Here is a 55754-nt window from a genome sequence, read left to right on the forward strand (position 1 = left end):
CATCCGGTGCGGAATGGACGTCGCCAAGCACGGGAAGCCTGTCGCAGTTATGCGGAAGGTTTTTTGTTGTTATTTTCCAAAAATAGGTCGACTTATCATATCAAATTGAAATCTCAAAACATATAAATATAGTAAAAACTGCCTGAGGCGATAAATGCCATGGATCAGCACTTGCTAGGTGAATCTAGGTGTAATGCTAAATTCAAGAGAAAGGGGGAAGTGAAATGTTGCTTATGATGGCGATTGTTATGGCTGCAGGGGTGTTAATATACTTCCTGCTTAGTCCTTCTAGGAAGGAAACAGAGCAGCTGGTACAAATTGCACATAACGCCGCAGACAGCGAACAGCAAATGGAGTCGGACAGGACGGTCGCCTCAGAAATCAAGACTTCGTACGAGTAAACAGATATAGCCTGACGGTAACTGCGGAGGGAGCGATTACAGATGTATGGGCCGGCTGTCACAGCAATGACGTTACTCACTTTTTTGATAACGACTGTGCTTGTATTATGGCGTCCAAAGAAGATTAACGAAGCGATACCGGCGGCGGGAGGGGCCGTCATGATTATGCTTATCGGCAGCGTTTCATACGCCGACCTTGCTGTCATTACAACGACAGTAAGCGGAGCGGCGATTACAATCGTATCGACTATCGTAATGGCTCTTGTGCTGGAGAGCATCGGATTTTTTTATTGGGCGGCTGAAGGGCTTGCTGCAAGGGCAAGAGGCTCAGGCATCAAGCTGTTCTGGTATGTGAATCTCCTTTGTTTTCTTATGACCTTATTTTTCAACAATGACGGAAGTATATTAATTACAACCCCTATTCTGCTCCTTTTGCTTCATAAGATGGGCCTAAGAAACAATCAAAAGCTGCCCTATCTGTTATCAGGCGTGTTAGTTGCAACGGCTTCAAGCGCTCCGATCGGCGTGAGCAACATCGTAAATCTGATTTCGCTAAAAATCGTAGACATGAGCTTATACCAGTATTCTTTAATGATGCTCATCCCCGCTGCGCTCGGTTTAGTGCTGCTTACCCTTCTGGTTTATGTTTGTGTTCATAAGGATTTGCCGCGCAGGCTGCCCACCGTTCTTCATTACAAATACAACAACTTTCAATTTCGCCAAAATCATCCCATGCAGCCCCCGAGCCCGGGCCCCGAAGGACAGGATACGTATAAACCGAAGCTTATCCGCAATGTTTTGATCTTTGTATTTGCCATCCGAATCAGTTTATTTATCGCCTCCTATTTCGGCATACCGATCGAATGGATAGCAATGGCCGGATCACTTATCCTGCTGGCATGGAGATGGATTTATTTCAAAAAGCCGCCATCCGACATGCTTCGAAAAACGCCCTGGCATATTTTTGTGTTCGCATACGGGATGTATATCGTTATATACGGCTTGCACAATATTGGACTGACAGACCGGGTGGTGGAGCTCTTTCGTCCGCTTGTATCGGGGAGTCTGCTGCATGCGAGCCTTCTTATGGGCGGTTTGACGTCGGCAATGTCCGCTTTATTTAACAATCATCCGGCGTTAATGGTCGGGACATTGGCCTTAACCGAGATGGGTCTGGATCCTTTGACTTTAAAAATCGCCTATCTGGCAAACGTAATCGGAAGCGATATAGGTTCTCTGCTCCTGCCTATCGGGACATTGGCCACCTTAATTTGGTTTCATATTCTGAAGCAGCATAATATCAAAGTGAATTGGATGCATTATATCCGGTTGACGCTCATCGTCATCCCGCCTGCTTTGCTTTTTACGCTTGTCATATTGTATGTATGGGTTTATTGGCTGTTTTAGGGGAATGCCAGCTGCTTTTGTCGCAATTCGCCCAACGTTCAGCCCTGCTGCCGAAAGGAGGAGGGAGGGACGTTTTTTGTCAAAATATAAGAAACGAGCTGTTGCCGCAAAGGACGGCACAGAACCGAGCTGCGAAAAGATACAGCTAACGGTTCATGCGCAGCGACAGCCGTTTACGCTAGTTACATAATATAAGAAGCCATGTATAAATGCCCGGAAAGCACAGCAAGCTAATAAAAATGATTTGCGCCGAAGCACTTGACCTTTTTCCAAAATTGCATATAATAAAATCAAAGTCAAAGAAAGTCAAAGTCAATTATCTGAATATTCGGCTTATAAAGAAAGCCGGTAACAGCTTGGATGACATAAGGCATCTTTGATTTTATTGTTTCAAACTTGGTTGTACGGGTTATTTTTCAGGGAGGTTGGTGGTTTGCGAAACATTTCCGATCTCATCGAACAGTATTTGAAGCACATGCTCCAAGACAGCCCTGAGGGCGCAGTCGAAATTCAGCGGAACGATCTGGCTGACAAATTTTCTTGCGTACCGTCGCAAATCAACTATGTAATCAGCACCCGCTTTACGTTGGAGAAGGGCTACATGGTGGAAAGCAAACGCGGCGGCGGCGGGTATATTCGCATCCAGCGGATCGACCTGCCGGCACTGAAGACGATTCAGCATCATATTGAAGAGACTATAGGCGAGTGTGTCGAGCAAGGTGCGGCGGAAGGGCTTATTTATCAGTTGGAGGAAGCGAGGCTGATTTCAAAGCGGGAGGCGAACCTGCTCCGCGCTGCGGTAAACAGGGAGACGATCACGCTGAAGCTGCCGCTGAGGGATGAGATTCGGGCCAAATTGCTTCGGGCTATGCTCATCTCGTTGCTGGTAAAATAACGGCAAACCGTGTATACCGGGAGGAGGGATCAGGCTTGTATTGCCAAGAGTGCGGCAAGAAGCCGGCCACGCTTCATTTTACGAAAATCATTAACGGTGAAAAAACCGAATTCCATATTTGCGAGGGCTGCGCTCGCGAGAAAGGCGAAGGAATTCCCGGCACGCCAAACAGTTTTTCCATTCACAGTTTATTGTCGGGTCTTCTTGATTTCGAGCAGCTAGGCGCTCCTGGTATGGGCAGCATGCAGCAGCAGCCGCTTCGATGCGAGGAATGCGGATTAACGTATGCACAATTCAGCAAAATCGGACGTTTTGGCTGCAGCAACTGCTATCAGGCGTTTTCCGAGAAACTGGATCCGCTGCTCAAGCGGGTGCACAGCGGCACGGTCCACAGCGGCAAAATTCCGAAACGGTCCGGCAATCAAATCAGGTGCAGAAAGGAAATCGAACAGTTAAGGCGCGATTTGCAAACCAGAATCGAGCATGAAGAGTTCGAAAGCGCGGCCCAGCTTCGCGATCAGATTCGGGAGCTCGAACGTAAAATGGCCGATCTGTAAATACCTGAAGCCGGAATGGAAGGAGTGAACGATTGTCTTGTCTAGCCATCGATTCTCACAGCATGCGCTAAGCGAATGGATGAAGAATGAAGGTCCAGAGGCCGAAATCGTCATCAGCAGCCGAGTCCGAATCGCCCGTAATTTAAGCCATCACCCGTTCCCGCTGCTTGCTACGAACCAGCAGGCGAAGGACGTAATGGAACAGTTGACGAACGTAAGCCAGTCGGGGAGATTGGCGGCGTTAGGCTCCTTTGAGACGATTACGCTGTCTGATTTGACAGAGCTCGAGAAACGGGTGCTTGTCGAAAAGCATTTGATAAGTCCAAATTTAGCGAATGAATCGCGCTGCGGGGCTGTCATTTTAAGCGATGACGAGTCGGTCAGCATCATGATTAACGAGGAAGACCATTTGCGCATCCAATGTTTATATCCGGGATTTCAAATCCAGGAGGCATGGACGTTGGCCAGCGGAATTGACGATATTTTTGAAGAAGCAGCCGATTATGCGTTCGATGAGAAACGCGGTTATTTAACGACTTGTCCGACAAACGTTGGTACCGGAATCCGGGCATCGGTCATGATGCATTTGCCGGCGCTTGTGCTGACGAATCAAATTAACCGCATTTTATCCGCCGTCACGCAGGTAGGCTTGGCCGTAAGAGGGTTGTACGGCGAAGGAAGCGAAGCGCTTGGAAATTTATTTCAGGTGTCGAACCAGATTACGCTCGGCCAATCCGAAGATGAGATCATCGATAATTTGTACGGTGTAGCAAGGCAAATTATCGAGCACGAGAAAGCGGCCCGCAGCAGGCTGCTGCAGGAGTCGAAGCTGCGCATCGAGGACCGCGTGAAACGTTCCTATGGCATTTTATGCCACGCGATGATTATGGATTCCAAGGAATCGGCTCAGCGGCTGTCCGATGTAAGACTCGGTACCGATCTCGGCATTTTGCAAGACGTAACACCGCAAATGTTGAATGAACTGCTCGTGATGACTCAGCCCGGCTTTTTGCAGCAGGCCTTCAACGAGAAGATGAGTCCCGAGCAGAGGGATTACAGGAGAGCAGAATTAATACGCAAGCAATTGCGCGGAGAAACCGATCATGGGGGTGCAAGAATATGATGTTTGGACGATTTACAGAACGGGCACAAAAGGTGCTTGCATTGGCGCAGGAGGAAGCGGTTCGGCTCGGACATAACAATATCGGCACGGAGCATATTTTGCTGGGGCTTATCCGCGAAGGGGAAGGGATTGCAGCAAAAGCTCTGATCGGCCTGGGACTTGGTCTCGAGAAGATTCAGGATGAGGTGGAGGCGCTGATCGGCCGCGGTCAGGAGCAGCCTAACAATATCGCGTATACGCCGCGTGCGAAGAAGGTCATCGAGCTGTCGATGGATGAAGCGAGAAAGCTCGGCCATACTTACGTCGGCACGGAGCATATTTTGCTGGGCCTCATTCGCGAAGGGGAAGGCGTTGCGGCACGTGTCTTGAACAATCTGGGCATCAGCCTCAACAAAGCGCGCCAGCAAGTGCTTCAGCTGCTGGGCAGCAGCGAGGCGGTATCGAGCAACCACGGCTCGCAGGCTAATGTCAGCACGCCTACGCTGGACGGCTTGGCCAGGGATTTGACGGCATATGCGAAGGAAGGCAATCTGGATCCGGTTATCGGCCGCAGCAAGGAAATCGAGCGCGTAATTCAAGTGCTCAGCCGCCGGACCAAAAATAACCCGGTATTGATCGGGGAACCGGGCGTCGGTAAAACGGCGATTGCCGAAGGTCTTGCCCAAAAAATTATCGAAAACGAAATTCCGGAAACGCTGCGCGATAAACGCGTCATGACGCTCGATATGGGCTCTGTCGTTGCCGGCACGAAATACCGCGGCGAGTTCGAGGACCGACTGAAAAAGATTATGGACGAGATTCGCCAAGCCGGAAATATCATTTTGTTCATTGACGAGCTTCATACGCTGATCGGTGCAGGCGGAGCGGAAGGCGCGATCGACGCTTCGAATATTTTGAAGCCGGCGCTGGCTCGCGGCGAGCTGCAGTGCATCGGGGCGACGACGCTTGACGAGTACCGCAAATATATCGAGAAGGATGCCGCATTGGAGCGCCGCTTCCAGCCGATTACGGTCGACCAGCCGTCGCCTGAAGAAGCGATCCAAATTTTGTACGGCCTGCGCGACCGTTACGAAGCCCATCACCGGGTGAAAATTACGGACGATGCCATCGTGCAAGCGGTGAAGCTGTCCGACCGTTATATTACCGACCGGTTCCTGCCGGACAAAGCGATCGATCTGATCGACGAGGCGGGCTCGAAGGTTCGTTTGAATTCTTACACGATTCCGCCGAACTTAAAACAGCTGGAAAACCGTCTGGAGGATATCCGCAAGGAAAAAGACGCGGCGGTTCAAAGCCAGGAATTCGAGAAGGCGGCGGCGCTTCGCGACACCGAGCAAAAAATTCGCGAAGAGCTCGACGTGACGAAAAACCAATGGAAAGAAAAACAAGGACGCACCGATTCGGAGGTTACTCCGGAGGATATTGCACAAGTGGTGGCAAGCTGGACGGGTATTCCGGTCAGCAAGCTGGCCGAAGAAGAAACGGAACGGCTGCTCAATATGGAGTCCATCCTGCATGACCGCGTAATCGGTCAAAGCGATGCGGTGAAGTCGGTATCCAGAGCGATCCGCCGCGCGCGTGCCGGCCTGAAGGATCCGAAGCGTCCGATCGGCTCGTTTATCTTCCTTGGCCCCACGGGCGTAGGTAAAACGGAGCTTGCAAGAGCGCTTGCGGAAGCAATGTTCGGCGACGAAAATGCGGTCATCCGCATCGACATGTCGGAGTACATGGAGAAGCATTCGACCTCCCGTCTCGTCGGGGCGCCTCCGGGCTATGTCGGTTACGAGGAAGGCGGCCAGCTGACGGAAAAGGTTCGCCGCAAACCATATTCGGTTGTTCTGCTCGATGAAATCGAGAAGGCGCATCCGGAAGTATTCAATATTTTGCTGCAGGTGCTGGAGGACGGCCGCTTGACCGATTCCAAAGGCCGCGTCGTAGACTTCCGCAATACGCTGATCATCATGACATCCAACGTCGGCGCCGATCAAATCAAGCGCAATTCCTCGCTCGGCTTTACGGCTGTGCAGGATGCGGGCAGAGATTTCGCGCAAATGAAGGATAAAGTGATGGCCGAGCTGAAGAAAAGCTTCCGTCCGGAGTTCCTGAACCGGATCGATGAAACGATCGTCTTCCATTCGCTCGGCGAGGAGCATATCGCTCAAATCGTTACGCTGATGTCCGAAGAGCTTCGCAAGCGTCTGCGCGAGCAGGAAGTAGATTTTATCCTCACGGATGCAGCGAAAAGCTTCCTGGCCAAAGAAGGCTTCGACCCGGCTTACGGAGCGCGTCCATTGCGCCGCGCGATCCAGAAGCATATCGAGGACCGCATTTCCGAGGAGCTGCTCATGGGCAACATCCAGAAGGGAGACTCCTTCACGATCGACGAGAAGGAAGGCGAACTGACGGTAACAAAGAAGGATAAGGAGCCGGCTTCCGAGGAACCGGCAACGCAATCCTGATAGTTTAAAGAGGTCGGGCAGGGCAGAAGTCCTGCCTGGCCTTTTTTTTCAGGGTAAGGCTGATATGAAGAGCGGGAGGAATCGGGATGATCGTCGTTACGAATACGATTAAAGTGAAGAAGGGTCACGGGGAGACGGTGGCGCAGCGTTTTCAAAGCTCCAAGGGGATCGAGCAGTCGCCGGGCTTCGTGCGCATGGAGGTGCTGTTCACGGAAAATCTGGAGGAGCATGACGAGCTGAAGGTCAGCACGACATGGACGGATAAAGCCTCCTTCGAGGGCTGGGTGAACAGTGATTCCTTCAGGCAAGCACATGCGCACCGGGGCGGTCAGGCAAGCGGCACAGCGGACGGGAAGCCACAGGAAAGCGTCATGCTGGGATCCCAGCTTTCGACTCACCGCGTGCTGGTGTCGCGGCAAGCCGTCGAGTAATACTAAGATATACAAAGTAATACCGGTGAGGGTGAACCAGAACAGGCATTACATTTATCCACAACAACAAGCAGCCAGCTGTATCCGGAAGGAACGCATGGCTGTTTTTATTTTATAAAGTTTCCGGAGGAAGATGTGCATGCGTTGTTGACAATGTTGATATAATGTTGATAAGTCTGTGGATAATCTCTGTGGAGATCGATATATACATGTGGATAACATTTTTGCATTTATGAGTTGCTTGGGGAATAGGAACAGCGGCAACCGAATCTACATTGTGCTTTATCGGGCGGGCATTAAATGGTAAAATTGAATGGACTGTCAAATTTAAAAAAACGCATGGGAGCACGGAATGGCTAAAATAAAAACGAAATTCGTGTGCACCGAATGCGGCACCGAATCAGCGAAATGGCTCGGGAAATGCCCGGGCTGCCACGCATGGAACTCGATGGTGGAAGAGAAGGAAACGGTCGTGAAGACGAAGGGCGTCGGTCTCTCATCTTTTCATGCGAAAGAAAAGCCGATGTCCATCATACATATAGAAAGCGGGCAGGAGCCGCGGATTGAAACAAGAATGCTGGAGCTTAACCGGGTGCTGGGCGGAGGCGTCGTGCCTGGCTCGCTCATTCTGGTTGGGGGTGATCCCGGTATCGGCAAGTCGACGCTGCTGCTGCAGACCTCGCATGCATTGGCGGTTAAGGGACTGAGGGTGCTGTACATCTCCGGCGAGGAATCCGTCCGGCAAACGAGACTGCGTGCGGATCGGCTCGGCGCGCTTACGGAATCCCTCTATGTATTATGCGAGACCAATATGGAGCAAATTAACGAGGCGATCGAATCGGTGCAGCCGGACTTTCTCGTCATCGATTCCATTCAGACGGTGTACGACCCGAACGTACAGTCGGCGCCGGGAAGCGTATCCCAGGTCCGCGAATGTACGGCCCACTTCATGCGGGTAGCCAAGATTAAGGGGATTGCGACGGTGCTTGTCGGTCACGTTACGAAGGAAGGCGCGATCGCCGGACCGAGGCTGCTCGAGCATATGGTGGACTGCGTGCTTTATTTCGAAGGCGAGCGGCATCATACGTACCGGATATTGCGGGCGGTCAAGAATCGCTTCGGATCGACCAACGAGATCGGCATATTCGAAATGGGAGAGGACGGACTTCGCGAGGTATCCAATCCGTCCGAGCTGTTTCTGTCCGAGCGGCCGCTTGGCGTAGCCGGCTCGACGGTTGTGGCCAGCATGGAGGGAACGAGACCGGTTCTCGTTGAGCTTCAGGCGCTGGTCGCGACGACGAACTTTCCGTCTCCGAGAAGGATGTCCACCGGCATGGATCATCACCGCATGGCGCTGATCATCGCGGTGCTGGAGAAGCGTAACGGAATGTTTCTTCAGACGCAGGACGCCTATTTGAACGTAGCAGGCGGGGTAAAGCTGGATGAGCCTGCCGTCGATTTGGCGGCTGCTGTCAGCCTGGCTTCGAGCTTTCGGGATGCGCCGACGAAGCCGTACGACGTCATTTTCGGAGAGGTAGGCCTGACCGGCGAGGTGCGTGCCGTCTCGCGGGCGGAGCAGCGGGTCAAGGAAGCGGAGAAGCTTGGCTTCAAGCGGGTCATTATGCCGGAGAAAAGCTTAAAGGGCTGGAAACCGCCCGAGGGTATTGAAATTATTGGCGTCAGCACAGTGGCGGAAGCACTTAAGGCAGCGCTTGGATAAGGGGGCAGATGATGAAGGAACCTACGCAGCTTGAAATTATGAACCAGTTGTTGCAGCTAGTCGCGCCAGGCACCCCTTTTCGCGAAGGGCTGGAGAACGTGCTTCGCGCCAAAACGGGAGCTCTGATCGTAGTGGGATACAGCCCGGAGGTCATGGAGGTCGTGGACGGCGGCTTTTCCATTAACTGCGATTTTTCGCCGAACTATTTGTATGAGCTGGCGAAGATGGACGGCGCAATCATTATGAGCGAGGATATGCGCCGGATATTGTACGCGAATACGCAGCTGATTCCAAACAGCTCCATCCCGTCCATCGAGACGGGAATCAGACACCGGACGGCGGAACGCGTGGCGAAGCAAACGGGGAAGCTGGTCGTTTCGATCTCGCAGCGCCGGAATATCATAACGCTCTACCAAGGCAACCTGAGGTACTCGCTTAAGGACATGGGCGTCATCCTGACCAAAGCCAATCAGGCGATTCAGACGCTGGAGAAATATAAGGCGGTGCTCAGCCAGTCCTTCACCAATTTGTCCGCGCTCGAATTCGAAGAGCTGGTCACGCTGCAGGAAGTGGCGCATGTGATCCAGCGCGTCGAAATGGTGCTGCGCATCAAGATGGAAATCAAGCGCTACGTGAACGAGCTGGGCACGGAAGGCCGTCTTATCAGCATGCAAATGGAGGAGCTGGTTGGCGGAGTCGAAGAGGATGCCTGGTACTTACTTAAGGACTATGCAAAAGACAACTCGGATGAGAAAATCAGGGAGATCCGGGCGGGTCTAAAGAAGCTCGGCTCCGACGAGCTGCTCGATGCCCCTCCGATCATCCGTTTGATCGGATATTCACATACGAACAATATGAACGAGGAATCGGTTTCCCCGCGCGGCTACAGGCTGCTTAACAAGATTCCAAGACTGCCGCTCATCATTATGAATAACCTGATTGAGCGCTTCGGAAGACTGCCGCATATTCTGATGGCAACGATCGAGGAGCTGGACGAGGTTGACGGTATAGGCGAGGTTAGGGCGAGAGCGATTAAGGAAGGCCTCAAGCGCATCCAGGAGCAGATGTTCATTGACAGGCAAATCTAAATCCCATACAATGGATGGAATGTAGTCATGCGGCAATTTGATACATTCGTTAAGGGTTTTGGGGCATAGTAGAGAAGAGGTGGAATAGATGATCACAAAATCGATACCGAGCCTTCTCACGGTGGGGAACCTGTTCCTTGGGGTAATCGCCATCATTCTAGTTTTTAACGAAAAGCCGGATACGGCCGCGATGATGGTGTTAATCGCGATGCTGCTGGACGGCGTAGACGGACGCGTTGCTCGGGCGCTGAACGTTCAAAGTGAATTCGGCAAAGAGCTGGACTCGTTATCCGATGTTATTTCGTTTGGCGTTGCGCCGGCTTTTATCATGTATGTGGTCGCTTTCCAAGAGCTGAATCCGGCTTTCGCCTGGATCGTAACGGCATTGTTTCCGATTTGCGGGGCTTTGCGGCTTGCCCGCTTTAACGTCATTACAAGCGCGCCGGGTTATTTCATCGGCCTTCCCATCCCCGCGGCGGGCGGTGTGCTGGCTACGCTGGCTTTGTTCAAAGACGATATTGACGTAACGGTGCTTCTGGCCAGCACCTTTGCGCTCTCGATCCTGATGGTCAGCACGATCAAGTATCCCAATTTCAAGAAGGTCGGCATTCCGAAGAGTGCCGTATGGGTCGTGCCGATTGTCATTATAGTGGCAGTTGTGCTAGGTCTGATGTTTAAAAACGAACTCTCCAAAATCTTGTTCGTACCCCTGCTGCTCTATGCGCTGTACGGATTAAAAAAAAACGTTGACCGCCGGCTGAAGAAGAGAAACCGCAAGCGCGGCGGCCGGACGGATCAAGCCGAGGAACCGGTTCAATCGGAGAAGCCGGCTTAATAACGAAGAAGCCCCATATCGCGACCTTCCGCGATTGGGGCTTCTTTTTTGTGTTGATTCGCGGGAAAGAGCTGCTTCTCCGCAGACTACGTTAAATTAAACAAACCAAGCGTCGAGCATTTCTTGTACTCTTCGGCAATGACGTCGTCGAGCTTTATGTCCAGCTGATTACACAATGCAGTCATGTAGAACAGGTTGCGGCCAAGCTCCGACTTCAGAACGTCCCGGCAATGCTCGCATACGGCACCGGAAATATGGCTTTGAAGCGTTTCCTTCGCACCCTCCAGATTGAGCTCATCCGAGTATTCCTGCTTGCGGGCATTTAATTCAATGCAGCCGCAGTCCGTGACGGCCTTGGTAACCGCGCGGTTGACTGAAGCGCCTGATTGGCCGAATTTGGACATGACATCCAGCAAGCTTCGGTGCCTGAGCAGCAATTCCGATACCTGCATCTGAAATTGATTCAACGTAGGAGCACTCATCGGTTCCACCTCTTTCATCAACCTCGTATGATGTAATCTCAATTCCCATTATAAGCCTCCGGCGCACCGTTTTCAAAATAGATTTATTAGAAAATATAAATGTTTGCATTTGATGCCTCCCCCACGGTTAACTTGGCCAATATTGGAACATAATTGTAGTGGAGGTGAACCATAATGGTTAGACGAATAATACAATTGATAGGCATGTTGTTCGGCGGTATGGCCGGCGGTGAAGTATACGGATGGATGAATGGTGCGGCCGTATGGTCGGGCTCGTCGTTCGGAATGCTGCAGAAGTCGGGCACTTATTACATGAATGTAGCCGTTGGCGCGGTTTTTGGGGTAGTCGCAGCTTCGATGTTTGCAGGCAAGGTTATCCGACTTATGCAGGAAGGCGCGGAGAAAACGGCGGTTGTGCCGCTGAGGCAGCTGTTCTCAGGGGCGGCCGGATTGCTTGCAGGCCTGCTGCTTGCCGTATTGCTCTATCCGGCCGTGTCCGGTCTGGGAAGCTTAGGAAGCTTGATCCCGGCCGTTATGATGCTCTGTTTCGGTTATTTGGGCATGCGAATCGGGCTGCAAAAGCAGGAGGAACTTGCAAGCGGCTTTGTTGCGCTGATGGAGTCTCGCCGGAGCGCGCCGGCGGCGGAGGAAACTCGCGGCTACGAAGAGCATAAAATTTTGGATACCAGCGTTATTATCGATGGACGGATCGCGGATATTTGCAAAACAGGCTTTATCGAAGGGACGCTTGTCATTCCGGAATTCGTGCTGGAGGAGCTGCAGCATATCGCCGATTCCTCGGATTTGCTCAAACGGAACCGGGGCCGCAGGGGGCTTGATATCCTGAATAAAATTCAAAAAGAGCTGGACGTGAAGGTGCTGATTTACGAAGGCGACTTCGAGGAAATCGGCGAGGTCGACAGCAAGCTGGTGAAGCTGGCCAAGGCGCTGCACGGCAAGGTTGTCACCAACGATTTCAACCTTAATAAAGTATGCGAGCTCCAAGGCGTATCGGTGCTTAATATCAATGATTTGGCCAATGCGGTTAAGCCGGTTGTCCTGCCGGGAGAAGAAATTATTGTTCAAGTGATAAAAGACGGCAAAGAGCATGGCCAAGGGGTTGCCTATTTGGATGACGGCACGATGATCGTCGTAGAAGGCGGCCGCGAGTATATCGGCACGACGATGGAGGTTCTGGTAACGAGCGTACTGCAGACCTCGGCGGGCCGCATGATATTCGCGAAGCCCAAGCTGTTGGAAAAAGCGCTGTAACAAGGTATGATAGAGCTATTGTATCTAACAGCGTGAGGCAGGTTGAAGGCATGAAAGCAAAATGGGGAGTCGTTATCGTCGCGGCCGGACGCGGCACGCGGATGGGAACGAAGGAAAGCAAGCAGTATTTGCGTCTTGGGGACAAGCCGATCCTCGTTCATACGCTGGAGCTGTTCCAGTCAATGGATACGGTGAAGGAAATCGTTCTTGTAACCGGAAGCGGGGATCTGGACCGATGCGGCGAATGGGTGCGGCAATACGGGCTGACAAAGGTGTCTTCCGTCGTTGCCGGCGGCAAGGAGCGTCAGGATTCCGTGCTTTGCGGACTAAAAGCCTTATCGGCAGAATGGGTTATGGTGCATGACGGCGTACGTCCGCTCGTTACGGCGGATGCGGTGCGCGTCTGCTGCGAGAGGGCCGAGCAGAGCGGCGCAGCCGTGCTGGCCGTTCCGGTCAAGGATACGATTAAGCAAGTGAACGAAGCGGGCGTCATCCAATCGACACCGGACCGCCGAAGCTTGTGGGCGATACAAACGCCGCAGGCTTTTCGGCGTGCCTTGCTGCTGGAGGCGCTTGAGCGCGCCCTGGCGGAAGGATTCATGGGAACAGACGACGCGATGGCGGTTGAACGCCTTGGCGTTCCCGTTACCGTAGCGGAAGGCGAATACACGAATATTAAAATTACAACGCCCGAAGACTTGCCGTGGGCGGAATTTTTGCTCGCGCAGCGACGGGCCGGCTCGGGAGAAGGAAAGGAGGAGCACGAATGATTCGGGTAGGACAAGGGTTTGATGTGCATCAATTGGTGGAGGGCCGTCCTTGCATTATTGGAGGCGTGACGATCCCTTATGAGAAAGGGCTGCTGGGGCATTCCGATGCGGACGTTCTGCTGCATGCGGTCTCGGATGCGATTCTCGGAGCTCTGGGGCTTGGGGATATCGGCAAACATTTTCCGGATACGGATGCGGCCTTTAAGGACGCGGACAGCCTGAAGCTGCTGGAGCAGGTGTGGAAGCTTGCGCGGGAGCGGGGCTATAAGCTGGGTAACGCGGATTCGACGATTATCGCCCAGCGTCCGAAGATGCTGCCGTATATTCCGCAAATGGCGGAAATTATCGCGAAGGCGCTGGAGGCGGACGTGTCGCAGGTTAACGTGAAGGCGACGACGACGGAGCAGCTCGGTTTTGCCGGCAGGGGAGAAGGGATCGCGGCACAATCGGTTGTTTGCCTGATTAAGGATGTGCTATGATCGGGATTATATTATGGGCAGCGAAGCCGGATGCGGCTCGCGGCATTTTACAGGAGGCAGGTTGAGATGACGGCAGAGGTGCGCGTACGCTATGCCCCGTCGCCGACGGGACATTTACATATCGGCAACGCAAGAACGGCCTTATTCAATTATTTGTATGCAAGAAACCGCGGCGGTAAATTCATTATCCGGATCGAGGATACGGACGTGAAGCGCAACGTGGCCGGCGGCGAGGAGAGCCAGCTGAAATATTTGAAATGGCTGGGTATCGACTGGGACGAGAGCATTGATATCGGCGGAGGCTACGGCCCTTACCGCCAGACGGAGCGTCTGGACATTTACAACAAATACTGGCAGGAGCTGCTTGACCGCGGACTCGCCTACCGCTGCTATTGCAGTGAAGAAGAGCTGGAGCAGGAGCGCGAGGAGCAGATGGCGCGCGGCGAAACGCCACGCTATTCGGGGCGCCACCGTAACTTGAACGAGGAGCAGCGTCAGGCATACGAAGCTGAAGGACGTATTCCGAGCATCCGCTTCCGTGTGCCTGAGAACCGTACCTATTCCTTCGACGATATGGTCAAAGGCTCGATCAGCTTTGATACTTCGGAAATGGGCGATTTCGTTATCGTGAAGAAGGATGGCATTCCGACGTACAACTTCGCTGTCGCACTCGACGACCATTTGATGAAAATCAGCCATGTGCTGCGCGGGGAAGACCATATTTCGAACACGCCGCGCCAGCTGATGATCTATGAAGCGTTCGGCTGGGAGCCGCCGCGTTTCGGGCATATGACTTTGATCGTGAACGAGCAGCGCAAAAAGCTCAGCAAGCGCGACGAATCGATTATTCAGTTCATTTCGCAGTACGACGAGCTCGGTTATTTGCCGGAGGCGATGTTCAATTTTATCTCGCTGCTTGGCTGGTCGCCGGAAGGGGAGCAGGAGATCTTTACTAGCGATGAGCTTGTGCAGGTGTTCAATGCCGACCGTTTAAGCAAAAGCCCTGCCGTATTCGATACGCAGAAGCTGAGCTGGATGAACAACGAATATTTGAAAAAAGCGGATCTCGCAAGGCTCGTCGACCTGTGTATCCCGCATCTGCAAAAAGCGGGCCGCGCATCCGGGGAGCTCGGCGCGGAAGAACGCGCATGGGTAACGGATCTCGTTGCGCTCCATCAGGATAAGCTGCGCTATGCCGCAGAAATCGTTCCGATGACGGAGCTGTTCTTCCGCGAAACGGCGGAGGATGAGGAAGAAGCGGCCGCCGTTCTGGCGGAGGAGCAGGTGCCGGTCGTGCTGCAGGCGTTTCTGGAGCTTATCGAAGCGGGAGAATCGGCTTTTGACGTGAACGGCATTAAAGAGATGATCAAGTCGGTTCAGAAATCGACGGGCTTCAAAGGCAAGCAGCTGTTTATGCCGATTCGCGCCGCGCTAACCGGACAGACGCACGGACCCGACTTGAACCAGTCGATCGCGCTGCTGGGCAAGCAAAAGGTGACGGACCGCCTGCGCGGGCGTTTGGCCGCAAGGCAGTAATAGGCGGATGACGCAGCAGTCTCCGTGCCGGGCAAGTGACATAACACTTGTCACCTTTTTAGGTATTCGGTATACTATGACTATTAAATCCATGAATTGATCGGCCATGAACAGGAGAAGTACGTTTACTTGCGGATTCGCAGAGAGGACAACCGTCATTCGAATCGTAGCCGCCGCGCATGCGGCGAGAGGGCTTGGAATGGGGCTGCAAGTTGTCTGGTTCGCGTAAGCGGAATATGCACCTGGGAGCTTTGTTCCGAGCTGCTCCTGCGGAATCGGTACGTTGACCATGATACGGCGGAAGAGCCGGATGAATCGTGATCGCGGACGGATGGGCAGGACAGGGTAGGCGGCAACGTTGCGTTCGCGTTAAGGACGAAGGAGAAGAACATCCGCTATGGCATTTGACCGGCGGTTTGTTCAAGCAGAGTGGAACCGCGGTATGAGACGCCTCTGCAGCATTTGATGCTGCAGAGGCTTTTTTTGATTTAACAGAGCGCTTGGTAAAGGAGTCTTGACTATGTTTCGCCATTTTCGATCGGATATTCAAGCTGTTTTTGAGAACGATCCGGCTGCGCGCAGTCGCTTCGAGGTTGTTTTCACGTATTCCGGCCTACACGCCATATGGGCCCACCGAATCGCCCATCCGCTGTACCGCAGGGGCTGGTTCACGCTTGCCCGTATCATTTCGCAGGTGAGCCGTTTTATGACAGGCATCGAAATCCATCCGGGCGCCCGCATCGGGGAGCGGTTGTTCATTGACCACGGGATGGGCGTCGTTATTGGGGAGACCTGCGAAATCGGCGACGATGTCGTGATCTATCAGGGAGTTACCTTGGGCGGTACCGGCAAGGAGAAAGGGAAACGTCATCCGACAATTGGGAATAATGTAGTTATAGGCTCCGGAGCCAAGGTGCTCGGGTCGTTCAGCGTAGGCGACTACTCGAATATCGGGTCCAACGCTGTTGTGCTGCGCGAGGTGCCGATGAACTGCACCGTCGTAGGCAATCCGGGGCGCGTCGTGAAACGGGACGGACAGCGTGTGGGCGATCGGCTTGACCATACGCAGCTGCCGGATCCGGTGATCGAAATGTTTCGGTCGATGCAGAAGGAAATTGACGATTTGAGGACCGAGCTGGGAAAGCTGCGGGAGCCTGTGGCTGGAGGAGATCTGAGAAAATGACATTAACGATTTACAATACGCTATCGCGATCCAAAGAGGCGTTCGAGCCGCTTGAAGCGGGCAAGGTGAAAATGTACGTATGCGGTCCGACCGTGTATGACTATATTCATATCGGAAATGCGCGTCCGGTTATCTTTTTCGATGTGGTCCGCCGTTATTTGGAAGATCAGGGCAACGACGTTCAATACGTCGTTAACTTTACGGACGTCGACGACAAGCTGATCCGAAAGGCGGAGCAGCTCGGTACGACCGTGCCGGAGGTGGCGGAAACCTACATTTCTGCGTTCTATAACGACCTGGAATCGCTCGGCGTGCGCAAAGCGACGCTGAACCCGCGCGTAACGGATCATATTCCGCAGATTATTTCGTTTATTCAGGAGCTGATCGACAAAGGCTATGCCTATGAAAGCGAAGGCGACGTTTATTTCCGGACGTCGAACTTTGCCGATTACGGAAAGCTTTCGCATCAGAACATTGAAGAGCTTCAGTTCGGCATCCGCATTGAGGTCGGCGACCGCAAGGAGAACCAGCAGGATTTTGTGCTCTGGAAGGGCGCGAAGCCCGGAGAAATCAAGTGGGAAAGTCCGTTCGGCGACGGCCGTCCGGGCTGGCATATCGAGTGCTCGGCGATGGCCCGCGCCTATTTGGGGGATACGCTGGACATTCACGGCGGCGGCCATGATTTGCAGTTCCCGCATCACGAATGCGAAGTGGCTCAATCCGAGGCGCTGACCGGCAAGCCGCTTGCGAATTATTGGATGCATAACGGGTATATCCATATTAATAATGAAAAAATGTCGAAATCGCTCGGAAACGGTATTACCGTGAACGAGCTGGTGAAGCGGGTGAAGCCTCACGCGGTCCGTTACTTTATGCTGGCGACGCATTACCGCAGCCCGCTTAATTTTAGCGACGATACGATCGCTCAGGCGGAGAACAGCGTGGAGCGCATCGCGAATTGTGCGGCCAATCTGAAGCACCGTTTAACGGCGGCAGACGGCGGTACCGCAGCGGCCGATGATACCGCAAAAGGCTTGCAGCTCTCCGGAGACGCTCAACTGGACGCCAGGCTGAAGGATATTAACGATCAGTTCGATGCAAAAATGAGCGATGATTTCAGCACGCCAGATGCCATCACCGCCGTATTCGAGCTGGTGACGGAGGCTAACCAGTATATGAACCGGCCGGACGCCTCCGCCGAGGGCCTTCGTGCGCTGCAGGCGCTGTTGACCCGCATGGATGCGGTGCTCGGGCTGCTTCCGGTGGAACAGGAAGGCGCCGATCTGCTGGACGCGGACATCGAGCAGCTGATCGTCGAGCGCACGGAAGCGCGGAAGGCCAAAAACTGGGCGAGAGCGGATGAAATCAGGGATCTGCTGACGGAGAAAAATATCGTACTCGAGGATACCCCGCAAGGTATCCGTTGGCGCCGCAAATGAGCGGGAGCATCGGTTCCGGCAGCCTGCTGTTCCATCTCCCGGCCAAATCCCCGCAGCAGATGAATCCGGTCGTGCTGGCCTATATCGGGGATGCGGTGTTTGAGCTGCTCGTCAGGCAGTATCTCATCTCGCTTCCGAATCAAAAATCGCATCACCTGCACCGCGAAGCCACGAAGCTGGTCTCGGCCAAAGGACAGCGGGGCATACTGGAGCGCTGGCAGCCTCATTTGACGGAGGAGGAAGCGGATATTGTCCGCCGCGGCCGAAATTCGAAGTCCGGCGCTCCCCCGAAAAACGCGGATTACGCCGATTACCGCTTTGCGACGGCTCTGGAGAGCCTGATCGGCTATTTATATTACGAAGGACGCACGGAAAGACTGAACGAATTGATGTCGCTGGCGATTGCCGGGGAAGGGGCCGCAGGCAAAGGCCCCGCCGGCGCCGCGGATCAAGAGGAGGACAAGCCATGACAGTGGAAACGAACCAAGAGGAAATGATCGCCGGCAAGCACCCGGTGCTCGAAGCGCTCAAATCCGGACGTGAATTGAACAAAATATGGATCGCGGAGGGCTCCCAGAAGAGCTTGACGCAGCCGATCGTCGCGGAAGCGAAAAAGCAGGGCGTCGTCGTGCAATTTGTGGACAAGCGCAAGCTGGACGGGCTGGCTCCCGGCGTTACGCATCAAGGCGTAGTCGCTCAGGCGGCGGCATATGCCTACGTCGAGGTGGAGGAGCTTCTTGAGCGGGCCGCCAAGCTCGGACAGACACCGTTCCTGCTGCTGCTCGACGAAATCGAGGATCCGCACAATCTCGGTTCCATTCTCCGTACGGCTGAATGCACGGGGGTACACGGAGTCGTTATTCCGAAGCGCCGCTCGGCGGGCCTGACCGCCACTGTGCTCAAAACATCGGCCGGAGCAGCCGAGCATGTGCCGGTCGCCCGGGTGACGAACCTTGCGCAAACGATCGACAAGCTTAAAGAAGCAGGCGTATGGGTAGCGGGAACGGACGTTGGAGCCGCACAAAGTGTCTACTCCATGAAATTCGATATGCCTCTTGCCATCGTAATCGGCAATGAGAGCAAAGGCATGGGCAGGCTGATCAGGGAAAAATGCGATTTTCTGGTAAAGCTGCCGATGCTCGGCCAATTAAACTCGCTTAATGCATCCGTCGCGGCAGGCGTCCTGATGTATGAAGTCGTCCGGCAGCGGCTGGGTGTTTAGGGGATGAACCGGCGCGACGATGTTTTGTTAGTCGACGGATATAACATGATTGGAGCCTGGCCGGTTCTTGAGAAGCTGAAGGAGCACCATCTGGAGGACGCGCGGGATAAGCTGCTCGATATGCTCGCGGATTATCAAGGGTTTACGGGAATGCAGGTTTACGTCATCTTCGACGCCCATCAGGTACCGGGACTTGGGGCGACCTATAAGCAGCATAAGATAACGATTGTCTACACGAAGGAGAAGGAAACGGCCGACGAATGCATTGAGCGCCTTTGCTCGGAGCTGTCCGCCAGACGGAGGAACATATACGTGGCCACCTCCGATCTGGTGGAGCAGCATGTCGCCTTCGGCAAGGGGGCCCTTCGTGTTTCCGCACGGGAGCTGCTGATCGACATCGGCCAAAACCGCAAAAACATCGAGGAATCGCTGCGCGAGGAGCGTCCGGATAAACGCAATTCCGTCGACGGCAGGATCAGCCTGGAAATCCGCAGCCTGCTGGAGCGGATACGGCGCGGAGAAAAATGATGGAGAACGGTCCGGGCCCGGTCGACAGGGGCGCGGCCGGAATTCCACAAAGTTACATTTTTGCAAGTAAAACGACGGTTTTCCGGGGGCCGATCGGTTGACGGTATTAGGTTGCATCATGTATACTGACTCTATCTTTCTTGAAATATAGCGATCTATGGCGGCATGCGGTAGACAAGCTTATATTTCCTCGCGAAACGCGCTGTTGCTGACTTGGCGGCAGACCGTTATCGCATGAATCTAGCGGTGTACGCCTTGCAGGCCGGAGGGATTGTTCGTGAGTATCGACCTCAAAGAATGGAGTACGCTCGAGTATGACAACAGTACGGACGAGGACATCGTTGAAGCGGTCCGCAACGGCGACAGCATAGCCCTGGAATATTTGATTAATAAGTATAAGAATTTTGTGAGAGCGAAAGCCCGCTCTTATTTTCTTATCGGTGCGGATCGTGAAGATATCGTACAGGAGGGCATGATCGGTCTTTATAAGGCCATTCGGGACTTTAAGGGAGACAAGCTTGCCAGCTTCAAAGCCTTTGCCGAATTGTGTATCACCCGACAGATTATTACCGCTATCAAAACAGCCACGCGTCAAAAGCACATCCCGCTCAATTCCTACGTTTCGCTTGATAAGCCGATTTATGACGAAGATTCCGACCGCACGCTGCTTGATGTCATTTGCGGTACGCGTGTATCTGACCCTGAGGAGCTCATAATCAATCAGGAAGAATTCGTCGGATTAGAGGATAAGATGTCCGAGATTTTGAGCGATCTGGAACGCAAGGTGCTCATGCTCTATTTGGACGGAAGGTCCTATCAGGAGATTGCGGTTGATCTGGACAGGCATGTGAAATCTATTGACAACGCTCTGCAGCGGGTAAAGCGGAAGCTGGAACGTTATTTGGAAATCAGGGACATAAGCAATTAATCGGCTATCATACACAATAAGCAAACCAAAGGACTGTCATCGTTCCGGCCGGTTCCAGCTGGAAAATGCAGTCCCTTTGTGTTTTAAAAGGACATAAGGGGACTATACTGGTAGAAACGAGTCCGATGTCGTTTGTGTTGCCATATATTCGCAGGCCAAGCGCTTATCTTTTACATTGACATCAAATTTCCGCTATGATAAAGTGTTTAGGTAGGCCTGAAATCGAGGTTTTTTTTCGTTTTGGCTGTTGGAATCAATGAACTTTCATATAGAGCTTCATGATTCGTATTTTTTAGCAGTTCGGGAGGTGTAATTCAATGCGGGTAATTATCACGTTGGCATGCACAAACTGCAAACAAAGAAACTATGCGAGCACCAAAAACAAGCGCAACCACCCCGACCGCATCGAGTTGAAGAAGTTTTGCAAGTTTTGTAACGAGCAGACTCCTCATCGCGAGACGAGATAGTCAACTGGAGGTGTGACCGTGGCATTTTTGGCTAAACTGAAGCAAAGCTTTGGTACGACGTTTAGTTTTTTTGCCGACAGCTGGGCAGAACTGAAAAAGGTTCGCTGGCCAAGCCGTAAAGAGTTGACGAGCTATTCGATCGTGGTTTTGCTGACGATCACGTTGGTGACGATTTACTTTTGGCTTCTTGACATCGGAATCTCGTCTCTGGTTGAACTCATTGTTTAGGAAGGGACCAAAGGTGGATTTGTGATGGAAAAAAGATGGTACGTCGTGCATACTTACTCAGGCTATGAGAACAAGGTGAAAGCCAACCTCGAGCGCCGTGTTGAATCGATGGGCATGGAAGACAAGATCTTTCGCGTGCTCGTTCCTATGGAAGATGAAGTGGTAGAGAAGGACGGCAAGAAGAAGACTGTCCAGCGTAAAGTCTACCCCGGCTATGTTCTTGTGGAAATGGTTCAAACCGACGATTCATGGTATGTTGTTCGGAATACGCCTGGCGTGACTGGGTTTGTAGGTTCAACAGGATCGGGCTCCAAACCGACTCCGCTGTTGCCAGATGAGGTCGAACAGATCTTGAAGCATATGGGAATGGAAGAGCCGAAGCCGAAGATCGAGTTTGAGCTGAAAGAAACTGTCCGCGTTAAAGTAGGTCCTTTCGCTGATTTCGTCGGTTCCGTGGAGGAAATTTTGCTGGATAAGGCGAAATTGAAGGTCCATGTGAACATGTTTGGCAGGGAGACCCCACTTGAGCTGGATTACACTCAGGTGGAGAAGATATAATCATCCGGTTTCCGCATTCACCGGGCATCCCGGTGGGTGATTTACGGCGCAGTGGCATTGCGGCCCAAAGTCGTATATGCTATTTACGCATGGATTACTAAGTAAGGAGGTGTCAAGCATGGCAAAAAAGGTCATCAAAATGGTCAAACTGCAAGTTCCTGCAGGCAAAGCTAACCCGGCGCCGCCAATCGGTCCGGCACTCGGTCAAGCGGGCGTTAACATCATGGCATTCTGTAAGGAGTTCAACGCGCGTACTGCGGATCAAGCAGGCTTGATTATTCCAGTCGTAATTACGGTATTCGAAGACCGTTCCTTCACGTTCGAGACAAAAACGCCGCCGGCAGCAGTATTGCTCCGCGTCGCAGCTGGTATCGAAAAAGGTTCCGGCGAGCCGAACAAGAAGAAGGTCGCTACTGTAAAACGTGACAAAGTCCGTGAAATCGCTGAGCAAAAAATGCCTGACCTTAACGCAGCTTCCGTTGAAGCGGCAATGCGTATGGTTGAAGGTACAGCTCGCAGCATGGGTGTAACAATCGTTGACTAATTCGCGCTTCGTCCAGCGGGGCGAACGCATAGAGCCTGCCTCACGGCGGCTCGGCTCTGCAGGGCTTCGGCCCTTGCGGGTGGGAGGATCATCCCCAGGAGGATTTTCCGCTACAACCACATAAGGAGGAAGAAACAATGGCTAAACACGGTAAAAAGTATTTGGAAGCCGCTAAGCTGATTGACAGCGAAGCAACCTACGAGCCTTTGGAAGCGATCGAGCTTGTGAAAAAGGCTGCGACAGCTAAATTCGACGAGTCCGTTGAAGTAGCAGTTCGTTTGGGCGTTGACCCTCGTAAACAAGACCAAGCCGTTCGTGGCGTAGTTGTACTGCCGCACGGAACTGGTAAAACAAAACGCGTTCTCGTTTTCGCAAAAGGCGAAAAAGTGAAAGAAGCGGAAGCTGCAGGCGCTGACTATGTTGGCGATGCAGACATGATCAACAAAATTCAACAAGGCTGGTTCGAATTCGACGTTTGCGTAGCAACGCCGGACATGATGGCTGAGGTTGGTAAGCTTGGACGTATTCTCGGTGGTAAAGGCTTGATGCCGAACCCGAAAGCTGGTACAGTAACGTTTGACGTTGCTAAAGCCGTTCAAGAAATCAAAGCCGGTAAAATCGAATACCGTCTTGACAAAGCAGGTCAAATCCACGCTCCAATCGGAAAAGTATCGTTCGACGCTGTTAAGCTGAACGAGAACCTCAAAGCATTGGTAGATGCGCTGAACCGTGCAAAACCGGCTGCAGCTAAAGGGGTTTACCTGAAAAACATCGCCGTTTCTTCGACAATGGGCCCTGGCGCCCGCGTCTCCACAGCGGTTTACCGCTAAGAGAAACGGAACTGACATTCGAATACGCATACCGTAGACAGTAGGTGCCATCAGGCTTAATTTCCTACCGAGGTGTTATGATAAAACGTTTGTAAGCCATATTCGATCCTCTGGGATGGATGTGCGATAACGACATCATGGCCTTCGCAGTCTATGCGAAGGCCTTTCTCATGCATCGAGGCGTGGAAAGCCCGTCATATAACGGAATGTATACTATTACGGGAGGTGTACAGTTTGGCTAACGCAAATATCATCCAATCGAAACAACAAGCGGTTCAAGAAATCGCTGCTAAAATCGCAGAGAGCTCCAGCACGGTTGTTGCTGACTATCGTGGATTGAACGTTGCGCAAGTAACTGAACTTCGGAAACAACTTCGTGAAGCAGGAATTGAATTCCAAGTTTTGAAAAACTCGCTCGTTCGCCGCGCAACTGAAGGAACGGACTACGCTGCATTGAACGACGTACTGACAGGTCCTACAGCTGTTGCATTCGGCAAAGCGGACGCTGTCGCTCCGGCGAAAATCCTGAACGATTTCGCTAAGAAGAACGACGCTTTGAAACTTAAAGGCGGTATCGTTGAAGGTAAAGTTGTAAGCATGGAGGAAGTTAAAGCACTTGCAGAGCTTCCATCCCGCGAAGGTTTGCTTTCGATGCTCCTTTCCGTATTGCAAGCTCCTATCCGCAACTTCGCGCTTGCAGTTAAAGCAGTCGGCGAGAAACAAGAGCAAGAAGCTTAATGACCGGCGCATCTGCGCCATTCTAGACCGGCTAAGGCTGGCCATTTGAAATACCAAAAAACTAAACCCAATTTCGGAGGTATAACCATGTCTAAAGAGCAAATCTTAGAAGCCATTAAAGTTATGACCGTTCTTGAACTGAACGACCTTGTAAAAGCAATCGAAGAAGAATTCGGCGTAACTGCTGCAGCTCCAGTAGCTGCTGGCGGCGCAGCAGTAGCTGTTGAAGCTGAGCAATCCGAATTCGACGTAATTCTTAACAGCGCTGGCGCTTCCAAAATCAACGTAATTAAAGTTGTTCGCGAAATCACAGGTCTTGGCCTGAAAGAAGCGAAAGACTTGGTTGACAACGCTCCTAAAGCAATCAAAGAAAAAGTTGCTAAAGAAGAAGCTGAAGCTGTTGCGGCTAAACTTACTGAAGCTGGCGCTTCCGTAGAAGTTAAGTAATAACTGCTTTAAAACTATACAGCTTGTCATGACTTGTTGTTGTGACCGGCTGACGAACCCCTTGAGACTTCAGGTTTCAAGGGGTTCGTTGCATGTATTGACCAAGCGCAAACTGCTGACGCCGTCCTCTGGCGGCAACAGCTCGTTTCGCGATGAAATATAAGACAATAATAATCAAAACTTATTAACTCTTATATTTTCAAAAAATGGCGGAGGCGATCAAGGATGTCGGATCATTATTACTCCCATAGCCCGAGCGTGAAGCATAACCGTCACGTTCATGAAGCGCTGCTGCGGGGGTTTTCGTTCCGTTTCGTCACGGATGCCGGAGTATTCTCGAAAACAGGTGTCGATTACGGCAGCCGGGTGTTAATAGAGGCTTTGGAGCTTGAGAAAGATGCAAGAGTGCTTGATGTAGGCTGCGGATACGGGCCGATCGGATTGACCGCGGCCAGGCTTGCTCCGCAAGGTTTTGTAACGATGATAGACATCAACGAACGAGCTGTTGAGCTTTCGAAGGAAAATGCGAAGCTTAACGGCATTTCAAACGTAGAAGTCATTCAGAGCGATCTCTATGAAGCTGTTCGCGGTCAAACTTTTCAGGCGGTTTTGACGAATCCGCCGATCCGTGCCGGTAAAGCCGTCGTTCATCAAATTTTCGAAGAAGGATTTGGGCTTCTCGAACCGGGCGGCAGCATGTGGGTGGTCATTCAGAAGAAGCAAGGAGCGCCGTCTGCGGAAGCGAAACTCCAGGAGCTGTTCGGCGAAGTGGAGGAAGTTACGAAAGACAAGGGATACCGAATATTCCGGGCTGTAAAAGGTTGGAAAATGTCTCAAATGATGTTTTGAAAATCAACATGAAAACCACACTTTAGAATTGACTTGACTTTTCGTTTGTGGTAGTATTATTAAATGTCAGCATTAAATTGGGCTCAATCTCTTTAGTATACTAAAATGTCAAGTGGGATTTTGGAGCGCGGAATGCATAAAAATAATCCATTTGACGTATAATGTTTACGTTTTGGGCAAAATTACTTGATATGAGACTATCGCGTCCGCGCTGCGATTGGCTACTGCCGGAACATGCTCTTTTTTCGAACTATTCGATAAGGGCTTTTCTTTATTTAACTATATAGGCGGCTGGTTCGTCTATGGTGACGCAGTAAGTATCGATGCTGTGATACAGACATGAGGGGTGAGGTTAAGTTGGCAGGACAACTTGTTCAGTATGGTCGGCGCGCGCGCAGAAGCTACGCCCGGATCAACGAGGTGCTGGAAGTCCCGAACCTGATTGAAATCCAACAAAAATCGTACGAGAAATTTTTGGAGAGCGACTTGATTGAGTTGTTCCAGGACATTTCTCCGATTTCGGACTTTACGGGCAATCTTTCGCTTGAGTTTATCGACTATAGCTTGGGCGAACCGAAGTATTCGGTCGATGAATCAAAAGAGCGCGACGTGACGTATGCAGCTCCTTTACGCGTGAAGGTGCGACTTTTCAATAAGGAGACCGGTGAGGTAAAGGAACAAGAAGTTTTCATGGGTGATTTCCCGCTTATGACAGAAACAGGCACGTTTATTATTAACGGAGCCGAGCGTGTCATCGTCAGCCAATTGGTTCGATCCCCGAGTGTGTACTTCAGCACGAAGGTTGATAAGAACGGGAAGAAGAATTACACGGCTACGGTTATCCCTAACCGCGGCGCTTGGCTCGAGCTCGAGACGGATGCCAAGGACATCATTTACGTTCGTATCGACCGTACCCGGAAGATTCCGGTAACGGTACTGCTGCGTTCGCTTGGATTTGGCACAGACGCTGAAATTTTGGATCTGCTCGGCCATGACGAGTACATTCGCAACACCTTGGATAAGGATAACACGGATTCGACCGAGAAAGCGCTGATCGAAATTTACGAGCGCCTTCGTCCGGGCGAGCCGCCAACCTTGGACAATGCGAAGAGCTTGCTGGTCGCGCGCTTCTTTGACCCGAAGCGATATGACCTGGCTAACGTAGGCCGTTACAAAATAAACAAAAAACTGCATATCAAAAATCGTTTGTTCAACCAACGTCTCGCGGAGACGCTTGTTGACCCTGCAACCGGCGAAATTATCGCGGAAGCCGGACAAATGATCGACCGCCGCCTTCTTGACGAGATTCTCGACAAGCTGGAGACGAATGTAGGCTTCAAGACCTACCACGTCGCCAACGGCGTTTTGGATGCAGATAGTATTCCACTACAAGCGATTAGCGTATTCTCGCCTTATGACGAGAGCAAGGTTATTAAGGTTATTGCGAACGGCATTATCGATAAAACCGTCAAGCATATTACGCCGGCGGACATCATTGCCTCCATTAACTACTTTATTAACCTGCTTCATGGCGTCGGCAGCACGGATGACATCGATCACCTGGGTAACCGTCGTCTCCGTTCGGTAGGGGAATTGCTGCAGAACCAGTTCCGTATCGGCTTGTCCCGTATGGAGCGCGTTGTACGCGAAAGAATGTCGATTCAAGATGCGAACGCAATTACGCCGCAGGCGCTTATTAACATTCGCCCGGTCATTGCGTCGATTAAAGAGTTTTTCGGCTCCTCGCAGCTTTCCCAGTTCATGGACCAGACGAATCCGCTGGCCGAACTGACGCACAAACGCCGTTTGTCCGCACTCGGACCGGGCGGTTTGACGCGGGAACGCGCGGGCTTCGAAGTCCGAGACGTCCATCACTCCCACTACGGGCGGATGTGTCCGATCGAGACGCCGGAGGGTCCGAACATCGGTTTGATCAACTCCTTGTCTACTTTTGCCCGCATCAATGAATATGGCTTCATTGAAGCGCCATATCGTTGGGTGGATCCTAAGACAGGTGTCGTTACCGATCAAATCGCATATTTGACCGCGGACGAAGAAGACAATTACGTAATCGCGCAAGCGAATGCGAGATTGAACGAAGACAATACTTTCAAAGAAGCGAACACGATCGTTCGTTACAATAAACAAGCAGACAACATCCTGACTATGCCGAGTGAACGCGTCGATTACATGGACGTATCTCCGAAGCAGGTCGTGTCGGTTGCGACGGCGTTAATTCCGTTCCTCGAGAACGATGACTCCAACCGCGCCCTGATGGGATCGAACATGCAGCGGCAGGCCGTTCCGCTTCTCATTCCGAAGGCGCCGTTTGTCGGCACAGGAATGGAGCATAAGGCTGCGAAGGATTCCGGCGTATGTATCGTATCCAAATTCGACGGAATTATTGAGCGCTCGTCTGCCAACGAAATTTGGCTGCGCCGCGTCGAGCATATCGACGGCAAGCCGGTAACAGGCGATTTGGTGAAGCATAAGCTTCATAAGTTCATGCGTTCCAACCAAGGAACATGCATTAACCAGCGTCCGCTCGTTCGCAAAGGCGACGTTATTAAGAAAGGCGATATTCTCGCAGACGGACCTTCCACCGAGATGGGCGAATTGGCTCTGGGCCGCAACGTTGTCGTTGCGTTCATGACGTGGGAAGGCTACAACTACGAGGATGCGATCCTGCTCAGCGAGAAGCTGGTGAAGGAAGACGTCTACACTTCCATTCATATTGAAGAATATGAATCCGAAGCGCGCGATACGAAGCTTGGACCGGAAGAAATTACACGCGACATTCCTAACGTCGGCGAAGAAGCACTTCGCAATCTGGATGAGCGCGGTATTATCCGCGTCGGAGCCGAAATTGGCGCAGGCGACATTCTGGTCGGCAAGGTAACGCCTAAGGGTGTCACAGAGCTGACCGCAGAAGAAAGATTGCTCCATGCGATCTTCGGTGAGAAAGCCCGCGAGGTTCGCGACACTTCGCTCCGCGTGCCGCACGGTACGGACGGTATCGTCGTGGACGTGAAGGTATTTACGCGCGAGAACGGCGACGAGCTGCCTCCTGGCGTCAACCAGTTGGTCCGTGCATACATCGCTCAGAAACGGAAAATTTCCGAAGGCGACAAAATGGCCGGACGCCACGGTAACAAAGGGGTTATCGCCCGTATTATGCCGGAAGAGGATATGCCGTTCCTGCCGGATGGCACTCCGGTAGAGGTTGTTCTCAATCCGCTCGGCGTACCGTCGCGGATGAACATCGGTCAAGCGCTCGAGGTTCACTTGGGCATGGCTTGTAAGCATCTCGGCATTCACGCCGCCACACCGGTATTTGACGGTGCGCGCGAGAATGACGTTTTCGATACGATGGAAGAAGCAGGCATGCAGCGTAACGGTAAAACGATTCTGTATGACGGACGTACCGGGGAGAACTTCGAGCGTGAAGTTACGGTCGGCGTCATGTACATGATCAAGCTGGCGCACATGGTTGACGATAAAATTCACGCCCGTTCGACGGGTCCTTACTCACTCGTTACGCAGCAGCCTCTCGGCGGTAAAGCGCAGTTCGGCGGACAACGTTTCGGAGAGATGGAGGTATGGGCGCTTGAGGCATACGGCGCTGCATACACGCTGCAGGAAATTTTGACCGTCAAGTCCGATGACGTGGTCGGCCGCGTGAAAACGTACGAATCCATCGTCAAAGGCGAAAACGTTCCGGAGCCAGGCGTTCCAGAATCGTTCAAGGTCTTGATCAAAGAGCTTCAAAGCTTGGGCATGGACGTTAAGATCCTGACCGAGAATGAAGAAGAGATCGAAATGAAAGAAATCGACGATGATGACGAGGCAACCGGCGATAAGCTGAACCTCAATTTGGAAGGTGCCGAAGCAGGCGCCCTAGATTAAGCGGTCTGAACGATTCCGTCTTAGGGTCACGCGCCCTGGACGGAATTGAGCTGTTAATAAGACACAGTCATACATGACGGAGGAGGGTTGCTCCTTGTTGGACGTGAACAACTTCGAGTATATGAAAATCGGTTTGGCTTCGCCGGATAAGATTCGCTCGTGGTCCCGCGGAGAAGTAAAAAAACCGGAGACGATCAACTACAGGACCTTAAAACCGGAGAAGGAAGGACTCTTCTGCGAGAAAATTTTTGGACCGACAAAAGACTGGGAATGCCATTGCGGCAAATACAAGCGCGTACGTTATAAAGGCGTCGTGTGCGACCGATGCGGCGTGGAAGTTACGCGCGCAAAGGTTCGCCGCGAGCGTATGGGCCACATCGAGCTGGCAGCACCGGTTTCCCATATTTGGTACTTCAAAGGCATTCCAAGCCGCATGGGTCTTGCTCTTGATATGTCTCCGCGCTCGCTTGAGGAGATTATCTATTTTGCATCCTATGTCGTAACGGATCCAGGTGATACGCCGCTGGAGAAGAAGCAGCTGCTGTCCGAGAAAGAATACCGCAGCTACAGAGAGAAGTACGGCTACGGATTCCAGGCAGGCATGGGCGCTGAGGCCGTTAAGAAGCTTCTGCAGGATATCGACGTAGAAAAAGAATTGGAGCAGCTGAGAGAAGAGCTCCGTACGGCACAAGGCCAGCGCCGCAACCGTGCGATCAAGCGTCTTGAGGTTGTCGAGGCGTTCCGTAACTCGGGCAACGAGCCGGAATGGATGATTCTTGACGTGCTGCCGGTTATTCCTCCGGAGCTTCGTCCGATGGTACAGCTGGACGGTGGACGTTTCGCGACATCCGACCTTAACGACTTGTACCGCCGTGTAATTAACCGTAACAACCGTCTTAAGCGTCTGCTTGATCTGGGCGCTCCGGACATTATCGTTCAGAACGAGAAGCGGATGCTGCAGGAAGCGGTTGACGCCCTTATCGATAACGGCCGCCGCGGCCGTCCGGTTACTGGCCCGGGCAACCGTCCTTTGAAATCGCTCAGCCATATGCTGAAAGGTAAACAAGGCCGTTTCCGTCAAAACTTGCTCGGTAAACGGGTCGACTATTCCGGCCGTTCCGTTATCGTCGTAGGTCCGAATCTGAAGATGTTCCAATGCGGTCTTCCTAAGGAGATGGCACTGGAGCTGTTCAAGCCTTTCGTCATGAAAGAGCTCGTTAACAAGGGCCTTGCCCATAACATCAAGAGCGCGAAGCGTAAAGTAGAACGCGTAAGCCCTGAAGTATGGGATGTTCTCGAGGAAGTCATCAAGGAGCATCCGGTATTGCTGAACCGTGCCCCGACGCTTCACCGTCTCGGTATCCAAGCATTCGAGCCTATCCTTGTAGAGGGGCGCGCCATCAAGCTTCATCCGCTCGTATGTACGGCCTATAACGCCGACTTCGACGGTGACCAAATGGCCGTTCACGTTCCGTTGTCCGCGGAAGCGCAAGCGGAAGCCCGCCTTCTTATGCTGGCATCGGGCAATATCCTGAACCCGAAAGACGGCAAGCCGGTCGTCACTCCGTCGCAGGATATGGTTCTCGGAAGCTTCTACCTGACGATGGACAACAAAGAGGCAAAAGGCAGCGGATCCGTATTCAGTACGGTTAACGAAGCGATTTCCGCGTATCAGCGCGGCATTGTTTCTCTGCATGCAAGAATTTTTATCCCGGCACGGGTGCTTAAGAAAGCAAACTTTACCGAACAGCAGCAAAAATCGCTGCTCGTCACGACGGTAGGTAAGGTCATCTTCAATGAAATTTTCCCTGAGGATTTCCCTTACATCAACGAAGCGACGAAGCAGAATTTGCTGCATGGTACGCCGGATAAATATTTCGTATATGAAAAAGGCTCCGATCTTCCTAAATTTATGGAAGGCATCGATACGCCGGGTGCGGTAGGCAAAGACTACCTTGCACTCGTCATTGCGGAATGCTTCCGTCAATACCATACGACGCTTACCGCGGTTATTTTGGACCGTATCAAGCAGCTTGGTTTCACTTACTCGACGAAGGCTGGTATTACGATCGGTGTAGCCGACGTTATCATTCCGAAAGAGAAAACGGAAATCATGCAAAGATCCGATGAGAAGGTTGCAACCGTCATGAATCAATACCGTCGCGGTTTGATTACAAACGACGAGCGCTATGATCGGATCATCAGCATTTGGAGTAAATGTAAAGACGAGATCACCGACATTCTGATGAAGTCGATGGATCGCTACAATAACATCATGCTTATGGTGGACTCCAAAGCGCGTGGTAACAAATCGCAAATTACGCAGCTTGGCGGAATGCGGGGTCTGATGGCCAACCCGTCCGGCCGTATTATCGAGTTGCCGATCAAATCGAACTTCCGTGAAGGCCTGACCGTCCTCGAGTACTTTATTTCGACGCACGGCGCGCGTAAAGGTTTGGCGGATACCGCCCTTCGTACAGCCGACTCCGGTTATCTGACCCGCCGTCTAGTCGACGTAGCGCAGGACGTTATCGTTCGAGAGGACGATTGCGGTACAGATAAAGGCTTCTCCGTCAGCAAGATCCAAGACGGCAAAGAGGTTATTGAGGATCTATATGACCGTATCGAAGGCCGTTATGCATTCGAAACCGTACGTCATCCGAAAACCGGCGAAATCATCGTCAACCGCAGTGAGCTGATCGATTCGCATAAAGCGGATGCGATTATCGATGCGGGAGTCGAGAAGCTTCAAATCCGTTCCGTTCTTAGCTGTCGCGCACGTCATGGCGTTTGTAAGATCTGCTATGGCCGTAACCTGGCGACAGGCAAGTATGTGGAGATCGGGGAAGCGGTCGGCATTATCGCGGCCCAGTCGATTGGTGAGCCGGGTACACAGCTGACAATGCGTACGTTCCACACCGGCGGCGTTGCCGGCGACGACATCACGCAAGGTTTGCCGCGTATTCAGGAGCTTTTCGAGGCGCGTAATCCGAAGGGGCAAGCGATCATTTCCGAGCTTGACGGCGTCATCAAGGAAATTCGCGAGGCTAAGGACCGCCGCGAGATCGAGGTTCAGGGCGAAGCGGAATCGAAAGTATATGCCGTAACCTACGGCTCGCGTATCCGCGTAACCGAGGGTCAACATATCGAAGCAGGCGACGAGCTCACAGACGGTTCGATCGACCCTAAAGATATGCTGCGCATCAAAGGTATCCGCGGCGTTCAGAACTATATTTTGCAAGAAGTACAGCGCGTTTACCGGAACCAAGGGGTAGAAATCAATGACAAGCACGTTGAGGTCATGATCAAACAAATGCTCCGCAAAATCCGGATTGTAGACGCGGGAGGCACAACTCTTCTGCCAGGCGCTTTTGTCGATATTCATGAATATGAAGCGCAAAACCGTGAAGCAATTTTCGCAGGCGAAGAGCCGGCTGTTGCCAAACCTGTATTGCTTGGTATTACGAAAGCTTCCCTTGAGACGGATTCCTTCCTGTCCGCCGCGTCCTTCCAGGAGACGACTCGCGTGTTGACAGATGCCGCAATCAAAGGCAAAGTTGACCAGTTGCTTGGTCTGAAGGAAAATGTTATTATCGGTAAGCTGATCCCGGCTGGTACAGGGATGCCTCGTTACCGTAATATTCGTTTTGCAGGCATTGAGGATGATGTTGTGGAATTGTCGGATATTGAAGCGGAGACCGAGGCAGTTGCGATTGAATAGGTCGGATATCATGTCTGGCTCTGCTTAAGAACCGAAAACATAAACAGCGGAAGAGCGTACCATTATAGGCTTCCACGAGAAGCTTATGATGCCCGCTCTTTCGTATGTTCATGACAGATCAGCCTTAACCAAAAATTTGCAAATGAAGATCTTTAAAGTTTCTTGACAGCGGCATGGCATAGGTGATAATATATCGAAGTGTGCCTAGTTGCATGATCGCTGAGAAGAAGAATTGAAGGTGATCTCATGCAATTTAAAGTCGGCGCAAAGCAGACGATGAAGATGGTTGAATACAACCGGGCTATCGAAGTCTACATTGCAAGAGATGCAGATCCGCAGATGAAAGAGAAGATTGTTCATCTATGTGAGCGGACGGGAGTTCCATATAAATGGATCGATACAATGGATGACCTGGGTGAAACCTGTGGAATTGATGTCGGTGCCGCCATGGCAGCGCTCGTAGCTGAAGAAGAATAAGGCAATGACCGTTTTTGTTGGTTGATTATTTCTCATGATTAACCGGCGAAGACATTTTCTTTGTTCTTTTATGAACCGCCTGGATCTGTGGGCTTAATTTATGGGTCAAATGTCTACCAATTCAAAGACATTCATATAGGGGAAGGGGGTGGCAACATGCCAACAATTAATCAGCTGGTCCGTAAAGGACGCCAAGCGAAAGTAGTGAAATCGAAATCGCCAGCCTTGCAAAGAGGTTTCAACGCTCTGAAACGTGAAGCAACAAACATCAGTGCTCCTCAAAAACGCGGTGTGTGCACTCGTGTAGGTACTATGACTCCGAAGAAACCGAACTCCGCGCTTCGTAAATATGCGCGTGTACGTCTGACTAACCGCGTAGAGGTTACTGCGTACATTCCTGGTATCGGACATAACCTGCAAGAGCACAGCGTTGTATTGATCCGTGGCGGACGGGTAAAAGACCTTCCAGGTGTACGTTACCATATCGTTCGTGGCGCGCTTGATACTGCAGGCGTTAACAACCGTAACCAAGCCCGTTCCAAATACGGAACGAAACGTCCAAAAGTCAAAAAATCGTAAGTATAACCTGTTAGGGTTATCGCAATGCTAGAATAAAGTGACTATTAGAAGAAAGGGGGACTTTCTCATGCCACGCAAAGGTCCTGTAACGAAACGTGATGTGCTTCCAGATCCGCTGTACAACAGCAAACTGGTAACGCGCCTTATTAACCGTATTATGCTTGACGGTAAAAGAGGTGTAGCTCAAACGTTGTTGTATGATGCTTTCAAACTGATTCAAGAACGCACGGGTAAAGATCCGATGGAAGTGTTCGAAGCAGCATTGAAAAATATTATGCCAGTACTTGAGGTTAAAGCTCGCCGTGTCGGCGGCGCTAACTATCAAGTGCCTATCGAGGTTAAACCAGAGCGCCGTACGGCACTTGGTCTCCGTTGGCTCGTGAACTACTCACGCAACCGCGGTGAAAAAACGATGGAAGAGCGTTTAGCTGCTGAAATCACAGATGCATCCAATAACACTGGAGCTGCTGTTAAGAAGCGCGAAGATACTCACAAAATGGCTGAAGCGAACAAAGCGTTTGCTCACTACCGCTGGTAGGATCTTCACAATCGAAGGGAGACATATTCATGTCAAGAGAGTTCTCCTTGAAAAATACGCGTAACATCGGGATTATGGCGCATATTGACGCTGGTAAAACCACAACTACTGAACGGATTTTGTTCTACACGGGCCGTACTCACAAAATCGGCGAGGTGCACGAAGGTGCTGCGACGATGGACTGGATGGAACAAGAACAAGAGCGCGGCATTACGATTACGTCTGCCGCGACAACCGCTCAATGGGATGGCCACCGCATTAATATTATCGACACCCCGGGACACGTTGACTTCACAGTTGAAGTTGAACGCTCCCTGCGCGTATTGGACGGGGCCGTTGGGGTTTTCAGTGCGAAGGAAGGCGTTGAGCCGCAGTCTGAGACTGTATGGCGTCAAGCTGACCGTTACGGCGTTCCACGTATCGCTTACATCAATAAAATGGACATCATTGGTGCAGACTTCCTGAATGTTGTTAAAGACATGCGCGAGCGTCTGCAAGCTAATGCGGTAGCGATCCAATTGCCGATCGGCGCCGAGTCTGATTTCTTGGGCGTAATCGATATCATCGAACGCGTAGCATACAAGTACAAAGATGATCTCGGTAAAGACCCTGAGAAAGTCGAAATTCCTGCAGAATATGCAGATCAAGTTGAAGAGCTTCGTTTGGAGCTCATCGAGAAAGTGGCAGAACTTGATGAAGAGCTGACTATGAAGTATCTTGAAGGTGAAGAAATCACTATTCCTGAGCTTAAAGCAGCACTTCGCAAAGGCGTTTGCGAAGTTAAAATCTTCCCGGTTATCGCTGGCTCCTCGTACCGTAACAAAGGTGTTCAAATGATGTTGGATGCGGTAGTTGACTACCTTCCTTCCCCGCTTGACGTACCGGCTATCAAAGGTACTACAGAAGACGGAGAAGAAGGCGTGCGTCATTCTTCCGACGAAGAGCCGTTTGCGGCTTTGGCATTCAAAATCATGACGGACCCTTATGTCGGTAAACTGACGTTCTTCCGTGTATACTCGGGTATTCTTAAATCCGGTTCGTATGTTCTTAATGCAACTAAGAACAAACGTGAGCGGATCGGACGTATCCTGCAAATGCACGCGAACAGCCGTCAGGAAATCTCGGAAGTTTACTCGGGCGATATCGCCGCTGCGGTTGGTCTTAAAGATACAATCACCGGCGACACGCTTTGCGATGAGAAGAACGTTATCGTTCTTGAATCGATGAACTTCCCTGAGCCTGTTATCTCGGTTGCTATCGAACCAAAAACGAAAGCTGACCAAGACAAACTAGGCATCGCGATTTCCAAGCTTGCTGAAGAAGATCCTACTTTCCGTGCACACACGGACGAAGAAACGAATCAAACGATCATTTCCGGTATGGGTGAGCTTCACCTTGAAATCCTCGTTGACCGTATGCTTCGTGAATTCAAAGTTGAGACAAACGTTGGTAAACCTCAGGTTGCTTACCGTGAAACGTTCCGTCAAGCTGCGAAGGTCGAAGGTAAGTTCGTTCGTCAGTCCGGCGGTAAAGGTCAGTTCGGTCATTGTTGGGTTGAGTTTACTCCACAAGAGCCAGGCGCTGGTTTCGCATTTGAAAGCAAGGTTGTCGGCGGCGCAATTCCGCGTGAGTTTATTGCTCCTATCCAAGCGGGTATTGAAGAGTCGATGAAGAACGGCGTTATCGCCGGCTTCCCGCTCGTTGACGTTAAAGCAACCGTTGTTGACGGATCGTACCATGATGTCGACTCCTCGGAGATGGCGTTTAAAATTGCAGGATCTTTGGCGCTTAAAGCTGCTAAAGAGAAATGTAAGCCAGTTTTGCTCGAACCAATCATGAAGGTGGAAGTTACTGTTCCTGAAGAGTACATGGGCGACGTTATGGGCATGCTGAACTCCCGTCGTGGTCGTATCGAAGGTATGGATACTCGCGCAGGCGCGCAAATTATCCGTGCTAAGGTACCTCTCTCCGAGATGTTCGGTTATTCCACAACACTTCGTTCGGGTACGCAAGGACGTGGCGTATTCTCCATGGAACTCTCACATTATGAAGAAGTTCCAAAATCGATTGCTGAGGAAATCATTGCTAAACACAAAGGTGAGTAATCGCTTTTGTATGAACATTTAGCTTTATGGCCGTTATCTAAGTTTGTTTGCAAACTAGATGCCGGCCCACACATAAAACTAAGATATATTGAGGAGGCTCAAGTTCAATGGCTAAGGCTAAATTTGAACGTAACAAACCGCACGTTAATATCGGTACAATCGGTCACGTCGACCATGGTAAAACAACTTTGACTGCAGCGATCACTACTGTACTTTCCAAAAAATACGGCGGTGCAGCTGTAGCATTCGACCAAATCGATAAAGCTCCAGAAGAGCGCGAGCGCGGTATCACGATCTCGACAGCTCACGTTGAGTATGAGACTCCTAACCGTCACTACGCTCACGTTGACTGCCCAGGTCACGCCGACTACGTTAAAAACATGATCACTGGTGCCGCTCAAATGGACGGAGCTATCCTGGTAGTATCCGCTTCCGACGGCCCTATGCCACAAACGCGCGAGCACATCCTGCTCTCCCGTCAAGTAGGCGTACCTTACATCGTTGTTTTCCTGAACAAATGCGACATGGTTGAAGACGAAGAGCTTCTTGAGCTTGTTGAAATGGAAGTTCGCGACCTTCTTTCCGAGTATGAGTTCCCAGGCGACGACACTCCAATCATCCGCGGCGCAGCTCGTGAAGCACTTGCTAACCCAGACGGTCCTTGGGCTGACAAAATCGTTGAACTGTTCGAGCAAATCGACACTTACATCCCAACTCCTGAGCGCGACACGGCTAAGCCTTTCCTTATGCCAGTCGAGGACGTATTCACAATCACAGGCCGTGGTACAGTTGCTACAGGTCGTGTAGAGCGTGGCGTTATCAAAGTCGGCGACGAAGTTGAAATCATCGGTCTTAACGAAGAAACTCGTAAGTCCGTTGTTACAGGCGTTGAAATGTTCCGTAAATTGCTCGACTCCGCACAAGCGGGCGACAACGTTGGCGCATTGCTTCGTGGTGTAGACCGTAAAGATATTGAGCGTGGACAAGTTTTGGCTAAACCGGGTTCGGTTAAACCACACACTAACTTCACTGCACAAATCTACGTTCTGACTAAAGAAGAGGGTGGCCGTCACAAGCCTTTCTTCACTGGCTACCGTCCACAATTCTATTTCCGTACAACTGACGTAACAGGTATCATCAACCTGCCTGAAGGTACTGAAATGGTTATGCCTGGCGACAACATCACTGTAACGGTTGAGCTTATCGCTCCAATCGCGGTTGAAGAAGGAACTCGTTTCTCCATCCGTGAAGGTGGCCGTACAGTAGGCGCTGGCGCTGTTGCAACAATCCAAAAATAATTCAACGCGGCTTAGCCGCTGAGAATGAAAAAGCTCTCACTCCGGTGGGGGCTTTTTTATGTTTTTCCAGCTTTTAGTCACAATTTCCTATACTTATTTTTACAGCTAACTGAGGATTGACTCGACATGTTAGGCGCCTTTAATATTAAGAAATAGATTGGACTTGTCCGAACAGCCTATATAAGCTTCAAGCGATGACGAGTGACAACTGGAGAGGAGTTTAAAAGGGATGAATAAAAAGTTTTGGATCGGCATTGCCCTGACATCGGTGATGCTTCTGACTGCCGCATGCGGCGCAAGTAAAAGCAATACGGGTGGTGCGAATGAAGGCGTGGGCGGCGAATCGGAAAAATCGTATACGATTTCGATTTCGCAAATCGTTGAGCATCCGTCGCTGGATGCGACGCGCGAGGGCTTTATTGCAGCTCTGAAGGATGCCGGAATTGAAGAGGGCAAAAACCTGAAAATCGATTTTAACAACGCGCAAAACGATATGACAAACATTAAGACGATTTCGCAGAAAATCGCGACTAGCGACAGCGACTTGGCGCTAGGAATTGCCACGCCTTCGGCATTAAGTTTAGCGGAAGACGTTACGGATATCCCGGTGTTGTTTGCTGCCGTAACGGATCCGGTTGATGCCGGTATCGTAACCCAGCTGGAGGCTCCGGGAGGCAACATTACGGGTGCAGCGGATACGAATCCGGATGCGATTAAACAAACGATGGATTTTATCGCGAAAGAGCTTACGGATGTTAAGAAAGTTGGTTTGGTCATCAACGAAGGTGAAACAAACGCCGTTGTCATGGCCAAATATGCGGAAGAAGCGTTAAAAGCCCATAACATCGAGCTTGTTAAAGCTCCGATCGCCAACACGTCTGAAGTACAGCAGGCTGCGGAGTCTCTCGTAGGACGCGTAGATGCTATTTATATTACGCTCGACAACAACGTCGTTACCGGTGCTGATGCCATTATCGAAGTAGCTAATGCCAACGATATTCCTTTCTTCTCCGCGGACCGGGATACGGTTGAGAAGGGCGCTTTTGCAACAGTCGGATTCAAATATTACGATCATGGTTATGAAGTAGGACAGATGGCGGTCGAAATTTTGAAGAACGGCAAAAAACCGGGTGAAATGGATATCACCGTTCCGCAGAAGCTCGATTTTATCCTGAACCTGAAAGCCGCTGCCGAGCAGGGGATTACGGTAACCGATGCAATGAAGAGCTACGTGAAGGATCAAGAAAACAACATCATTGAGTAATCAGGTCTCACTTGGATAAAATAATATCAAATTCGTGCGGGGTGAGCGCTTATCGGCTTCACCCCGTTCGTTCGGTAAAGGAGTGGCATTCATATGCTCACATCACTTACGGGAGCCGTAGAGAGCGGACTTTTGTACGCTTTAATGGCTCTGGGTGTTTTTATAACATTTCGTATTCTGGATTTTCCCGATTTGACGGTAGACGGAAGCTTTACGACCGGTGCGGCTATCGGCGCGGTGATGACGGTAAATGGTACGGCACCATGGATCGCTGTACTCTGTGCCTTTGCGGGAGGAGCTCTGGCCGGAACCTGTACGGGGTTATTGCATACCAAAGGAAAGATTAACGGATTGCTTGCCGGCATTATTATGATGATCGCACTATATTCGATCAACTTACGGATCCTGGGCAAACCAAATGTTTCCTTGCGGAATATGGATAATTTTTTTAATAACGTCTCCGTTATGATTGTGATGATTGTTATTGCAGTTGCGGTTAAGCTGCTGATTGATTTGTTTTTTAAAACGGACATTGGACTCAGCCTACGTGCAACCGGCGATAATGCCCGCATGATCCGCAGCTTCGGTGCGAATACGGATGTAACGACGATCTTTGGTGTCGCTCTTTCTAATGCGCTTGTTGCGACTTCCGGCGCCTTGGTAGCGCATTATCAGAAATTCGCGGACAACAATATGGGGATCGGGATGATTGTCATTGGACTCGCTTCGGTCATTATAGGTGAGGCTATTTTCGGGGCGCGTACGATTTTCAGAGCGACGCTTGCGGTTGTTCTCGGCTCTCTTGTCTATCGGATTATCTATGCTCTGGCGCTGCGCATTGAGTGGCTCGAAGCATCGGATATGAAACTGATTACTGCAGTCATTATTATTTTCGCATTGGTCGTTCCTTCGACCAGACGCCTGATTAAACAAAAGAACATTGCAAGGAAACGTACGGCGGAAATGCTGGCGTCGCTTGGCAAAGCGCCTTCGGGAGGTGGACGTTAATGCTTGAAATTTTGAACGTCTCCAAGCTGTTTAACCCGGGTACGGTTGATGAAAAAACAGCGCTCGTCGGCGCGAATCTGACGATGAAGCCCGGCGATTTTGTTACGGTGATCGGGAGCAACGGGGCCGGAAAATCAACTTTAATGAATATTATTTCAGGTGTTATGAAGCCGGATGCAGGCGCTGTAAAAATTGACGGACAAGATGTATCCGCATTGTCGGAGCACGGGCGCAGCCGGTGGATCGGGCGCGTGTTTCAGGATCCGATGGCCGGCACGGCTCCGCGCATGACGATCGAAGAAAATATGGCCATCGCATATACGCGGGACAAGTCGCGAGGCTTTTCTTTTGGCGTTACGCGCGCGAAGCGTGCGATATTCAAGCAGGAGCTGCAGAGGCTCGGTATCGGCCTTGAGAATCGTCTGGGCGCGAAAGTCGGGCTCCTGTCCGGCGGTGAGCGTCAGGCGCTGAGCTTGCTGATGGCCACTTTTACACGGCCGCAAATTCTGTTGCTCGATGAACATACGGCAGCGCTTGATCCGGCAAGAGCCGAGCTGATTACAGAGCTGACGGAAACCATCGTGCGGGATATGAAGCTGACGACGCTAATGGTCACCCATAACATGGAGCAAGCTATTCGTCTCGGCAATCGGCTCATTATGATGGACAAGGGACGGATTATTCTCGATGTTCCTGAGGAACGCAAGAAGGATCTCACCGTAGAGCAGCTGCTTGGGGAGTTTGAACGGATTAGCGGGAAGAAGCTGGCTGATGATCGGATCGTGCTGGGGTAGGTTAGACTAGAACTGCGCTGCGCGAGCCATTTGATCTTCCAATCGCCTTGAAGCCCCATTCTTCTGATTTCCTTGGATAGGTGAAGAATGGTGTTCAAAAGCGACCGCTTCGCTTTTCCAGATTCAAATGGCTCACTCCGCTCCATCTTCGTCTAACCTTCTATAATAATAAAAAAACACAGCGTCTCTATTTGTCGCTGCGTTTTTTATTTTTAAGAGAGATTATATTCAATCCGCTGAATCATTGATGTCATTAATCTAATGCATCTGATAGGAATTTTGCTGGTGTGATTTGGCGGTGTATTTTAAGGTGCTGAATTGATTATAATCAATAAGGACATTTAACGTGATCGGACATAACAGACGATATGGAACAGTGCTAAGCTGATGAACTTGAGTGCTTCCTATGTTCATCTACCGAACAACGTGTACTCATAGAGTAGTTAGAAGCTTCAATTATATAAGGGAAGCAATATCCACAACAGGACAGCCGACCTGCAGCTGTCAGGAAGTTTCCTTTCCCGCTTGAGTGAACTTTTAATGTTTTTTTTGAATGTGTAGCGAAGCAAAGCTGGAATCGAGTCCGGAGAGTTTACGTGCTGCTCTTGAAACCATGATTTATCCTTTAAATGTAATAATAAAAATCATGGTATCAAAGCATGCCGAGGACCGATTCCAGCGTAGCGTAGTGAAAATATCCTAAAAAATCATTTAGAGTTTCGCTCAAGCAATTCAATCAATATTCTTGTTGCATTTGCCTATTCAATTCGGTATAATATTGACTGTTGGTCTGACGTTGCGATGATGTGAGAGGTTGCCGACACACCCGGCCCCTTTGCCATGGGGCATGTGCCAGGGTTTTCTCACGGAGTATGTCCGATAATAAATTGGGCGATAGAAGGAGGGACTTATATGGCAAAGCAAAAGATTCGTATCCGCTTGAAAGCATACGATCACAGAATTCTTGACCAATCCGCAGAGAAAATCGTTGAAACTGCAAAACGTTCCGGTGCAGGCGTATCCGGGCCGATTCCGTTGCCAACGGAAAAGCAAATCATCACTATTCTCCGTGCGGTGCACAAGTACAAGGATTCCCGGGAACAATTCGAAATGCGCACTCATAAGCGTTTGATCGATATTGTGAACCCAACGCCGCAAACGGTTGATGCGTTGATGCGCCTGGATCTGCCATCCGGTGTAGATATCGAAATCAAACTGTAATAACAGCATACGTGATTATAGAAAGGGAATGAGGTGTCAACATGAAAGGTATCTTAGGGAAAAAACTTGGTATGACTCAAGTGTTTACCGCTGAAGGTAACGTTGTTCCAGTAACGGTTATCGAAGCTGGTCCTTGCGTAGTACTTCAAAAGAAAGACCAAGAGAACGATGGCTACGAAGCCGTTCAACTCGGTTTCTCCGATAAGAAAGAACAAAGATCGATCAAGCCAGAGATCGGCCACGCTAAGAAAGCTGGCGCGACTCCTAAGCGCTACGTTCGTGAGATTCGCGGCATTAACCTGCCTGATTACGAAGTTGGCCAACAAGTGAAAGCTGACCTTTTCGCAGCTGGCGAATTCGTTGACGTAACAGGTATTTCGAAAGGTAAAGGCTTTGCCGGCGTTATCAAACGTTGGGGACAAAGCACTGGACCTATGTCCCACGGTTCCCGCTACCACCGCGGACCAGGTTCGATGGGCTCGATCCAAGCGAACCGCGTACCGAAAGGTAAGCGCCTGCCAGGACATATGGGGACTGAAACAGTTACCATTCAAAAGCTTGAAGTTATCCGTGTAGATGCAGAACGCAACGTAATCCTCGTTAAAGGATCGATCCCTGGTCCCAAGAACGGATTCGTTAAAGTTAAACAAACGGTTAAGAACTAATTGCTCTTAAAGAAAGGAGGAACAAGAAATGCCAAAAGTAACAGTATTCAACGTGAGCGGCGCTCAAGTAGGCGAAGTTGAATTGGCTGAATCGGTATTCGGTATCCAGCCAAACACTCACGTTCTGCACAGCGCAGTCGTTCTTCAGCAAGCTGCTGAACGTCAGGGTACGCACAAAACGAAAGGACGCTCCGAAGTACGCGGCGGCGGTCGTAAGCCTTGGAAACAAAAAGGCACAGGCCGTGCTCGTCAAGGCAGCATTCGCTCCCCGCAGTGGGTTGGCGGCGGTACGGTATTCGGACCGACTCCACGCACATATGGCTTCAAGCTCCCTAAGAAAGTTCGTCGTCTTGCGATCAAATCCGCATTGTCTTCGAAAGTTATTGCGAGCGAAATTATCGTTCTTGATCAACTGACATTCGCGGCTCCTAAGACGAAAGAATTTGCATCGATCCTTAACAACCTTAAAGTTGACCGTAAGGCTCTTGTCGTAACGGCTAACTATGAAGATAACGTAGCATTGTCCGCTCGTAACATTCCAGGTGTGAAGTTCGTCGCTGCTGACGGCATCAATGTTCTGGATGTATTGGTACATGACAAGCTGATCATTACCAAAGAAGCGGTAGAGAAAGTACAGGAGGTGCTTGCGTAATGAAAAATCCACGCGATATTATCAAGCGCCCGGTTATTACTGAACGTACCAGCGATTTCATGGTTAACAAACGTTACGTATTCGAAGTTGATCTTCGTGCGAACAAAACCGAAATCAAAAATGCAATCGAACAAATCTTCAAAGTAAAAGTAACCGGCGTTAACACAATGCGTGTAGCGGGTAAACCGAAACGTTATGGTAAACATAGCGGCTACAGACCGGATTGGAAAAAAGCTATCGTTCAGCTTAGCGCTGACAGCAAAGAACTCGAGTTCTTTGAAACGTCTGTATAGAAAAGGAGGGAATCGAAGTGCCAATTAAAAAGTACAAACCGACATCTCCAGCACGTCGTGGCATGTCCGTATCGACTTTCGAAGAGATCACGACAAGCACGCCGGAGAAATCGTTGCTTGCTCCGCTTTTCAAGAAAGCAGGCCGCAACAACCAAGGTAAAATTACGGTTCGTCACCACGGCGGCGGACACAAACGTAAATACCGTATCATCGACTTCAAACGTACCAAAGACGGTATCGTTGGCAACGTAGCGACGATCGAATACGATCCGAACCGTACATCCAATATCGCTTTGATCCACTACGTTGACGGTGAGAAAGCTTACATCATCGCTCCGAAAGGTCTGAAAGTCGGAGATCAAGTTATGTCCGGACCTGCGGCTGACATCAAGATCGGCAACTCTTTGCCGCTTGTGAACATCCCTGTAGGTACAGTTATCCACAACATCGAATTGAAGCCAGGCAAAGGCGGCCAATTGGTTCGTGCAGCCGGCACGGAAGCGCAACTTCTTGGTAAAGAAGAAAGCTACGTATCGATTCGTTTGAGCTCCGGCGAAGTTCGCCGCATTCTGAACACTTGCCGCGCAACAATCGGTTCTGTTGGTAACGAGGATCACGAGCTTGTGAAAATCGGTAAAGCCGGCCGTTCCCGTTGGATGGGCAAGCGTCCTGAAGTTCGCGGTGTCGTCATGAACCCTAACGATCACCCGCACGGTGGTGGTGAAGGCCGCGCTCCAATCGGCCGCAAGTCTCCGTTGTCCCCGTGGGGCAAACCGACACTTGGATACAAAACTCGCAAGAAGAAAAAAGCTTCGAGCCAATATATTATTCGTCGCCGCACGAAATAATAATCGCTTGATCCAAACCGCGTGATACGAATATCACGTCTCGTGAAGGGAGGAACTCGAATGGGTCGCAGTCTCAAGAAAGGTCCGTTTATCGACGGTTACCTGCTTAAAAAAGTCGAGGATTTGAACGAAGGTAATAAAAAGGTCGTTATCAAAACCTGGTCCCGCCGCTCGACCATTTTCCCGCAATTTATCGGTCACACATTTGCTGTGTATGACGGTCGCAAACATGTGCCGGTTTACGTAACGGAAGATATGGTTGGACACAAACTCGGTGAATTTGCACCGACTCGTACGTACAAAGGCCACGCAGGCGATGACAAAAAAACGGGCAGACGTTAATTTGCCCTTCAATTTTCTTTAAATGATCGAGAGGAGGTTCCTACATGCCAGAAGCTAAAGCGCACGCTAAGTTCGTTCGTATCGCACCTCGTAAAGCACAGCTTGTTGCCGATTTGATCCGTGGTAAGCAAGTTGGCGATGCAATCGCGATTTTGCGTCACACGCCGAAGTCCGCATCCCCAATTTTGGAGAAGCTGCTTAACTCTGCAATTGCTAACGCTGAGCACAACTTCCAGCTTGATGTGAACAAACTGTTCATCTCCCAAGCCTTTGTTAACCAAGGGCCTACGATGAAACGTTTCCGTCCACGGGCTATGGGTCGTGCAAGCCGGATTAATAAAAGAACCAGCCACATCACCTTGGTGGTATCTGAAAAATAAGGAGGGATAACGTGTGGGTCAAAAGGTAAATCCAGTCGGTCTTCGTATCGGCGTCATCCGTGATTGGGAATCCAAATGGTACGCTGGCAAAGACTTCGGTGATCTTCTTTTGGAAGACGTGAAAATTCGTGAATACCTGAAAAACAAGCTGAAGGATGCAGCAGTTTCCCATATCGAAATCGAACGTGCAGCTAACCGCGTGAACGTGACGATTCAAACCGCAAAACCTGGTATGGTTATCGGTAAAGGCGGTTCCGAGGTGGAAAACCTGCGTACGGAGCTTGGCAAAATTACTAAAGGCAAAAAAGTTCACATCAACATCTCGGAAATCAAACAAGCGGATCTGGACGCTATCTTGGTAGCTGAAAGTATCGCACAACAACTTGAGCGTCGTGTATCTTTCCGTCGCGCATTGAAACAAGCGATTCAACGCTCGATGCGTGCCGGTGCCAAAGGGATCAAAACCGCTGTCAGCGGACGTCTCGGTGGCGCGGAAATCGCACGTTCGGAAGGCTACAGCGAAGGTACAGTACCACTTCATACGCTGCGCGCAGACATCGACTACGGCACAGCTGAAGCACATACAACTTACGGCCGTATCGGCGTAAAAGTATGGATCTACCGCGGTGAAGTCCTTCCGGCTAAGAAGAAAGCTCCAGTGGAAGGAGGCAACTAATCATGTTGGTACCTAAACGCGTCAAACACCGCAAACAACAACGCGGTAACATGAAGGGTCGCGCTAAAGGCGGCACAACTGTAGCATTCGGTGAATACGGTTTGCAAGCTCTTGAACCATCATGGATCACAAACCGTCAAATCGAAGCGGCACGTATCGCGATGACACGTTACATCAAACGTGGCGGTAAAGTATGGATCAAAATCTTCCCGGCTAAGCCAATTACTCAAAAGCCTCTTGAGGTTCGTATGGGTAGCGGTAAAGGTAACGTTGAGAAGTGGGTAGCGGTTGTTAAGCCTGGCAAGGTAATGTTCGAGCTGGCGGGTGTTTCGGAAGAAATCGCACGCGAAGCTATGCGTCTTGCAGCGCACAAACTGCCGGTTAAAACTAAGTTTGTGAAACGCGAAGAAGTGGGTGGTGAAGCAAATGAAGGCTAAAGATATTCGCAACCTAACCTCTGCTGAGATTGAACAACAAATTTCCGGTTTTAAAGAAGAGCTTTTCAACCTTCGCTTCCAATTGGCTACCGGCCAACTGGATAACCCGACTCGGATCCGTGACGTGCGTAAGGAAATAGCTCGTGCTAAAACCGTTTTGCGTGAAAGAGAACTCGGTATCAGCAGCTAATATAAACCTTACAGTTCCGTATGAACACGGCTGAAGGAAGGAGGAAGAACATGAGCGAACGCAATGCCCGCAAAGTTCAAATCGGCAAAGTCGTAAGCGACAAAATGGACAAAACAATCGTTGTTGCTGTTGAAACATACAAAAAACACGATTTGTACCATAAACGCATTAAATACACGAAGAAATTTAAGGCGCACGATGAAAATAACCAAGCTAAAATTGGCGATATCGTGAAAATCATGGAAACTCGTCCGCTTTCCAAAGACAAGCGCTTTAGACTCGTAGAAGTAGTTGAAGTGGCTATCGTTCTTTAATAGAGCGTATGCAGGATCTTGAGCATTTTCCCGAAAGGAGGACGTTGAAATGATTCAACCATTTACGCGCTTGGCGGTTGCTGATAACTCCGGTGCTAAAGAATTGATGTGTATCCGTGTACTTGGCGGTACGGGACGTCGCGTTGGTCACATCGGCGACTTGATCGTTTGCTCTGTAAAACAAGCAACACCAGGCGGCGTTGTCAAAAAGGGTGACGTTGTTAAAGCGGTTATCGTACGTACGAAGCGTTCGGTACGCCGTAAGGACGGTTCCTACATCGCATTCGACGAGAATGCTGCAGTAATCGTTAAGGAAGACAAAAGCCCGCGCGGAACTCGTATTTTCGGACCAGTTGCCCGTGAACTTCGCGATAAAGATTTCATGAAAATCGTATCGCTGGCACCAGAAGTTATTTAATAAAGAAACCCTATATAAGCTTGAAAGCACAAGCGTGCAGGAGGTGTAACTCATGCCAAGGCTGAAAAAAATTCTTGAATCCCATAACAACAAATTGCACGTGAAGAAAGACGACACGGTCATCGTAATTACCGGTAAAGACAAAGGTAAAAAAGGCCGCGTTATCGCAGCTTATCCTCGTGAAAACCGCGTTCTTGTTGAAGGTGTGAACATGGTGAAGAAGCACTCGCGTCCTTCCCAAGCGAACCCGCAAGGCGGCATCATCGAGCAAGAAGCGCCGATTCACGTGTCGAACGTTATGCACATCGATCCGAAGAGCGGTAAAGTAACACGTATCGGATACAAAGTGCTGGAGAACGGCAAAAAAGTTCGGATCGCGAAACGTTCCGGAGAAGTAATCGACTAATCGTTACGGTAGGAAAGGAGGTCCATGAACAATGGCAGCAAGATTGAAAGGTCGTTTTCTGAACGAAATTACTCCTGCTCTTATGCAGAAGTTTAACTATACGTCTGTAATGCAAGTGCCGAAAATCGAGAAAGTTGTTATCAACATGGGGGTTGGCGAAGCGGTTTCCAATTCGAAAATCCTTGATGTAGCTGTTGAAGAGCTTCGAATCATTTCCGGTCAAAAGCCAGTCGTTACTCGTGCGAAGAAGTCCATCGCAGGCTTCAAGCTTCGTGAGAACATGCCGATCGGGGTTAAAGTCACATTGCGCGGCGAGCGCATGTACCACTTCCTCGACAAACTGTTCAACATTTCTCTTCCACGCGTGCGTGACTTCCGCGGTGTATCGACTAAAGCTTTCGACGGTCGCGGCAACTACACGCTCGGTTTGAAAGAGCAGTTGATTTTCCCGGAGATCGAGTACGATAAAGTCGATAAAGTGCGCGGTATGGACATCGTCATCGTCACGACGGCAAAAACGGACGAAGAATCTCGTGAACTGCTGACCCAAATGGGCATGCCGTTCGCGAAGTAATCCACTTTTAGGAGGTGTAATACCCAGTGGCAAAAACTTCGATGAAAGTGAAGCAACAACGCACACCGAAATTCAAAGTGCGCGCATACACGCGCTGTGAGCGTTGCGGCCGTCCGCATTCTGTTTTGCAAAAGTTTAAAATTTGCCGGATTTGTTTCCGTGAGTTAGCATACAAGGGCCAGATTCCTGGCGTTAAAAAAGCAAGCTGGTAATGAGCCTAGTTCGGGAAGGAGGTTAACACAAATGGTTATGTCTGATCCGATTGCAGATATGCTGACGCGCATTCGCAACGCGAATGTTGTTCGTCACGAAACCGTGGAAATGCCCGCTTCGAAAATCAAGAAGCAAATCGCTGAAATTTTGAAGCGCGAGGGTTTTATCCGCGATGCTGAATATATCGAAGACAACAAACAAGGGATTATCCGTATTTTCTTGAAATACGGCCCTAACCAAGAGCGCGTTATTACAGGTTTGAAGCGTATCTCCAAACCAGGTCTTCGCGTTTATACACAATCAACTGAAGTCCCACGCGTTTTGGGCGGCCTAGGAATTGCGATTATTTCTACGTCCAAAGGGGTTATGACGGATAAAGAAGCTCGTCAGGTTAAATCCGGCGGCGAAGTCGTTTGCTACGTTTGGTAAGTAACAAGTCACAGAGACAGGAGGTGTAACAATGTCCCGTATTGGTCGTAAACCGATCCAAGTGCCTAACGGCGTAAGCATTAACTTGGACAACACAGTTATTACTGTTAAAGGACCGAAAGGTACTCTTTCCCGCGAAATTCACAAGGACATGAAAGTGAATGTTGCGGAAACTGAGATCGTAATCGAGCGTCCTTCCGACAATAAATTGCATCGTTCTTTGCACGGAACAACCCGCAGCATCATCGCTAACATGGTTAGCGGCGTAACTGAAGGTTTCTCGAGAAACCTTGAGCTTGTAGGCGTAGGTTACCGTGCGAATAAATCCGGCGATAAGATCGTTCTTAACGTTGGTTATTCCCACCCGGTGGAGATTGTTCCCGAGGCTGGTATTGAATTTGACGTTCCTGCGAACACGAAAATTACCGTTCGTGGTATCGACAAAGAGCGCGTAGGCGCTGTTGCCGCTCAAATCCGTTCGGTACGCGAGCCAGAGCCATACAAAGGCAAAGGCATCAAGTACGAAGGCGAGCGCATCATCCGTAAAGAAGGTAAAGCCGGTAAGAAAAAATAAGCAGCCCGCGGGTGTGCTTAAAATAGCGTCATAAGGCAATGAGAAAGGAGTGAACCTTGAATGATTACGAAGGGCGATAAAAACAAGGCTCGTCTGAAAAGACACCTGCGTGTTCGTAAAAAAATTAACGGTACGGCTGCACGTCCGCGTCTGTCTGTATTCCGTTCCTCCAAGCACATGTATGCACAATTGATCGACGACGTAGCAGGCGTAACGATCGCATCCGCTTCGACTCAGGACAAAGAATTGACTGAAGCGATCGGAAACGGCGGTAACGTAGCAGCGGCTACTAAAGTTGGCGAATTGATCGCACAACGCGCTCAAGCAAAAGGGGTAACCGAAGTAGTTTTTGACCGCGGCGGTTATTTGTATCACGGTAGAATTCAGGCTCTTGCGACAGCAGCTCGCGAAGCTGGTCTGGAATTCTAATCGACTTTACTCATAAGGAGGTTAAATGACTTGCGTGTAGATCCTAATACGTTAGAACTGACTGAAAAAGTTGTTAATATCAACCGCGTAGCGAAAGTTGTTAAGGGCGGACGCCGTTTCAGCTTTAGCGCGCTTGTAGTAGTCGGTGACGGTAATGGCTACGTTGGCGCAGGGATCGGTAAAGCAGGCGAAGTACCTGATGCGATTCGCAAAGGTATCGAAGATGCTAAGAAAAACCTGATCCATGTTCCACTCGTAGGAACAACTATTCCTCACCTTGTTCTCGGACACTTTGGCGCTGGAGAAGTTCTTCTGAAGCCTGCTTCCGAGGGTACTGGCGTTATCGCCGGCGGCCCTGTGCGCGCAGTTCTCGAACTTGCTGGCGTAGGTGACATTTTGACGAAATCCCTAGGTTCTTCGAACTCCATGAATATGGTTAACGCAACGCTCGAAGGTCTTTCCCGTCTGAAGCGCGTGGAAGATGTTGCGAAGCTACGTGGAAAAACTGTCGAAGAGCTTCAACGCTAAGGAGGGAAACAAGATGGCTAAATTGCAAATCACCCTCGTACGCAGTTTGATCGGCCGCAATGAAAAGCAACGCGCCACTGTTGAATCTTTTGGACTTAAAAAGATTCGTCAGTCCGTTGTTCTGAACGATAGCCCAGCTATCCGCGGCATGGTTAACTCCGTTAACCATTTGGTTAAAGTAGAAGAAGTTTAAGATTTGAACGGATCTTCCAAGAAATAAATAAGGAGGTGCACGAACGATGAAATTGCATGAGCTAGCACCAGCACCAGGCTCGACTCAAGCGCCAAAGCGCAAAGGTCGCGGTATCGGTTCCGGTAATGGTAAAACAGCCGGTAAAGGTCACAAAGGTCAAAATGCTCGTTCCGGCGGCGGCGTTCGTCCAGGTTTCGAGGGCGGACAAAACCCGTTGTATCGTCGAGTGCCGAAGCGTGGATTTAACAACCGTTTCCGTACAGAGTATGCGATCGTTAACATTGAAGAGCTAAACAGCTTTGCTGCAGGAACTGAAGTCACTCCAGAAGTTCTGATCGAGCAAGGGATCGTTAAGAACCCGCTCGCAGGCATCAAGATTTTGGGCAACGGTGAAATCAACGTTTCACTGACTGTTAAAGCAAGCAAGTTCTCTCAATCTGCGGTAGAGAAAATCCAGGCTGCCGGCGGTAAAACCGAGGTGATCTAATTGTTCAAGACCGTGTCCAACATTTGGAAGGTGGCGGATCTTCGTACAAGGATCCTCTTCACTCTATTCATCTTGTTGATCTACCGTATCGGTTCCTTTATTCCGGTACCGGGCGTAAACAAGGAGGTGTTTAAGCAGGTTGATACAGCCGGTGCGGACCTGTTCGGCTTGCTTAATACATTCTCTGGCGGTGCTTTGTTCCAGTTTTCCATCTTCGCGATCGGGATTACGCCTTACATTACGGCTTCGATTATCGTGCAGCTGTTATCGATGGACGTTATTCCAAGATTTGCGGAATGGGCGAAGGAAGGCGAGAACGGCAAACGCAAGCTCGCACAAATCACCCGTTATGGTACGATTGTTCTTGGTTTAGTCCAAGGCTTTGCAACGGCAATCGGCTTTAACCGTCAATACGGTTACGAGATGGTTGTTGGCGCTACATTCGTTGATTACTTGCTGATCGCCATCATCTTGACTGCAGGTACTGCCTTCTTGATGTGGCTTGGCGAGCAAATCACGGAAAAAGGAATCGGAAACGGGATTTCGATTCTGATTTTTGCAGCAATTGCAGCCGGTATTCCTGGACACATCCGTACGATCTACGAAGATCAATTCGTTGGCGCGCAGGATCAATTGTTCTTGAATATCGTGAAGATGGTTCTGATCGTGATTGCGATTATCGCAATCATTGTCGGTGTTATCTTCGTGCAGCAAGGTATCCGTAAAATTCCGGTTCAATACGCCAAACGCGTCGTTGGACGGAAAATGTACGGCGGACAATCGACTCACATTCCGATGAAGGTTAACGGCGCAGGCGTTATTCCGGTTATCTTCGCGGTATCGCTGATCATGTTCCCGATCACAATCGCTCAGTTCTGGTCTCATACGGCTTGGGCGAGCTGGGTCATCGATAACATGAACTACGACAAGCCGCTCGGTATGGTATTGTACGTACTGCTCATTATCGGATTCACCTTCTTCTACACATTCGTACAAATTAATCCGGTGCAAATGGCTGATCAGATGAAAAAGAATGGCGGATACATTCCGGGCATTCGCCCAGGAAAACCAACCTCGTCTTACCTGACGCGCGTTATGTCGCGCATCACGTTGACGGGAGCGATCTTCCTGGCAGTCATCTCTGTTCTCCCTGTGTTCTTCGGAGCACTTGCTGGATTACCGCGCTCAGTGCAGCTTGGCGGCACCTCACTCTTGATCGTGATCGGGGTTGCACTTGATACGATGAAGCAAATCGAGAGCCAGTTGATCAAACGCCATTACAAAGGGTTTATCAATAAATAACAATAGGTTCTGACCGGGCTTCCGCTTTCGTCGACTGATGGTGCGTTAGCCCGCCCGAGCCTATTGTGCTTAAAGCGAGGAAGTCGGCAATGAACATTTTATTCATGGGCCCTCCGGGAGCCGGAAAAGGTACACAAGCTGAACGGATCGTGGAAGAGTTCGGCATTCCGCACATTTCCACTGGCGATGCATTCCGCCTCGCTATGAAACAAGGAACCGCACTCGGTCTTAAAGCGAAGGAGTATGTCGATCAGGGCCTGCTCGTTCCCGATGAGATTACGAACGGTATCGTGAAAGAACGTCTTGCATTAGACGATTGCAAAAAAGGATTTTTGCTTGACGGTTTCCCTCGTACGCTGCAGCAAGCCGAAGCGCTTGATGTTATGCTTGACGAGCTTGGCCGCAGCATAGATCATGTTGTAAATTTAAAGGTTGACCGCGGATTGCTGCTAGCCCGCTTGACTGGTCGGCGCATCTGCAAAACTTGCGGAACGACTTACCATGTAATCTTCAACCCGCCTAAGGTCGAAGGTATCTGCGACAAAGACGGCGGCGAGCTGTATCAGCGCTCTGATGATACGGAAGAAAAGGTAGGCACTCGTTTGGATGAGTATACATCCAAGACGGCACCTCTTCTTGATTACTACAATGCAAAAAGTCTCCTTCGTGAAGTCGACGGCGAGAAGGACATCGATGTTGTGACAAACGATATCGTATCCGTATTGCGAGGTTCATTGTAATGATTATTTGCAAATCCGAATCGGAGCTGCGATATATGAGGGAAGCTGGACGCATCGTTGCGGAAACGCATCGGCTGATGAAGCAGGCCGTAAAGCCGGGAATCACGACTCGTGAGCTCGACCAAATTGCCGAAGCGTATATCAGAAGCCAAGGTGCGGTCCCGTCCTTCAAAGGTTACAATGGTTTTCCGTCCAGCATTTGCGCTTCTGTGAATGACGAGCTGGTACACGGCTTCCCTGGGTCACGCAAGTTGAACGAAGGCGATATTATCAGTATCGACATCGGAGCTCAGTATGAAGGCTATCATGGTGATTCAGCCTGGACCTACGCGGCCGGAGCTGTAACGCCTGATGTTCAAAAACTGCTTGATGTAACGGAAGCTTCGCTTTACGCGGGGCTGCAGCTCATCAAACCCGATGTTCGTTTATATACGATATCGCACGCTATTCAGAAAGTCATCGAAGACGCAGGCTTCTCCGTCGTACGGGAATACGTAGGGCACGGAATCGGCGCGGACCTCCATGAGGAACCACAAATACCGAACTATGGTATACCGGATCGCGGACCTCGTCTGAAGGCTGGAATGGTGCTTGCCATCGAACCAATGGTCAACATTGGCGAACGCTATGTTCGTACTTTGGAGGATAATTGGACGGTCGTAACGGAAGACGGCTCATGGTGCGCTCACTTTGAGCATACGGTAGCCGTAACTGAGGACGGCTTTGAAATATTGACCATTTTGCCGCAGCAGCCGGAGGCTTAGCCGATGGATGCTCGTCCCCAGATTGGTCAGTTCGTCAAAGTGCTTCGGGGCAAGGACGAAGAAAGTTTCGCTGTCATAGTTGGGATCATCGACGATCGCTTCGTCATGATTGCAGACGGCCATAAGCGCAAATTCGATCAGCCGAAGAAAAAAAACGTTCTTCATCTCGAGTTACAGACTGCCGTTAGTCAAGAAGTAACGAGCAGCTTGCATGAAACAGGCAGAGTGACCAATGCCAAGTTACGTTATGTAATTCAGAAGTTTGCGTATGCGAAAGGAGAATGACGGTGGCTAAGGAAGACGTCATTGAGGTCGAAGGTACGGTTATCGAACCGTTGCCGAATGCCATGTTCAAGGTGGAGCTGGAGAACGGTCATCAAATTCTCGCACATGTTTCCGGTAAGCTCAGAATGCACTTCATCCGCATCCTGACGGGAGACAAAGTGGTTATTCAGTTATCGCCTTATGATTTATCCAGAGGGCGCATCACCTATCGGAAGTAGGCCATCGGCTTGCTTTTCGAAAGATTCGGGAGGTAATTCACAATGAAGGTTAGACCTTCGGTAAAGCCGATTTGCGAAAAATGCAAAGTCATTCGTCGCAAAGGCAACGTTATGGTAATTTGTGAAAATCCGAAACACAAACAAAAACAAGGATAGAAGGAGGGGAATATAGCCTATGGCACGTATAGCTGGTGTAGACTTGCCGCGTGACAAACGCGTCGAAATCGCCCTGACGTACATTTTCGGTATCGGCAAAACAACGTCGCAAAAGCTTTTGAAAACAGCTGAAGTTAACTTCGACACTCGCGTTCGCGATTTGACGGAAGACGAATTGGGCCGCCTTCGCGACGCAATCGACAAATCCGTTAAAGTGGAAGGCGACCTTCGCCGTGAAATCTCGCTTAACATCAAGCGTCTGACTGAAATCGGCTGCTACCGCGGTCTTCGTCACCGTCGTGGCCTGCCTGTTCGCGGTCAACGTACGAAAACGAATGCACGTACACGCAAAGGTCCTCGTCGGACTGTAGCTAACAAGAAGAAATAAGAAGGGAGGATCTTAATCAATGGCTAAACCTAAAAAAGTCGTTCGTACAAAACGTCGCGACCGGAAAAATATTGATACTGGCGTTGCGCACATCCGTTCGACGTTCAACAATACGATCGTTACGATCACGGACCCGCACGGCAATGCAATCTCCTGGGCAAGCTCCGGCAACCTTGGTTTCAAAGGTTCCCGTAAGAGCACGCCTTTCGCCGCTCAAATGGCTGCTGAATCCGCAGCTAAAGCAGCGATGGAGCATGGCATGAGAACTGTTGAAGTGATGGTTAAAGGCCCTGGCGCCGGCCGTGAAGCAGCGATCCGTTCGCTTCAGGCAGCAGGCCTTGAAGTTAACCTCATTAAAGACGTAACACCAGTTCCTCACAACGGATGCCGTCCTCCAAAACGTCGTCGCGTTTAGTTAAATCCGGGTGGTATCAAATACCGACAACTTGTGAATAATGGTTGTGAAGGTTTGGCATACTACAAGATTTGACTTAAAATAACGGTATGGTAACGGAGCGACGTTTGA

The 55754-nt window shown here is 50.6% G+C and carries 69 protein-coding genes and 1 other annotated feature; of the genes, 68 read left to right on the plus strand and 1 reads right to left on the minus strand.

Translation table 11 applies throughout. The annotated features are described in order from the left end of the window. Nucleotides 1-224: 224 nt before the first annotated feature. From KP806_RS25440 to pssA, 10 genes are all read left to right on the plus strand, one after another. Complete coding sequence (locus KP806_RS25440) at nt 225-401, plus strand: hypothetical protein (protein WP_224726565.1); 177 nt, start codon at nt 225-227, stop codon at nt 399-401. A 42-nt stretch (nt 402-443) separates the two neighbouring features. Beyond that, a complete protein-coding gene (locus KP806_RS25445) occupies nt 444-1808 on the plus strand; it encodes an arsenic transporter (RefSeq protein WP_224726566.1) in 1365 nt (454 codons plus the stop codon). Nucleotides 1809-2241: 433 nt separating this feature from the next. Beyond that, nucleotides 2242-2703, plus strand: coding sequence for a CtsR family transcriptional regulator (locus KP806_RS25450; RefSeq protein ID WP_224726567.1), 462 nt, complete (start codon nt 2242-2244; stop codon nt 2701-2703). 35 nt (nt 2704-2738) lie between these two features. After that, nucleotides 2739-3260 carry a UvrB/UvrC motif-containing protein gene (locus KP806_RS25455; RefSeq protein ID WP_224726568.1) on the plus strand — a complete coding sequence of 174 codons (522 nt, stop codon included), beginning with the start codon at nt 2739-2741 and terminating at the stop codon, nt 3258-3260. Between the two features lie 79 nt (nt 3261-3339). Then, on the plus strand, nt 3340-4383 hold the full coding sequence (locus KP806_RS25460; RefSeq protein WP_397376433.1) for a protein arginine kinase: 1044 nt from the start codon (nt 3340-3342) through the stop codon (nt 4381-4383). Continuing rightward, a complete protein-coding gene (gene clpC, locus KP806_RS25465) occupies nt 4380-6842 on the plus strand; it encodes an ATP-dependent protease ATP-binding subunit ClpC (protein ID WP_224726570.1) in 2463 nt (820 codons plus the stop codon). The genes KP806_RS25460 and clpC overlap by 4 nt, the downstream gene beginning before the upstream one ends. 86 nt (nt 6843-6928) lie before the next feature. Continuing rightward, nucleotides 6929-7273: an antibiotic biosynthesis monooxygenase gene (locus KP806_RS25470; protein ID WP_224726571.1), complete on the plus strand. Its 345-nt coding sequence runs from the start codon at nt 6929-6931 to the stop codon at nt 7271-7273. Between the two features lie 352 nt (nt 7274-7625). Beyond that, nucleotides 7626-8993, plus strand: a complete 1368-nt coding sequence (radA, locus tag KP806_RS25475) for a DNA repair protein RadA (RefSeq protein WP_224726572.1) — start codon at nt 7626-7628, stop codon at nt 8991-8993. Nucleotides 8994-9004: 11 nt separating this feature from the next. Beyond that, nucleotides 9005-10081 carry a DNA integrity scanning diadenylate cyclase DisA gene (disA, locus tag KP806_RS25480; protein ID WP_224726573.1) on the plus strand — a complete coding sequence of 359 codons (1077 nt, stop codon included), beginning with the start codon at nt 9005-9007 and terminating at the stop codon, nt 10079-10081. An 88-nt stretch (nt 10082-10169) separates the two neighbouring features. Further along, on the plus strand, nt 10170-10916 hold the full coding sequence (pssA, locus tag KP806_RS25485) for a CDP-diacylglycerol--serine O-phosphatidyltransferase (RefSeq protein ID WP_224726574.1): 747 nt from the start codon (nt 10170-10172) through the stop codon (nt 10914-10916). 86 nt (nt 10917-11002) lie between these two features. Here pssA and KP806_RS25490 read toward each other — a convergent pair whose 3' ends face one another. Further along, a complete protein-coding gene (locus KP806_RS25490; protein WP_224726575.1) occupies nt 11003-11398 on the minus strand; it encodes a nucleoside triphosphate pyrophosphohydrolase family protein in 396 nt (131 codons plus the stop codon). Between the two features lie 174 nt (nt 11399-11572). Here KP806_RS25490 and KP806_RS25495 point away from each other — a divergent pair, with 174 nt between their 5' ends. The 58 genes from KP806_RS25495 to rpsK all read left to right on the plus strand — a co-directional run bounded on the left by KP806_RS25495 (nt 11573) and on the right by rpsK (nt 55643). Next, a complete protein-coding gene (locus KP806_RS25495; RefSeq protein ID WP_224726576.1) occupies nt 11573-12670 on the plus strand; it encodes a PIN/TRAM domain-containing protein in 1098 nt (365 codons plus the stop codon). A 50-nt stretch (nt 12671-12720) separates the two neighbouring features. Then, the gene (gene ispD / locus KP806_RS25500) at nt 12721-13440 is read left to right on the plus strand and encodes a 2-C-methyl-D-erythritol 4-phosphate cytidylyltransferase (protein ID WP_224726577.1); all 720 of its coding nucleotides are present in this window, start codon (nt 12721-12723) and stop codon (nt 13438-13440) included. Then, complete coding sequence (gene ispF / locus KP806_RS25505) at nt 13437-13919, plus strand: 2-C-methyl-D-erythritol 2,4-cyclodiphosphate synthase (RefSeq protein WP_224726578.1); 483 nt, start codon at nt 13437-13439, stop codon at nt 13917-13919. Before ispD ends, ispF begins: the two co-directional genes overlap by 4 nt. Before the next feature lie 66 nt (nt 13920-13985). Beyond that, entirely contained in the window at nt 13986-15455 is a 1470-nt protein-coding gene (gene gltX / locus KP806_RS25510) for a glutamate--tRNA ligase (RefSeq protein ID WP_224726579.1), read from the plus strand. A gap of 106 nt (nt 15456-15561) precedes the next feature. Beyond that, nucleotides 15562-15684, plus strand: coding sequence for a hypothetical protein (locus KP806_RS27715; RefSeq protein WP_263575884.1), 123 nt, complete (start codon nt 15562-15564; stop codon nt 15682-15684). A gap of 291 nt (nt 15685-15975) precedes the next feature. Then, nucleotides 15976-16638, plus strand: a complete 663-nt coding sequence (gene cysE / locus KP806_RS25515) for a serine O-acetyltransferase (RefSeq protein WP_224726580.1) — start codon at nt 15976-15978, stop codon at nt 16636-16638. Then, on the plus strand, nt 16635-18077 hold the full coding sequence (cysS, locus tag KP806_RS25520) for a cysteine--tRNA ligase (protein WP_224726581.1): 1443 nt from the start codon (nt 16635-16637) through the stop codon (nt 18075-18077). Before cysE ends, cysS begins: the two co-directional genes overlap by 4 nt. After that, nucleotides 18074-18547, plus strand: a complete 474-nt coding sequence (locus KP806_RS25525; RefSeq protein WP_224726582.1) for a Mini-ribonuclease 3 — start codon at nt 18074-18076, stop codon at nt 18545-18547. The genes cysS and KP806_RS25525 overlap by 4 nt, the downstream gene beginning before the upstream one ends. Beyond that, entirely contained in the window at nt 18544-19299 is a 756-nt protein-coding gene (rlmB, locus tag KP806_RS25530) for a 23S rRNA (guanosine(2251)-2'-O)-methyltransferase RlmB (RefSeq protein ID WP_224726583.1), read from the plus strand. The genes KP806_RS25525 and rlmB overlap by 4 nt, the downstream gene beginning before the upstream one ends. Before the next feature lie 3 nt (nt 19300-19302). Further along, nucleotides 19303-19827: an NYN domain-containing protein gene (locus KP806_RS25535; RefSeq protein WP_224726584.1), complete on the plus strand. Its 525-nt coding sequence runs from the start codon at nt 19303-19305 to the stop codon at nt 19825-19827. Nucleotides 19828-20104: 277 nt separating this feature from the next. Next, the gene (gene sigH / locus KP806_RS25540; protein WP_224726585.1) at nt 20105-20755 is read left to right on the plus strand and encodes an RNA polymerase sporulation sigma factor SigH; all 651 of its coding nucleotides are present in this window, start codon (nt 20105-20107) and stop codon (nt 20753-20755) included. 317 nt (nt 20756-21072) lie between these two features. Further along, nucleotides 21073-21222, plus strand: coding sequence for a 50S ribosomal protein L33 (gene rpmG / locus KP806_RS25545; RefSeq protein ID WP_028609674.1), 150 nt, complete (start codon nt 21073-21075; stop codon nt 21220-21222). A gap of 18 nt (nt 21223-21240) precedes the next feature. Next, nucleotides 21241-21450: a preprotein translocase subunit SecE gene (gene secE / locus KP806_RS25550; RefSeq protein WP_053373883.1), complete on the plus strand. Its 210-nt coding sequence runs from the start codon at nt 21241-21243 to the stop codon at nt 21448-21450. A gap of 24 nt (nt 21451-21474) precedes the next feature. Next, entirely contained in the window at nt 21475-22008 is a 534-nt protein-coding gene (gene nusG / locus KP806_RS25555) for a transcription termination/antitermination protein NusG (RefSeq protein ID WP_028609672.1), read from the plus strand. A gap of 118 nt (nt 22009-22126) precedes the next feature. Further along, a complete protein-coding gene (rplK, locus tag KP806_RS25560; RefSeq protein WP_028609671.1) occupies nt 22127-22552 on the plus strand; it encodes a 50S ribosomal protein L11 in 426 nt (141 codons plus the stop codon). A 137-nt stretch (nt 22553-22689) separates the two neighbouring features. Continuing rightward, nucleotides 22690-23382 (plus strand): 50S ribosomal protein L1, encoded by a 693-nt coding sequence (gene rplA / locus KP806_RS25565; RefSeq protein WP_224726586.1) that lies wholly within the window; start codon nt 22690-22692, stop codon nt 23380-23382. Between the two features lie 13 nt (nt 23383-23395). After that, nucleotides 23396-23561 (plus strand) — a sequence feature (ribosomal protein L10 leader region). A 55-nt stretch (nt 23562-23616) separates the two neighbouring features. Further along, entirely contained in the window at nt 23617-24120 is a 504-nt protein-coding gene (gene rplJ, locus KP806_RS25570; RefSeq protein ID WP_224726587.1) for a 50S ribosomal protein L10, read from the plus strand. Nucleotides 24121-24207: 87 nt separating this feature from the next. Beyond that, nucleotides 24208-24567 carry a 50S ribosomal protein L7/L12 gene (rplL, locus tag KP806_RS25575; RefSeq protein WP_224726588.1) on the plus strand — a complete coding sequence of 120 codons (360 nt, stop codon included), beginning with the start codon at nt 24208-24210 and terminating at the stop codon, nt 24565-24567. 225 nt (nt 24568-24792) lie between these two features. Continuing rightward, nucleotides 24793-25416 carry a class I SAM-dependent methyltransferase gene (locus KP806_RS25580; protein WP_224726589.1) on the plus strand — a complete coding sequence of 208 codons (624 nt, stop codon included), beginning with the start codon at nt 24793-24795 and terminating at the stop codon, nt 25414-25416. A 357-nt stretch (nt 25417-25773) separates the two neighbouring features. After that, the gene (rpoB, locus tag KP806_RS25585; RefSeq protein WP_224726590.1) at nt 25774-29322 is read left to right on the plus strand and encodes a DNA-directed RNA polymerase subunit beta; all 3549 of its coding nucleotides are present in this window, start codon (nt 25774-25776) and stop codon (nt 29320-29322) included. A gap of 94 nt (nt 29323-29416) precedes the next feature. After that, nucleotides 29417-33043, plus strand: coding sequence for a DNA-directed RNA polymerase subunit beta' (gene rpoC / locus KP806_RS25590; RefSeq protein ID WP_318153817.1), 3627 nt, complete (start codon nt 29417-29419; stop codon nt 33041-33043). 246 nt (nt 33044-33289) lie between these two features. Then, nucleotides 33290-33520: a ribosomal L7Ae/L30e/S12e/Gadd45 family protein gene (locus KP806_RS25595; protein ID WP_224726591.1), complete on the plus strand. Its 231-nt coding sequence runs from the start codon at nt 33290-33292 to the stop codon at nt 33518-33520. A 156-nt stretch (nt 33521-33676) separates the two neighbouring features. Then, nucleotides 33677-34099: a 30S ribosomal protein S12 gene (rpsL, locus tag KP806_RS25600; protein WP_224726592.1), complete on the plus strand. Its 423-nt coding sequence runs from the start codon at nt 33677-33679 to the stop codon at nt 34097-34099. A 67-nt stretch (nt 34100-34166) separates the two neighbouring features. Further along, nucleotides 34167-34637, plus strand: coding sequence for a 30S ribosomal protein S7 (rpsG, locus tag KP806_RS25605; RefSeq protein WP_028609662.1), 471 nt, complete (start codon nt 34167-34169; stop codon nt 34635-34637). 29 nt (nt 34638-34666) lie between these two features. Then, nucleotides 34667-36742 carry an elongation factor G gene (gene fusA, locus KP806_RS25610; protein WP_224726593.1) on the plus strand — a complete coding sequence of 692 codons (2076 nt, stop codon included), beginning with the start codon at nt 34667-34669 and terminating at the stop codon, nt 36740-36742. A gap of 107 nt (nt 36743-36849) precedes the next feature. After that, complete coding sequence (gene tuf / locus KP806_RS25615) at nt 36850-38040, plus strand: elongation factor Tu (RefSeq protein WP_224726594.1); 1191 nt, start codon at nt 36850-36852, stop codon at nt 38038-38040. Nucleotides 38041-38269: 229 nt separating this feature from the next. Then, entirely contained in the window at nt 38270-39304 is a 1035-nt protein-coding gene (locus KP806_RS25620; RefSeq protein ID WP_224726595.1) for an ABC transporter substrate-binding protein, read from the plus strand. A gap of 93 nt (nt 39305-39397) precedes the next feature. Then, on the plus strand, nt 39398-40312 hold the full coding sequence (locus KP806_RS25625; protein WP_224726596.1) for an ABC transporter permease: 915 nt from the start codon (nt 39398-39400) through the stop codon (nt 40310-40312). Beyond that, a complete protein-coding gene (locus KP806_RS25630; protein ID WP_224726597.1) occupies nt 40312-41106 on the plus strand; it encodes an ABC transporter ATP-binding protein in 795 nt (264 codons plus the stop codon). Before KP806_RS25625 ends, KP806_RS25630 begins: the two co-directional genes overlap by 1 nt. Nucleotides 41107-42018: 912 nt before the next feature. Beyond that, a complete protein-coding gene (gene rpsJ / locus KP806_RS25635) occupies nt 42019-42327 on the plus strand; it encodes a 30S ribosomal protein S10 (protein WP_005544556.1) in 309 nt (102 codons plus the stop codon). Nucleotides 42328-42368: 41 nt separating this feature from the next. Further along, nucleotides 42369-42992 carry a 50S ribosomal protein L3 gene (gene rplC, locus KP806_RS25640; RefSeq protein WP_224726598.1) on the plus strand — a complete coding sequence of 208 codons (624 nt, stop codon included), beginning with the start codon at nt 42369-42371 and terminating at the stop codon, nt 42990-42992. Between the two features lie 28 nt (nt 42993-43020). After that, a complete protein-coding gene (rplD, locus tag KP806_RS25645; protein ID WP_224726599.1) occupies nt 43021-43644 on the plus strand; it encodes a 50S ribosomal protein L4 in 624 nt (207 codons plus the stop codon). Next, nucleotides 43644-43937 carry a 50S ribosomal protein L23 gene (rplW, locus tag KP806_RS25650; RefSeq protein ID WP_224726600.1) on the plus strand — a complete coding sequence of 98 codons (294 nt, stop codon included), beginning with the start codon at nt 43644-43646 and terminating at the stop codon, nt 43935-43937. Before rplD ends, rplW begins: the two co-directional genes overlap by 1 nt. 17 nt (nt 43938-43954) lie before the next feature. After that, nucleotides 43955-44785 carry a 50S ribosomal protein L2 gene (gene rplB / locus KP806_RS25655; protein ID WP_224726601.1) on the plus strand — a complete coding sequence of 277 codons (831 nt, stop codon included), beginning with the start codon at nt 43955-43957 and terminating at the stop codon, nt 44783-44785. Nucleotides 44786-44845: 60 nt separating this feature from the next. Beyond that, complete coding sequence (gene rpsS / locus KP806_RS25660) at nt 44846-45127, plus strand: 30S ribosomal protein S19 (RefSeq protein WP_224726602.1); 282 nt, start codon at nt 44846-44848, stop codon at nt 45125-45127. A 44-nt stretch (nt 45128-45171) separates the two neighbouring features. After that, a complete protein-coding gene (rplV, locus tag KP806_RS25665; protein WP_224726603.1) occupies nt 45172-45507 on the plus strand; it encodes a 50S ribosomal protein L22 in 336 nt (111 codons plus the stop codon). Between the two features lie 13 nt (nt 45508-45520). Beyond that, the gene (gene rpsC / locus KP806_RS25670) at nt 45521-46183 is read left to right on the plus strand and encodes a 30S ribosomal protein S3 (RefSeq protein ID WP_224726604.1); all 663 of its coding nucleotides are present in this window, start codon (nt 45521-45523) and stop codon (nt 46181-46183) included. Nucleotides 46184-46185: 2 nt separating this feature from the next. Then, nucleotides 46186-46620 carry a 50S ribosomal protein L16 gene (gene rplP, locus KP806_RS25675; protein WP_224726605.1) on the plus strand — a complete coding sequence of 145 codons (435 nt, stop codon included), beginning with the start codon at nt 46186-46188 and terminating at the stop codon, nt 46618-46620. Further along, nucleotides 46610-46810: a 50S ribosomal protein L29 gene (rpmC, locus tag KP806_RS25680; protein WP_224726606.1), complete on the plus strand. Its 201-nt coding sequence runs from the start codon at nt 46610-46612 to the stop codon at nt 46808-46810. The genes rplP and rpmC overlap by 11 nt, the downstream gene beginning before the upstream one ends. 50 nt (nt 46811-46860) lie before the next feature. Further along, nucleotides 46861-47124 carry a 30S ribosomal protein S17 gene (rpsQ, locus tag KP806_RS25685; RefSeq protein WP_167282861.1) on the plus strand — a complete coding sequence of 88 codons (264 nt, stop codon included), beginning with the start codon at nt 46861-46863 and terminating at the stop codon, nt 47122-47124. A 49-nt stretch (nt 47125-47173) separates the two neighbouring features. Beyond that, a complete protein-coding gene (gene rplN / locus KP806_RS25690) occupies nt 47174-47542 on the plus strand; it encodes a 50S ribosomal protein L14 (RefSeq protein WP_188531391.1) in 369 nt (122 codons plus the stop codon). Between the two features lie 52 nt (nt 47543-47594). Further along, nucleotides 47595-47948, plus strand: coding sequence for a 50S ribosomal protein L24 (gene rplX / locus KP806_RS25695; RefSeq protein ID WP_224726607.1), 354 nt, complete (start codon nt 47595-47597; stop codon nt 47946-47948). 31 nt (nt 47949-47979) lie between these two features. Continuing rightward, nucleotides 47980-48522, plus strand: coding sequence for a 50S ribosomal protein L5 (gene rplE / locus KP806_RS25700; RefSeq protein ID WP_028609642.1), 543 nt, complete (start codon nt 47980-47982; stop codon nt 48520-48522). A gap of 26 nt (nt 48523-48548) precedes the next feature. Beyond that, a complete protein-coding gene (locus tag KP806_RS25705) occupies nt 48549-48734 on the plus strand; it encodes a type Z 30S ribosomal protein S14 (RefSeq protein WP_013312154.1) in 186 nt (61 codons plus the stop codon). 31 nt (nt 48735-48765) lie between these two features. Next, nucleotides 48766-49164 (plus strand): 30S ribosomal protein S8, encoded by a 399-nt coding sequence (gene rpsH / locus KP806_RS25710; protein WP_114383972.1) that lies wholly within the window; start codon nt 48766-48768, stop codon nt 49162-49164. 31 nt (nt 49165-49195) lie between these two features. Next, on the plus strand, nt 49196-49738 hold the full coding sequence (gene rplF, locus KP806_RS25715) for a 50S ribosomal protein L6 (RefSeq protein WP_224726608.1): 543 nt from the start codon (nt 49196-49198) through the stop codon (nt 49736-49738). Between the two features lie 60 nt (nt 49739-49798). Beyond that, complete coding sequence (gene rplR, locus KP806_RS25720) at nt 49799-50167, plus strand: 50S ribosomal protein L18 (protein WP_224726609.1); 369 nt, start codon at nt 49799-49801, stop codon at nt 50165-50167. Between the two features lie 30 nt (nt 50168-50197). Next, entirely contained in the window at nt 50198-50695 is a 498-nt protein-coding gene (gene rpsE / locus KP806_RS25725) for a 30S ribosomal protein S5 (RefSeq protein ID WP_224726610.1), read from the plus strand. A 13-nt stretch (nt 50696-50708) separates the two neighbouring features. Beyond that, the gene (gene rpmD / locus KP806_RS25730; RefSeq protein ID WP_224726611.1) at nt 50709-50888 is read left to right on the plus strand and encodes a 50S ribosomal protein L30; all 180 of its coding nucleotides are present in this window, start codon (nt 50709-50711) and stop codon (nt 50886-50888) included. A 46-nt stretch (nt 50889-50934) separates the two neighbouring features. Further along, complete coding sequence (gene rplO, locus KP806_RS25735; protein ID WP_224726612.1) at nt 50935-51375, plus strand: 50S ribosomal protein L15; 441 nt, start codon at nt 50935-50937, stop codon at nt 51373-51375. Continuing rightward, nucleotides 51376-52677, plus strand: a complete 1302-nt coding sequence (gene secY, locus KP806_RS25740; RefSeq protein ID WP_224726613.1) for a preprotein translocase subunit SecY — start codon at nt 51376-51378, stop codon at nt 52675-52677. An 89-nt stretch (nt 52678-52766) separates the two neighbouring features. Continuing rightward, a complete protein-coding gene (locus KP806_RS25745; RefSeq protein ID WP_224726614.1) occupies nt 52767-53417 on the plus strand; it encodes an adenylate kinase in 651 nt (216 codons plus the stop codon). Next, nucleotides 53417-54181, plus strand: a complete 765-nt coding sequence (map, locus tag KP806_RS25750; RefSeq protein ID WP_224726615.1) for a type I methionyl aminopeptidase — start codon at nt 53417-53419, stop codon at nt 54179-54181. Before KP806_RS25745 ends, map begins: the two co-directional genes overlap by 1 nt. Nucleotides 54182-54184: 3 nt before the next feature. Then, the gene (locus tag KP806_RS25755; protein WP_224726616.1) at nt 54185-54466 is read left to right on the plus strand and encodes a KOW domain-containing RNA-binding protein; all 282 of its coding nucleotides are present in this window, start codon (nt 54185-54187) and stop codon (nt 54464-54466) included. A gap of 2 nt (nt 54467-54468) precedes the next feature. Further along, nucleotides 54469-54684 (plus strand): translation initiation factor IF-1, encoded by a 216-nt coding sequence (infA, locus tag KP806_RS25760; RefSeq protein ID WP_015847200.1) that lies wholly within the window; start codon nt 54469-54471, stop codon nt 54682-54684. Nucleotides 54685-54726: 42 nt separating this feature from the next. Continuing rightward, nucleotides 54727-54840: a 50S ribosomal protein L36 gene (rpmJ, locus tag KP806_RS25765; RefSeq protein WP_003333770.1), complete on the plus strand. Its 114-nt coding sequence runs from the start codon at nt 54727-54729 to the stop codon at nt 54838-54840. Between the two features lie 19 nt (nt 54841-54859). After that, a complete protein-coding gene (gene rpsM / locus KP806_RS25770; protein WP_224726617.1) occupies nt 54860-55228 on the plus strand; it encodes a 30S ribosomal protein S13 in 369 nt (122 codons plus the stop codon). A 19-nt stretch (nt 55229-55247) separates the two neighbouring features. Further along, nucleotides 55248-55643, plus strand: coding sequence for a 30S ribosomal protein S11 (gene rpsK, locus KP806_RS25775; protein ID WP_028609630.1), 396 nt, complete (start codon nt 55248-55250; stop codon nt 55641-55643). Nucleotides 55644-55754 lie beyond the last annotated feature (111 nt).

The sequence above is a fragment of the Paenibacillus vietnamensis genome (assembly GCF_020169515.1).
GTDB classification, from domain to species: Bacteria; Bacillota; Bacilli; order Paenibacillales; family Paenibacillaceae; genus Pristimantibacillus; species Pristimantibacillus vietnamensis.

Bases quoted from the DNA above. Each gene is read 5' to 3' on its own strand.
- KP806_RS25440 (WP_224726565.1), top strand. From the start codon at position 225: ATGTTGCTTATGATGGCGATTGTTATGGCTGCAGGGGTGTTAATATAC.
- KP806_RS25445 (WP_224726566.1), top strand. From the start codon at position 444: ATGTATGGGCCGGCTGTCACAGCAATGACGTTACTCACTTTTTTGATA.
- KP806_RS25460 (WP_397376433.1), top strand. From the start codon at position 3,340: ATGAAGAATGAAGGTCCAGAGGCCGAAATCGTCATCAGCAGCCGAGTC.
- clpC (WP_224726570.1), top strand. From the start codon at position 4,380: ATGATGTTTGGACGATTTACAGAACGGGCACAAAAGGTGCTTGCATTG.
- KP806_RS25470 (WP_224726571.1), top strand. From the start codon at position 6,929: ATGATCGTCGTTACGAATACGATTAAAGTGAAGAAGGGTCACGGGGAG.
- radA (WP_224726572.1), top strand. From the start codon at position 7,626: ATGGCTAAAATAAAAACGAAATTCGTGTGCACCGAATGCGGCACCGAA.
- disA (WP_224726573.1), top strand. From the start codon at position 9,005: ATGAAGGAACCTACGCAGCTTGAAATTATGAACCAGTTGTTGCAGCTA.
- pssA (WP_224726574.1), top strand. From the start codon at position 10,170: ATGATCACAAAATCGATACCGAGCCTTCTCACGGTGGGGAACCTGTTC.
- KP806_RS25490 (WP_224726575.1), bottom strand. From the start codon at position 11,398: ATGAGTGCTCCTACGTTGAATCAATTTCAGATGCAGGTATCGGAATTG.
- KP806_RS25495 (WP_224726576.1), top strand. From the start codon at position 11,573: ATGGTTAGACGAATAATACAATTGATAGGCATGTTGTTCGGCGGTATG.
- ispD (WP_224726577.1), top strand. From the start codon at position 12,721: ATGAAAGCAAAATGGGGAGTCGTTATCGTCGCGGCCGGACGCGGCACG.
- ispF (WP_224726578.1), top strand. From the start codon at position 13,437: ATGATTCGGGTAGGACAAGGGTTTGATGTGCATCAATTGGTGGAGGGC.
- gltX (WP_224726579.1), top strand. From the start codon at position 13,986: ATGACGGCAGAGGTGCGCGTACGCTATGCCCCGTCGCCGACGGGACAT.
- KP806_RS27715 (WP_263575884.1), top strand. From the start codon at position 15,562: ATGAACAGGAGAAGTACGTTTACTTGCGGATTCGCAGAGAGGACAACC.
- cysE (WP_224726580.1), top strand. From the start codon at position 15,976: ATGTTTCGCCATTTTCGATCGGATATTCAAGCTGTTTTTGAGAACGAT.
- cysS (WP_224726581.1), top strand. From the start codon at position 16,635: ATGACATTAACGATTTACAATACGCTATCGCGATCCAAAGAGGCGTTC.
- KP806_RS25525 (WP_224726582.1), top strand. From the start codon at position 18,074: ATGAGCGGGAGCATCGGTTCCGGCAGCCTGCTGTTCCATCTCCCGGCC.
- rlmB (WP_224726583.1), top strand. From the start codon at position 18,544: ATGACAGTGGAAACGAACCAAGAGGAAATGATCGCCGGCAAGCACCCG.
- KP806_RS25535 (WP_224726584.1), top strand. From the start codon at position 19,303: ATGAACCGGCGCGACGATGTTTTGTTAGTCGACGGATATAACATGATT.
- rpmG (WP_028609674.1), top strand. From the start codon at position 21,073: ATGCGGGTAATTATCACGTTGGCATGCACAAACTGCAAACAAAGAAAC.
- nusG (WP_028609672.1), top strand. From the start codon at position 21,475: ATGGAAAAAAGATGGTACGTCGTGCATACTTACTCAGGCTATGAGAAC.
- rplK (WP_028609671.1), top strand. From the start codon at position 22,127: ATGGCAAAAAAGGTCATCAAAATGGTCAAACTGCAAGTTCCTGCAGGC.
- rplA (WP_224726586.1), top strand. From the start codon at position 22,690: ATGGCTAAACACGGTAAAAAGTATTTGGAAGCCGCTAAGCTGATTGAC.
- rplL (WP_224726588.1), top strand. From the start codon at position 24,208: ATGTCTAAAGAGCAAATCTTAGAAGCCATTAAAGTTATGACCGTTCTT.
- KP806_RS25580 (WP_224726589.1), top strand. From the start codon at position 24,793: ATGTCGGATCATTATTACTCCCATAGCCCGAGCGTGAAGCATAACCGT.
- KP806_RS25595 (WP_224726591.1), top strand. From the start codon at position 33,290: ATGCAATTTAAAGTCGGCGCAAAGCAGACGATGAAGATGGTTGAATAC.
- rpsL (WP_224726592.1), top strand. From the start codon at position 33,677: ATGCCAACAATTAATCAGCTGGTCCGTAAAGGACGCCAAGCGAAAGTA.
- rpsG (WP_028609662.1), top strand. From the start codon at position 34,167: ATGCCACGCAAAGGTCCTGTAACGAAACGTGATGTGCTTCCAGATCCG.
- fusA (WP_224726593.1), top strand. From the start codon at position 34,667: ATGTCAAGAGAGTTCTCCTTGAAAAATACGCGTAACATCGGGATTATG.
- tuf (WP_224726594.1), top strand. From the start codon at position 36,850: ATGGCTAAGGCTAAATTTGAACGTAACAAACCGCACGTTAATATCGGT.
- KP806_RS25620 (WP_224726595.1), top strand. From the start codon at position 38,270: ATGAATAAAAAGTTTTGGATCGGCATTGCCCTGACATCGGTGATGCTT.
- KP806_RS25625 (WP_224726596.1), top strand. From the start codon at position 39,398: ATGCTCACATCACTTACGGGAGCCGTAGAGAGCGGACTTTTGTACGCT.
- KP806_RS25630 (WP_224726597.1), top strand. From the start codon at position 40,312: ATGCTTGAAATTTTGAACGTCTCCAAGCTGTTTAACCCGGGTACGGTT.
- rpsJ (WP_005544556.1), top strand. From the start codon at position 42,019: ATGGCAAAGCAAAAGATTCGTATCCGCTTGAAAGCATACGATCACAGA.
- rplC (WP_224726598.1), top strand. From the start codon at position 42,369: ATGAAAGGTATCTTAGGGAAAAAACTTGGTATGACTCAAGTGTTTACC.
- rplD (WP_224726599.1), top strand. From the start codon at position 43,021: ATGCCAAAAGTAACAGTATTCAACGTGAGCGGCGCTCAAGTAGGCGAA.
- rplW (WP_224726600.1), top strand. From the start codon at position 43,644: ATGAAAAATCCACGCGATATTATCAAGCGCCCGGTTATTACTGAACGT.
- rpsS (WP_224726602.1), top strand. From the start codon at position 44,846: ATGGGTCGCAGTCTCAAGAAAGGTCCGTTTATCGACGGTTACCTGCTT.
- rplV (WP_224726603.1), top strand. From the start codon at position 45,172: ATGCCAGAAGCTAAAGCGCACGCTAAGTTCGTTCGTATCGCACCTCGT.
- rplP (WP_224726605.1), top strand. From the start codon at position 46,186: ATGTTGGTACCTAAACGCGTCAAACACCGCAAACAACAACGCGGTAAC.
- rpmC (WP_224726606.1), top strand. From the start codon at position 46,610: ATGAAGGCTAAAGATATTCGCAACCTAACCTCTGCTGAGATTGAACAA.
- rpsQ (WP_167282861.1), top strand. From the start codon at position 46,861: ATGAGCGAACGCAATGCCCGCAAAGTTCAAATCGGCAAAGTCGTAAGC.
- rplN (WP_188531391.1), top strand. From the start codon at position 47,174: ATGATTCAACCATTTACGCGCTTGGCGGTTGCTGATAACTCCGGTGCT.
- rplX (WP_224726607.1), top strand. From the start codon at position 47,595: ATGCCAAGGCTGAAAAAAATTCTTGAATCCCATAACAACAAATTGCAC.
- rplE (WP_028609642.1), top strand. From the start codon at position 47,980: ATGGCAGCAAGATTGAAAGGTCGTTTTCTGAACGAAATTACTCCTGCT.
- rpsH (WP_114383972.1), top strand. From the start codon at position 48,766: ATGGTTATGTCTGATCCGATTGCAGATATGCTGACGCGCATTCGCAAC.
- rplF (WP_224726608.1), top strand. From the start codon at position 49,196: ATGTCCCGTATTGGTCGTAAACCGATCCAAGTGCCTAACGGCGTAAGC.
- rplR (WP_224726609.1), top strand. From the start codon at position 49,799: ATGATTACGAAGGGCGATAAAAACAAGGCTCGTCTGAAAAGACACCTG.
- rpmD (WP_224726611.1), top strand. From the start codon at position 50,709: ATGGCTAAATTGCAAATCACCCTCGTACGCAGTTTGATCGGCCGCAAT.
- rplO (WP_224726612.1), top strand. From the start codon at position 50,935: ATGAAATTGCATGAGCTAGCACCAGCACCAGGCTCGACTCAAGCGCCA.
- KP806_RS25745 (WP_224726614.1), top strand. From the start codon at position 52,767: ATGAACATTTTATTCATGGGCCCTCCGGGAGCCGGAAAAGGTACACAA.
- map (WP_224726615.1), top strand. From the start codon at position 53,417: ATGATTATTTGCAAATCCGAATCGGAGCTGCGATATATGAGGGAAGCT.
- KP806_RS25755 (WP_224726616.1), top strand. From the start codon at position 54,185: ATGGATGCTCGTCCCCAGATTGGTCAGTTCGTCAAAGTGCTTCGGGGC.
- rpmJ (WP_003333770.1), top strand. From the start codon at position 54,727: ATGAAGGTTAGACCTTCGGTAAAGCCGATTTGCGAAAAATGCAAAGTC.
- rpsM (WP_224726617.1), top strand. From the start codon at position 54,860: ATGGCACGTATAGCTGGTGTAGACTTGCCGCGTGACAAACGCGTCGAA.
- rpsK (WP_028609630.1), top strand. From the start codon at position 55,248: ATGGCTAAACCTAAAAAAGTCGTTCGTACAAAACGTCGCGACCGGAAA.